The organism is Nitrosomonas sp. Nm51, from assembly GCF_900111165.1.
Classification (GTDB): domain Bacteria; phylum Pseudomonadota; class Gammaproteobacteria; order Burkholderiales; family Nitrosomonadaceae; genus Nitrosomonas.
In genome coordinates, this window is sequence record NZ_FOGH01000006.1 from 57,672 (window position 1) to 102,881 (window position 45,210).

A 45,210-nucleotide genomic window follows, 5' to 3' on the forward strand; every position below is an offset into this window, starting at 1 on the left:
GGATGGCACTCTACTTCGAAAATCAACCTGTCCAGGCAGCGCATCGACCGGTTATTGTTTTTTAACAGCGTCAATGTGGAAACGCCACCCGTCCCGGATGCGCCCGACCAGGTTGATGTCAATGTCCATGTTGAAGAAAGACCGACCGGCGCCATCATGTTTGGCGCAGGCTTTTCAGACCGTGAGGGATTGATCCTTAATGGTTCGGTTTCGCAAAACAATATTTTCGGCACGGGTAACCATTTCAGTTTTCAGGTGAATACCGGCCGTATTAACCGCGTGTTTGCCATATCGTTTAACAATCCATACTTCACCGTCGATGGCATCAGCCTGGGTTTCGATGTATTCAGAAGAAGCCTCAATACATCGCGCTTATCCAGAGTGAATGCTTTTAAAACAATAACTTCTGGTGCAATCCTGCGTTTCGGTCTGCCTATCGCTGAAAACGACATCGTATCGTTTGGTGCGGGCGCCGAACAAACCAAAATTGGTATATTTGAAAATAGTCTTCCGCGAACAGTAAGATTTGTCGAGCAATTCGGATCGACCGCAAACAATCTGCCGCTTACCGTAAGCTGGGCGCGTGACCGGCGTGACAGCGCGATCTACCCGACTTCGGGTACGACGCACCGGCTGTTTGGCGAAGTCAGTGCTCCGGGGGGCGATCTGAATTATTATAAGCTCAGTTACAATCAGAAAACCTATTTCCCGCTGACCAAAACGTTTACGTTATTTTTAAATACGGAATTCGGTATCGGTGACGGCTATGCCGGCAAACCGCTGCCGTTCTTTAAAAACTTTTTTGCCGGCGGTAATAATTCGGTGCGCGGTTACGATCTGAATTCTCTGGGTCCCAGAGAGCCGGTTCCGGGCTCTGACAGAACATTTGCACTGGGTGCCAGCAAGCGTGTGGTTGCGAATCTTGAATTATTGTTTCCAATGCCTTTTATGAAAGACGACCGGTCTGTCCGTCTGGGTGCCTTTATCGATGGTGGCGCGGTGTTTGATAATTTTAAAAGAAAAACCGTATTACTGGAAGGTTTTTCGGTGGAACAAGGGCTGCCCGATCTGTTACGATTCTCTGCAGGGATTTCAGTGACCTGGGTTTCGCCTATGGGTCCTTTGAAAGTCAGCCTCGCCAAGCCGCTTAACGATAAACCGGAGGATAATTTGCAAATGTTCCAGTTTCTGTTCGGACAACAATTTTAAGCCGAGTTAAAACCGTACAGGATAATCTATTGAAAATTAAGCTTCTGTGGTGGAAGCCACACTATCTTCTCGTTCTGGCGGCAGCAGTCATGCTGCCGCTGTTCAGTCCGTTGATTCATGCGGATGGTATAAAAATTGGTGTTGTGAACACTGAAAAAATTTTGCGTAAATCTATTCCAGCGCTGAATGCCCAGCAGAAAATTGACCAGGAATTCATTCCGCGCGATGCTGAAATCAAGGAAATGGCACAGCAGGCGAAAGTATTGCAGGATAAGCTGGAAAAAAAGGGCGCGGCCATGAACGAAGCCGACAGACGCGAACTGGAACGCGAACTGGCGAATCTGAGCCGTAATTACCAGCGCGCGCAGCGTCAGATGCGCGAGGATTTAACCGTGCGCCAGAATGAAGAATACGGCGTGATCCTGGAACTGACTGATAAAGCCATTCACTTTATAGCGAAAAAAGAAAATTACGATTTGATTCTGCAGTTGCAGGATTCTGTCTATCGCAGCCAGCGTATCGATATTACCGATCAGGTGATTGACGTACTGAATGCAAAAAAGGGAAAAGATGCGGATCAGCCATAATTGGGTCTGCAAAGCAGAACCCCGTCCGGTTATACTGTGCGCAGCGAATAAATCTTACGAATCAATAAGGAAAATCCGATGAATACCATGGACATCCATGAAATCCTTAAATATTTACCGCATCGCTATCCACTGTTGCTGGTGGATAAGGTGTTGTCGATTGAACCGGGAAAAAATATTGTCGCGGCTAAAAGCGTGTCGATCAACGAACCGTTTTTCCAGGGTCACTTCCCGCATCACCCGGTAATGCCAGGTGTGCTGATCGTGGAAGCCCTGGCGCAGGCGGCAGCGTTGCTCACGCTTAAAACCAGTGGTGGAACCAACAAAGAGGATACGGTGTATTATTTTGTCGGCATTGATAACGTCCGTTTCAAAAAGCCGGTGATGCCGGGAGACCGGTTGATTCTTAAAGCCGCTATCGATCGTGAGATAAAAGGCCTGTGGAAATATACCGCGCGTGCCGAAGTTGATGAGCAACTGGTGACGGAAGCCAAACTGATGTGTACAGCCAGAAGTGTATAAGCAATAAGCGGTAGCATTAACCGGAGACCGATTATTGCAGACTGTTGCAACCGTATCCCGACAAACAGCCCGGCTGATTGGTGGGGTCGACGAAGCAGGCCGTGGACCGCTGGCCGGACCCGTGGTAGCCGCCTGTGTGGTACTGGGTGCGCAGTACGATTTGCCTGGCTTGGCGGACTCCAAACAATTGAGTGAGAAAAAACGCAACAGCCTGGCGGCTGCAATCAGACAGCATGCCAGGGCCTGGGTGGTGGCATCGGCAACGGTCGCGGAAATTGACCGGCTGAATATCCTGCAGGCAACGTTGCTGGCTATGCAAAGAGCGGTTGCACAGCTGCCGATGACGCCCGGTCTGATAATGATTGACGGGACGCATAGTCCGAAACTTACAATTCCGGTGCGCACCGTGATCAAAGGTGACAGTCGGATTGCCGAAATCTCCGCCGCGTCCATTCTGGCAAAAACCACACGTGATGCCGATATGATGGCGCTGCACCAGCGTTATCCGGAATACGGGTTTGACCGGCACAAAGGTTACCCGACCAGGCGGCATATCGCCGCTTTACAAATGTATGGTATAACAGACATACACCGGAAAAGCTTCGCGCCTGTTCAAGCCATTGTAAAATCTATCGTTAATCGCTGAATTATTCATAAAGGAATCGACATGGAAACCCTGAAAGTTGTGCATATACTCGGCGTCGTTATCTGGGTGGGCGGCATGTTCTTTGCCTATATGGTATTGCGGCCGGTTGTCAATCAACTGTTACCGTCACCGCCGCAGATGCTCAAGTTCTGGCAAATGGTTTTTGCCGGCTTTTTTCACTGGGTATGGCTGTCCATTACGGTGATTCTTGCAAGCGGATTGCACATGATTTCTCAAATGGGCGGGTTTGGCAGGTTACCCTTCAATGTGTATCTGATGTTTGCCATCGGTTCCATGATGATGCTGATATTTCTCTACGTGTACTTTACCGCTTACCGGAAGCTGAAACGTTATGTGGCGGCTGAAGAATGGGAATCGGCGGGTATCGCGCTGGTGCAGATACGCGTCCTGGTTGGTTTGAGCCTGATTCTGGGTTTTGTAACCATTGCTATCGCCATTCTGGATGCCTAGTGCTCTATCAATATGATATTGCCGGGTTCAGTGAGCTTGTCAGCGACCATGGCAAGGCGTGCCTTGCAGGCAATAGTTGTTCTATTGTCGAAAGGCGCAACGCAGACCATGGACGCTGACAAGCTCACCCACAGGGCGTTACCGTGGTGTTCTGCAACTGCGTTACAGCACTTGAAAAGGGAGCAACCCTTTCCTGCGTGCTGCGCCTTGTTGCATAACACCACGGTAACGCTGTACCAGGCAATATCATATTGATAGAGCACTAGGGGGTGTTGTTTTTAATCAATTGATAAAATGGGGAGTTAAACCTATATGCGTATAGACAAAGATACTGTGGTGTCGCTTCAGTACGAACTATCCGATTCATCCGGCAACCTGATTGAAAAAACGGAAGATCCGATCAGCTATCTGCACGGCGGGTATGACGGCATTTTTCCCATGGTCGAGGAAGCCCTGCATGAAAAAGAGATCGGTTACAGTTGTACCGTTTCAATGGAACCGGAACATACTTTTGGTGACTATGACAGCGCTCTGGTCCGCCTGGAACCGCGCAGCGCTTTTCCCGAGAATGTCGAAGTCGGCATGCGTTTTGAAGGCGCTGCCGAAGGTTCGGACGATTACCAGATCTATACCGTGACCGATATCGCGGAAGATAAAGTGGTCGTGGACGGTAACCATCCGCTGGCCGGCATGAAGCTGAATTTTGCTTGTACGGTGATCGACGTGCGTGCGGCAACGACGGAAGAAATTTCGCATCAACACGTGCATGGATCCGATGGCCATATGCATTAGTACTAGCAAGCAGTTATCCATCGGGCGCTTTACTGTCAGCATTGTTCGTCCAGTATTTGCTTGATTTTATAGAGCTGTTCGAGCGCCTGCCGCGGTGTCAGTTCATCGGGTGAAATGGCGCGCAGCATGGGAATCAACGGATTTTCCTGTGGTTCGATATCGGTGTCGGCCTCGGCGTCGTCAAAAACCAGATCAAGTTGCGGCGTTTTGTCGGCGCTGTGTTTCTCGAGTTCCGTCAGATGTTTTCTGGCCATGCGGATCGCCTGACGAGGAACGCCCGCCAGCGCGGCGACCTGCAGGCCGTAACTCTGGCTCGCCGGTCCTGCGGTGACTTTATGCAGGAAAACAATGCGGTGTTTATGCTCCACGGCTTCCAGGTGGACATTGCGGATTTGTCTGAATTCTTCGGCCAGCTGCGTTAGTTCAAAATAATGCGTGGCAAACAGCGTGCAGCTTTTATTCCTGGTCAGCAGATAGCGCGCGATTGCCAGGGCGAGCGCAAGTCCGTCGAATGTCGACGTGCCGCGGCCGACTTCATCCATCAGCACCAGACTTTGCGCCGTGGCGTTGTGCAGAATATTGGCAGTCTCCGTCATTTCCACCATAAAGGTCGAATGCCCGCCTGCAAGATCGTCCGACGCGCCGATACGGGTAAAAATCTGGTCGAGCAGGCCGATTTGCACTTTTTCCGCCGGAACGAAGCTGCCGCAATGCGCCAGTAGCGCAATCAGCGCAACCTGGCGCATATAAGTTGACTTGCCGCCCATATTGGGCCCGGTGATAATCAGCATCTGATGGCCGCCGCGGTATTGCCGGCCCAGCTGCGCGTCATTGGGGATATAATTGTCCACCTGGCGCTCCACCACCGGATGGCGTCCCGCTTCGATATCGATCATCGTGTCTTCCGTGAATACCGGCGCGGTGTAGCCGAGCGCTTGCGCACGTTCCGCAAAGGCGCACAGCACATCAATACCGGCCACGCTGGCGGCGGTTTGCTGCAACACCGGAACCGATGCGGACAGCTTGTCCAGCAGTGTATCGTACAAAAATTTTTCGCGTGCTAGCGCGCGGTCCTGCGCAGCCAGCGCCTTGTCCTCAAATGTTTTGAGCTCGGGCGTGATGTAGCGTTCGGCGCTTTTGAGTGTCTGTCTGCGGCGGTAATTGTCCGGTACCTTGCCGGTATGCGCATGCGTGACTTCGATGTAGAAACCGTGCACACGGTTATATTCTACCTTGAGATTCGGAATGCCGGTACGTTCCTTTTCACGCGTTTCCAGTTGCAGCAGAAATTCGCCGCAGTTGTGTTGTAGGGCACGCAATTCGTCGAGTTCGGCATCATAACCGTCGGCAATCACGTTGCCTTCACGCAGCACAGCGCCAGGCTCCGGCCGGATTGCCTGCTCCAGCAAACTGGCCAGCGTGGGATCGGGCTGCAGATCCTGTGCTAACAGTGGAAGATTGCCTGCAGTGCATGCGGCAAGTGCTCTGGCCGCTTCGGGCAGCAGTTTCAGGCTGTCACGCAAACCCGATAAATCCCTTGGGCGCGCCGTGTGCAACGCAATGCGCGCCGTGATGCGCTCAATATCGGCGACATGCCGCAGACAATCGCGCACCGCCGAATACGCATTGTGCGCGATCAAGCCGGCCACGCTGTCCTGCCGTTGCTGAATTGCCGACAGGTCGCGCAGCGGATGATGCAGCCAGGACTGCAACAGACGGCTGCCCATGCTGGTGGCGCAGGTATCGAGCAGCGACAACAGTGTCGGCGCGCGCTCATTGCGAATGGTCTCGGAGATTTCCAGATTGCGGCGGGTGGCCGCATCCATGCGCACATATATATTATTACGCACTACCTGCAGCGATGTTACATGCAGTGCGGTGCTGCCCTGCGTCAGACGGGCGTATTCGAGCAGCGCATTGGCCGCTCCCAGCGCCGTTGTCAAATCCGCGCAGCCGAAGCCGGACAGATCGTACGCTTCGAAATGACGGGTCAGACTGCGCACGGCACTGTCGAAATCGAACTGCCACGGTGGCAGTGTTTTCAGAGTCCAGCGGCCGCGCAAATCCGGCGCCGAACGCAGCGATTCAGGCAGCAGAATTTCAGCCGGTTGCAGCCGTTCCAGCTCGCTGACCAGTTGCGCGGGCGCTGTTTCCATCACGCGCAACTGACCTGCTGCCAGATTCAGCCATGCCAGTCCAAGCGTAGTTTCATGAATCGTCAGCGCCAGTAGGATGCAGTCGCGCTTGTCCTCCATCAAAGCCGCGTCGGTTAACGTGCCCGGTGTGACAATGCGCGTCACCTCACGCGCAACCGGCCCCTTGCTCGTTGCCGGATCGCCTGTTTGTTCGCAAATCGCGACCGACTCGCCGAGTTTGACGAGCCGGGCCAGATACTGCTCGGCGGCATGATACGGCACCCCGGCCATTTTGATCGGCCCGCCCGCGGACGTGCCGCGCTGCGTCAATGTGATATCCAGCAGACCGGCGGCTTTCTCGGCATCGCCGTAAAACAACTCGTAAAAATCGCCCATGCGGTAAAACAGCAGCATATCGGGATACTGCGCCTTGATGCGCAGATACTGCTGCATCATGGGCGTGTGCTGCGGCTCTTTTTTCATACGGATATCGGGGTTATTGGGCGATGAATGGTTCGGATGGGTCGTGTCATGTGACAGGATTTTAGCATTGAATACTGTCGGACAAATCAGCTTTGCCTCAATCTCGATCGGATAACAATGATAAGATACCATTGAAATGTTATGTACAGTTTCGCGCTGACGTAGTGTCCTCCAAATAATTTTACATTATTTTGGTTTTGTTATACTTGAAGGACGGAATCATTAAGAGGAAAAAGCGATTCTTGGGCAGGACAGGCATTTCGTCACTGCTGAGCTGCTGAATGGCATATTTGCGCCCATAGCCTGTAGCAGCAACAAAACCGTCCAATATCTTCCTTTTGTCTGGCCAACTCGCGTCTCGATACTTCCCTCTGATACTTGCTTGCAATTCTCTGCGTACGATCAGACGCATTGATTTCGCTGTCATCTAAATCTCCTTTTAAGTAGTGTGATTTTAGAATCATAAATAGGGGATATGTAACCCCCTCGCCTTAGACGGAAACTAAAGAAAGCCTTCTTTCCTTTGGGGAGAAGGTTGGAAGATGGGAGCTGCGAAGTCGCTAGAGTTGATGTGGCAGGTAAAAATACCCTTGCCCACATCTCTTCTTATACCGTGATAGTCGGTCCGTATGGCCGAATAGTCCGGCTTTTAGCCGGTGGAGTACTCGTATGGGGCAACGGCTTCTAAGTAGTATGATTTTTAATCAATCAATGCGCGGTGAAAAAGATGTCAACAATTCATTTTTTCGATCTATAGGATGTTGTGGCATCGTCAAGCGTGCCGCGAGTCAATTAAAAAACCGGGTAGATTATGTTTTTGAGCCAAAAAACTTTTGCTGTCTACGTATTCGCACGTATATTTTTTTTTTATATTTTTCGATAATGTTTTATTAACGTAGCGAGTACGATAAGTGCGGACACGAAACTAATGAGGTGACAGTCATGACACAAACGATTACGATCAAACTTTTCTCTATTTTGCTCGGATTATTGTTCTGTTTGAGCATCGCCGGTATCCCGCGTATCACTCAGGCTGATAAAAAGCACTACGCTCAACATTCCAAGCAAATCAAAACAGAATATCAATACGCCGCGAAAGTCGCTTGTTCGCTGTTGTTGCCGCACCAGGATGGCACGTTGGCAAGAGGCGTCTATCGTTCGATAATCAACATACATAATCCTACTGACGAAAAAATCACGATCGCCGCCAAGGTGGCGCTGGCGACACAATTTGGGTCGGATCCAGGCCCGTTCGATGTGACGCCATTTAAAAGTGCCGTTCTCCAGCCTGACGGAGCGGTTGCAATCAACTGCTTTGATATCGCAAGTTACTTTTGTCCTATTAACGGCGTATGCGTGGATTTCGCATTTTTAGAAGGTTTTCTGGTGATCAAGAGTCCTGAGTTGCTGGACGTGGTTGGGGTGTATACCGCCCGGCACACGGACGGAGAGGTTGAATCCATCGATGTCGAAACGGTAAAACCGCGCAGAATTCGGGATATCGTTAAGCTGGAACCGACGGAACCGGCCAAGCCAGGGAAAGGCAAGCGTATGGATTATCCACCGAAAGGAAGTTCCGCTTACGGCGGCCAGGAACCCAAGCAGATGTGTGGCGGAATTGCTGGCTTTCCATGTCCTGATGGCATGAAGTGCGTGGATGATCCTTCAGATGATTGTGATCCCACGCAAGGCGGTGCAGATTGCCCCGGTATCTGTGTGAAATAACGATCGTAAGGAGCCGCGAATAAATAAGTGTGACAATTGGGCGCGTCTGGCGGGATGCAAGGCGAGAGGATGAGTCATAGCCAAGCTATGGCGACGACGAACACTGCCGCAGTGTGCCCGCCAGATGCGATCCAGGTGTTACAGTTATTTATGAACGACTCCTAAGTTAAAAAGAACAAAAGAATTGTCTTGGAAGTTGGAAATTATATCCGCCTTTCTATATCCACCTTTCAAAACAATAGAATAGTTTGTGATACGCAAATTGTTCTTATTTGTAAAAAGATTCACTGGGCGTAAAGTTTTTATCAGCAAGATTTTTAGGCCATGCTTTTATCAAGCAGCTCGCCCATTGATTCTGAATGAAAAGCAGTTTTTTTGTCAAAATTATTTCTCATAAGGAGGATTCTAAAATATGCCTCTAAACTATTTTCAGTTTAATTGGATTGTGCCACAAGCAAGCACTCAGGAGACGGGAAGGTAATTCAGCTTCCCATGCTCGTCGATTAAAACGGTAGCAAAACGCATTGAGATATTCTTGCAAGTAGCCTGATGACACACCATGATACGTTCCCAGCAAGAATGTTTTAAGGTTGCCAATGGCGATATATACTCATGGCAACCACTCACCGGCTTTGTCTGGCGGGGTCACGCGTGCGGTATGATTCTGTGTTTTGCCGATTTCGGCTAAAGAAGGCAGCGCATCGCTTCGCACACATTGGTCAGGTGACAGGTGCCGCTTTACAAACTGCGAGACCGTTTCCCCGTTAACGCCAGAAACCTGCTGCATGGCAATAAAACCGGCACGCTTTTCCCGATTCTCAATAGCTACCAGCACCGATGTTTTTCCTTCGGCACCCCGGCCGCGCTTTCCCCCGGCATGGCGCCCTCCAATCAACGCATCGTCTATTTCAATCAATTCATGTAATCGATATATGCTGTCCCGGTGTCCCATGGCAATGCGAATCTTTCGCAGCATTCTGCTAGCGGTTATCCAGGACACGTTTATTTGTTTGGATAAACGCAAGGCAGAAATACCGCCTTTATCTGATGCAACCAGGTAAATTGCCCAAAACCACTTGGTTAGTGGCAGATTGGTTGAATGAAACAAGGTGCCTGCCGTTAATGAGGTTTGTTTGTGGCATTGACTACATTCCCAATACCCACGCGTCTTAATACTGTAACCACCATCGTGACCACAACATGGGCAGCGAAAACCTTCCGGCCAGCGTCGCTCAATCAATGCTTGTGCGCAGCCTTCTTCTGTACCGTACTGTTTTTGCCAATCTATCAAAGTCATTTCTTTGCCTTTCATCACCATTCCTTTATCTTGTTGATCTTATTGAATAAGACAGAAAAAACTGAGAATTGTTCATAGGCATAAAAAATTATATATCCGATGAACCATGCTACAAGACTTCCGATTGCGCCATGGAATATTCTTACGAATATATTATTGAATGCAGTTCCTTTTCCAATGCGGTGGTCTCCACGTCGCTTGCACCGAATACTAGACGCATTTCCTGAAGAAGCATATGCGCCGCGACTGGAGGTGGAAGGTGGGCTTGTGGTATCTTGCGAGCAGTGGAGATTACCTTCGGACTTGGGTTGGCATCACTCAGAACCAGTTCCCTCTAAAGTTAAAGCATTAATGAAAATACGATGCAAGTTAGGGTTGCCCAGAGTAGTTTTTCTGTCACCTGGCCCAGCAAAACGTCCGATTCCGTGTGACCTTGAAAATCCAATATCGGTTTTGAAGATTGAAGAAGCCTATAAAAAAGGTGGGGATATTCTTTTAATAGCAATGACCCCGGATCCAAATTCGGTATTTTTGTCAGGCCAGCACAAAAGCCACCTATCCTGCGCTCTAATGCGATTACCGCTTGATGAGACACCGGAAGAGATGGCTGACCGTATTGGACCAATATTAATTTGAATGAATGACAGATCGTAGGGTTGGGCGCATGCCTAAAATCATGACCATACCCATTCGTTTAGCCAGTTATTGTTTTCAGGATGATATACTCAACAAAAAACAACTGGTCATTAATTGATTGAAAAATTTTTATTTTAGATTCATTGCCGTATTCCTTTCGGGCATTCTGACCGTATCTGGTTTTGCGCCGTTTTACTGGTTTCCGTTACCGGTCGTAACGCTTGCTCTGTTATTTTTTTTCTGGCGCTGCAGTTCGAAAACTGCCCAGGCCGTATGGTTGGGTTTCTCATTTGGTATGGGGTTGTTCTGCGCAGGCGTTACCTGGCTATACGTCAGTCTGCATGACTTTGGTGCCATGCCTCCGATACTCGCAATTTTCGCACTGCTAATACTTTGCGTCTATTTATCTTTGTTTCCGGCTGTTTGTGGCTGGCTGGCTGCACGCATGCATTTGGCTTCGCCACTTATCTGGGCGTTTGCTGTGGCGGCAGCCTGGATGTTGACTGAATGGCTGCGGGGTACATTATTTACCGGCTTTCCCTGGCTGGCGATTGGCTATTCGCAGGTGCCTGCCAGTCCGTTGGCCGGATTCGCTCCCGTTGTGGGTGTTTATGGTGTGTCGCTGATCGTGGTGTTGAGTGCTGCGTTGCTCTGTTACTTGTTTGAAAAAAGAATAGCTGCGTGGCGGGCTGGCGCATTCTTGGCTTTGATCTGGGTTGGTGGATTTGGTCTTCAGTTCATCCACTGGACACAACCAATCGGCGAACCGGTCACTGTTAGTTTGTTGCAGGGTAATATTGAACAGGATTTAAAATGGCGTGAAGACCATGTGGAAAAAACCATGAGAACCTATGCGGAATTGATTTTGGAAAGCAAGAGCCGCTTAATTGTAACCCCTGAAATTTCGATACCCCTTTTCAACGATACTGTGCCGCCGGCTTATCTGGCTTATCTGGCAGAGCATGCAAGGAACAATAATGGGGATGTGCTTATTGGTCTGGCTGAACACGCGACAAATGGTGATAATACCTATTACAACAGTATGTTCAGTTTCGGCATATCGCCTGAACAGGTTTACCGCAAGCATCACTTGGTGCCTTTCGGTGAGTTTATTCCTTTAAAGCCGGTTTTTGGGTGGATTATTAATGTATTGCAGATTCCGCTGTCAGACTTCTCGCGCGGTGATGTCAATCAGCAGCCGTTGCTGCTGGCTGGGCAACAGGTTGCTGTTAATATCTGTTATGAGGATGTGTTTGGTGAAGAAATTATCAATCAATTGCCGCAGGCAACATTGTTGGTGAATGTCAGTAATGATGCCTGGTTTGGCCGCTCTATTGGTCCGCATCAACATTTGCAGATATCGCAAATGCGTGCGCTGGAGACCGGGCGTTATATGCTGCGTGCCACCAATACAGGCTTAACGGCCATTATTAATGAACGCGGTAACGTACTGGAGCAAATACCAATATTCACTACCGCCGGGTTGCATGGAGATGCGCAGGGCTTTACCGGCGCAACACCTTATGTAAGATTCGGCAATTATCTTGCATTGCTGATGGCCGGTGTTTTGTTAGGCATTGGAGTGATTGTGGCGTATCGAAATTCACGCAACGCGTAATGTTCGGTTTATGCAGCCAGGCTAATTGCTGTCTTGCAGCTGGAGAACAGGTATGCCGTCTTTGATCGGGAAACTTAGTTGTTCTTGATCGCATATCAGTGTATCTTCCTGTTCTTGGTGACGCAGCTGGCATTTGCAGTTTGGACAGCTCATTTCATTTAATACATCCGAATCGGCAAATTTTTCCCTCAGCATATTCAGCACCCGTGCTTGAATTTCACCGTTAACCCAGGCTTCTACCGGTAATGCCCAGACTTGGTCTGTTACAAAACCCTGACATTGTATTGCTTCCTCTTCCAACATGATAATCGCTTCGGCCTGAATAGAAGAAAAATCCTGTTCAACAAAACGGTGGTCGTCTGCAACAGTCTGCAGCTTTCCTTTGAGTCCATACTGCTGTAGCTGGTTAGCAAGCCACTGAACATTTTCGTATGTAGTAACAGCCTGCAGTGTTTTATCCTTCAGACTTGAGACGGGTTGACGAACATCAGAATTTGATAAATTGTATACAGTTTCACCAACCAGTTTCATATGATATGTTGGCGCCCAGTCGCTGGTATCAAAATGCAGTTTTCGTGGACTGTTGATCACAACTGCATCAACGCTGTGCAAACGTTTTATGCTGGCACGTAGCGGACCTGCGGGTAATAATAGTCCGTTTCCAAAGCTGGATTCATTAAAATCAGCAACGGCAATTTCGAAATCGCGCTCCAACCGCGGAAATTGCAGTCCAAAGGTGCAAATGATGACATTGCAGTCAGGGTGCGCTTGCAGCAATGCCTGGGCTACATCAGCAGGATTATTGCCCGCCCAGACAGGACAGGTATGTTCAAAACGTTTTGCCAGCAGCAATGCTTTGCCCCGCGCTCTGGTCTGATAGTCCTGTTTTGCTACCGCCTCAGGACGACCCGGATGATCTGGATCGCCTTGTGTGACGATACCTGGGCACAAACCGCGTGCCTGCAGTGTTTCAACAAGCCATAACACCAATGGCGTCTTACCGCCATCATCGATTGTGATGCTGTCGACTACAATCACGGGAACCGGGAGCCTGACTGAGGAAAAAAAGTCCAGCCAGTAACTTAATTTGCGTATATTTAAGAATAAATTAAATAGCAGACTGAGTGGCCAAAGCAATAAATGCAATGGCGTAATACGATGCCAGTATAAGTCAGACAATTTCATGGTGATCCTCCGTAAGTTATCAACACTTACTTTGCATACAATCTTAAACAGTATATCCAATTTCAACAGTGAAAATTCTCACATGGTACCTGCGAATAATGCAAACTGACTTTTACACAGATTCTAATCCGTCAGTAGCAAGTTAGCAGCAAGATATTAATCACTGATAAATTATCTGACACTATAAACCGTTCAAATGTTTTTATAACTTAAATAAAATAAATAAAATGATGTTATTTAACAGCATGAGGTGGCATGACTTTTTTCTGAATGGGATAAGGCTGCATGCTGTAATGGTCTAATCTCTATACTTCAAGACTAGAAAAAGTGGGTATTGAATTATGAAATTTGGCTAATTATGCGTGTCAGCATTGATTTTTTTTAAAAAAATTAATTAATCCATTGGTGGAAGCGTCGTGCGATGAGGCTGGTTTATCCTGCTCCAGTTCGGGCAGAATATTGTTGCTGAGTTGTTTCCCCAGCTCAACGCCCCATTGGTCAAATGGATTGATGTTCCAGATGACACTTTGCACAAAAACTTTATGTTCATACAGCGCAATCAATGTGCCCAGGGTTCTGGGGTCCAGCTTCTTGTATAAAATGGATGTGGTCGGACGGTTTCCGGGAAAAATTTTGTGCGGCAGCAGTTTCTCAATGCTTTCAGCGGATAGTCCCTGAGATTTCAATTCATTCCGTACTTCAGATTCATTCTTTCCCTGCATTAACGCCTCAGTCTGGGCGAAAAAATTAGCCAGCAGTAACCGATGATGGTTATCAGTCGGATGCTGGCTTTGACAGGGAGCCAGAAAATCAGCTGAAACAGTTTGTGTTCCCTGGTGTAATAACTGGTAAAAGGCGTGCTGGCCGTTTGTCCCTGGCTCTCCCCAGATCACAGTCCCGGTTTGATAATCGACCTCCTGGCCGTTCCGGGAAATGCGCTTGCCGTTACTTTCCATTTCCAATTGTTGCAGATAAGCCGGGAAACGGTGCAGGTATTGATCATAGGGCAATACGGCATGTGACCTGATGCCATTAAAATTAATATGCCAGACAGCAAGCAATCCGAGCATGACCGGCAAGTTTCCTTTCAATGGAGTCGTTGAAAAGTGTTGATCCATGGCTTCAGCACCCGCAAGCAATGCTCGAAAATGTTCCATGCCGATCATCAATACAATGGACATTCCAATGGATGACCACAGCGAATAACGCCCGCCGACCCAATCCCAGAACTCAAACATATTGCTGGCGTCGATACCGAATTTTTCAACGGCGGTGCGATTGGTGGAGACGGCAATAAAATGCGTTGCGACGGCTTTCTCGCTATTGCTCTGCGCGACAAACCATTGACGTGCCGAGCGTGCATTGGTCATGGTTTCCTGCGTAGTGAATGTTTTTGATGCAATGATAAACAGCGTTGTGGCTGGATTGAGTTGCCGTAGTGTCTCATAAAGCTGTACCCCATCAACGTTTGAAACAAAATGGGCTCTGAGTCTGTTTAAGCAATAGGGTTTAAGTGCCTCGGTAACCATCACCGGGCCGAGATCAGATCCGCCGATACCGATGTTGACGATGTCGGTAATAGGTTTGCCGGAGTAACCAAGGTATTCTCCATTACGTACCGCGGTTGAGAATTGCGCCATTTTTTGTAGTACGCTGCTAACTTTAAGTGTGACGTCCTCGCCATCGAGCATAACGGGCTTTTTACTGCGCAAGGCAATATGTAATGCTGCCCGGTCTTCTGTGGTATTTATTTTTTCACCCAGAAACATGCGTTCAATCCATGTTTTCAAATTCTGCTGACGGGCAAGTGCAAGCAAAAGATCGACGGTCTGATATGTGACAGGCTGTTTCGAGATATCGACCAGGATATCTTCAAACTGAAGGGAGAATTTGTCGAAGCGGTGTACATCCTGCTTGAACAGATCGCGCGCAGGCTGCTGCATGCACGTGGATTGATGTGCTTTTAGTGCAAGCCAGGCTGGTGATTCGGTTAGAAGAGACATGATCGCGCGTCGTTTATGTTAAAGAGCAGTAGCGCGTTAATGACTGCGTCCGTGTTTTTGCACTTCTAGCGTGAGAGTAAATGCCTGTCGTTGAACCGGCCATTCCAAATGCAGTGTTACTGCCTGCATGATTTTTTCAAACCCGTGTTCAGATTGGGAAACTGTAAAATGCGGTTGCGCATTAAACCGGACGGGTACAGAAGTACTTAATATGAGACAGCCGCCCAGCGTATCATCGTCTAGCGTAATCCGGTTCAGTTGGGCCAGTTGCTGCAACTGGCCAAAATTGCCCAAGATGTTATCTTGGTAAATAAAGCGCCCGCCTACGCCATCGCAACTGGGCATGGCTAAATTGATTTCGGTGCGGAAAACACCATCGGATTTTTCGATGAAGCTGTAGCGGACACATAAACGATTATCTGTTAACGACAACGTTTTTTCAATAGATTGTTGTCTGTTGCCGTCAGACTGAAAGTAAATAGTGCTGGAATCAGACGCGGTATACTGATAACTGACCAATACGTCATTGAGGCTGTCTACAAACAAGTGACGTGGATGTGAATCAGGTTCCAGGTCGGCGGTATGAATAATATGTTTGTTTAATACACGGTCGTGTGCAGAGATAATACCGCTTTCCGAATTGTCGCCATCTTTGTGCGAAACTTCCCCGTCCAGCTGGACATTGCGATAGTAGTGCTCCGTCTGACGCTGCAGCGTGTCGCCAAAATTATGACTAAGCGGATAGGCGTCGAATTCTACAATACTGGCATAACGGCCGCGTTTCATAATAATCTGGAGCATGTTATTTTGTAAATGGATTTCTTCCAGACCATCAAGATCGAAGTCCCTGATAGTAACTGTTTCGCGGGGTGCACAGCGGTCGAGCATGGCTTCGAGCTCAATTAAATGGTTGTAAATTGCGCGCCGCAGATGCGGCAGATAAAGGCCGCCGAATAAACCATGCCAATAGGCGTCATTAGCCTGGGCGGCGTACAGTTTTTGCTGCATGGCAGCCGTTCGCTGGTTTTCCGGCAATCCGGCGAGCCGCGCTGAAAGCACGAGCATGCGTTTATGCATCCAGTTCGACTCAGGATAGCGTGACAGAAAATTCTTCCATATGCCGCCGCGCAAATACGCTTTTTTTTGCTCATACCAGCCGGCTGTCTTTGATTCTTTGATCAAATCGTCAAATGCCTGGGCAGACTCGGCGGGTAGCGTCCAGGTGTTCATTTCGATGTATGAAGTTGTCGGCAAGTAAACTACGCCTTGTGTCTTTTCAGCCGCATGGTAATCGCGGTAGTGGCGTGTCTTAATTCTGGGTGAGGCCAGAACGCGCTGAATAAACTGTTCAAGCCAGCCTTTTTCGTAAACCCATTGATAGGTCTCCGGCCATATGCCGAATTTTTCAATATCGTCGAAATAAATTGCGACATCGTGTTGAGCTTCATCGTTATTTAAGTGTTGGTCTGACAGTGATTCAAGGTAAGCGATCGCATCGTTGGCGGGCGAGAAAGGCAGCTTGTAACGCAATGTTTCGGAGATGGGGAAAATATCCAGCTGATAGGCATCTTCTTCAGTGGTATAAAAACCATTTAGCTGCGCAGTTGACTTGCCGGTGCAAAGAAAATGGTAATCATCGACGATGACATAGCGAATGCCGCAGTTGGCCAGCGCCGGTACCACAGTCGACTCCCACACGCGTTCGGTCAGCCACGCGCCTTGTGGCCTTTGACCCAAAGTTGCGGCAAGTTTGCTGGAAAAAGCTTCAATTTGCCCGATACGGTCGCGATACGGAATCACAGCCAAAACAGGTTCGGTATCGCCTGCGCCGAACAGTTCAACCTGCCCGCGATCGACCATTGTCTTGAGTAATGCCATGTCTTGCGGATAATGTTCAAACAGATAGTCGAGCAACCAGCCCGAAAAATGCACTGCGAAATGAAAATCAGGATAACGGTAGAGCGTTTCTAAAAAAGGCCTGTAGCAACGAAAATGCGCGTCTTCCAACACTTCAGGAAAATTGCCAATCGGTTGATGCGCGTGCACACCAAAAAGTAACGATACCGGTCGCTGCATAATGAATATTCCCGTTTTTAATTGATATAACTATACGCTTAAACAGTGTAATCGACTACCGGGTGCATAAAAATTTAATGGTTGAGTATGAGTCAAAATTGTCCTCGCCGTCAGCTAAATCGGTTACGTAGACCGTCGCATCGCGCCGCCTCCTGAAGCATGCTCATCGCCTTTGCTGATCGGTTCGTATACTGCAGACGGGACAGGCAGTTTCAGCAGGCGATAAAGATTGGCCAGATTGTCCCGGAATAACTGATCAAACCGGGCAACAGTGTCGGCCTGATTATAATCGCCGAACCACCAGAACCAGTCGGAGCTTTCGCATGATGCAAGTTGTAGATTGGCTTCGGTCTTTTCCTGCATGGATAACTTGTCGCCATGTATGACGGCGTCATAGCTTTCTTTGGCGGCACAGAGCAAGTCCCATGCATGGTTCTTCTCAGGATCGCCAATCCAGGTGGAAAATGTGCCATATACCCAGCTTCCGGCAGATAGTGCGGGTAATGTCACGACATTTCTGGCGTGGTTGGCTGAAGAAATATAATCCTGGTATGTGGTAGTATGAATACTGGCGTGGCTTTCCAGCAGACTGTACAGGTCATCGAGAAAATAAAAACCGTTATAGGGATAGAATTCCCAGGCGTTTTCGCCATCGAGTATGATGCTGGCAACAGGGTTTTCATCCGGCTTTGCGTGATGTGCGATTTGTTCAAGCGATTGAATAAAATGTTCGGCGGCGTCCCGTCCGTACCACCTGGCGTATTCAAAGCCGATTAAATCGGACAGCTGGTCATCCCGAAAAAAGCAGGTCAGGCTATTATCGCCCTGAATGCGGTAAGGGCGGTACAAATAGCGGTTACGGTCGGATAAATCCAAATCCGGGTAAGACTTGCGCAAACTGTTTGCAAGTACGCCCTCGCCGCTTGCACACCATTGGTACCCTGATTTTTCCAGCAGCTGAGTCAGCGGATGTGAAACCGCGCCTTCAGCGGGCCAGATTCCGGCCGGTTTGATGTCAAAACGTTGTTGATGACTTTTTATGGCGGAGGCAAGATGAAATGCTGCACGGTCGCGGCCGCCGGGATACAGTTTGCTAACCGGCAACGAAGTTCCTGGCAGACTGTCCTGTGCGGAAGTAAAATCGATCAGCAAGGGCGCAAGCGGGTGGTAATGCGGTGTTGTCGATAACTCAATCTGTCCGCTTTCGGCAAGCCTGCGGTAACGCGGTACCAATCCGTGGATTAATTCCCCAATTAAGCTGAATAGCTGGACTCTGTCGGAAAAATTAAAGTTTTCGCATTTTTCCATAAGTTGCAGCACTGTCTTATTATTTTGCCGGACGCTTTCGCCTGTCCATGCCAAGTGGTACCATACCAGCAGGTCGGCAATATAATGCTCAGAGAAATGAACCAGTCCGCCTGCGTTTTTTTGCTGCACGATATCATACAAATCATGTAACCGTTCGTAGGCGGGATAAGGCTTGAGCATGGTCTCGTGATTGCCTTTAAAGCAATTGGTTAAAATGAGTTCACGCTCGCTGTCGGAAATATTTCCCAGATCAGATGTAATTAACAGGCGAAGCAGGGGGTCGCGTATCTGGCCAGTGGAAAATTGCGCTGCGTAATCTTCAATCTGATCCAGTAATATCGGCACAAAATTGACAACAGCCTTGATTTCGGGATGATTCTCCAGGTGATATGCCATGTCGGTATAATCTTTAATGGCATGCAAATAGACCCAGGGCATTTCGAATTCACGCGTGTCATAGTGCCGGTAATCCGGCTGGTGCATGTGCCACAGCAGGATAAGCTCAACCTGTTGCATGGATTGAACGCTATTCCAAATAATGTATGCTTTGTCCAAGCATCTCGGGCGTGATTAATGTAATGCCTTTATCGGTTACGTGAAATTGCCTGCTGTCTGCAACTGGATCGAAGCCGACTTCGAGACCCTCCGGAATTTTGCAGCTTTTCTCGACTACAACTCGTTTTAGCCTGGCGTTGCGACCAATATCGACATTGGGGAGAATAACGGCATCCTCGACATTGCTAAAACTGCGCACCTGCACATTGGAAAACAGCAATGAGCGGCGTACCGTGCCGCCGCTAATGATACAACCGCCGGATACCATGGAATCGAATGCCTGTCCGCGGCGCCTGTCATCGTCGAAAACAAATTTCGCGGGCGGCAATTGTTCCTGATAAGTCCAGATCGGCCAGTTTTCATCGTACAAATCCAGATCCGGCGTGACTGTCGTCAAATCAATATTGGCTTCCCAATAGGCGTCGACTGTACCCACATCACGCCAGTAAGGTATGCCTGCAGCCATATTTACACAACTATCCAGAAAGCGATGCGCATAGACACGATGACGCGGGACCAGATAAGGAATCAAATCCTTGCCGAAATCGTGAGCGGAATCTTCGTCATGATGGTCGCGGATTAACTGATCAAATAAAAAATCCGTATTGAACACATAAATACCCATACTGACGAGCGCTTTGTCGGGATGACCCGGCATGGCTGGCGGATTGTCCGGTTTTTCAATAAAATCAACAACGCGCCAGTTATCGTCTACCGCTATAATACCGAATGCGCTCGCTTCTTCCCGCGGTACTTCCACACATGCAACCGTCAGATCTGCATTTTTCTCGACATGCTCCGCCAGCAGTTTCCGGTAGTTCATTTTATACACATGATCACCGCCGAGAATGAGAACATGGTCAGCATGGAGGCGGCGTATATAGTCGAGATTCTGAAATACGGCATCTGCGGTTCCCTGATACCAGACTTCCTTGATTTGCTGCTGTGCTGGTAATAATTCGACATACTCATTAAATCGCCCATCAAGAAAACTCCAGCCACGCTGTATATGCTGAATCAGGCTCTGGGCCTTGTACTGGGTCAGAACGCAGATTTGCCGGACGCCCGAATTTACGCAATTCGATAATGGAAAATCGATGATACGGAACTTACCGCCAAAGGGCACCGCAGGCTTCGCCCGCCAATCGGTCAATTGCTTCAGCCGCGTGCCGCGGCCGCCGGCCAAAATCAGCGCGATAATATTATTGCGTGTAATTGAGTGTCGTACATTACCTGAACTAAAATGTTGTTTCATCGGAGATCTGTTGATTCAATTGATTGAAGTTCGTTAACTTGTATGACAACCTGCTGACCGTCCGGATGTTTCAGAAATACAGCTTGCACCATCCAAAATTAAATCGGATGAGCAGGCCGGACTGAACAGTTATACAGTATTTTCTGTTACTTAACTTTTTAGCATATTGTATGGATATTACCGTACTACGAAATCCGCGAATTGGCAAATTAAAGACGCGTTATAATTTCAGCAAGCAATGTAATTCGGATGGCTGGGGGGTGTTAACAATTAGTGAACTGCTGCAATGCACATTATTCCGGTCATTATGGTCGCTCAGGCCATTAGAGAGAATTTCAGCCGAATAGATTATAGGAACTGACAAATGAGCAAATTACGTTCCCCATGGATTGGTCCGATCGTCGGGCATGTAACCGATACCACCGCCCGTATCTGGATACGTGCAAAAGCGCCAGAAGACGAAGGCGTGATTCCGTCCTCAAACAATCGTACTGTGGGTGTTGTCTCGATTCTCAATGAAGCGGGTGCGGCCGAGCCGCTGCAGACCTATTATTTCCGATTGCGCCGAGAATTCGACCGGACGGGAACGTTTATACTGGGCAAGGATATCAGTTTCGGATTGTCGCAGTTGACTGAAAAACAAAAACACATGGGACATGTGGAAAAGGTTGCTCCGCTCAAGCCGGATACCCGTTACAGCATACGCACAGGTGTGCTGGTGTTGGATGACGCCTTTGATGACGAGAAAAACGTTGACAGCGATGATCTGCTGGGGCGCCTGCCGCCGGCTGGTGTCTGGGTTGATGCGTTAATGAATTTGCCGGTGGACGAATCTGCTGCGCAGTTTCGTACTTTTCCTGGCAAAATGCCCGGCCAGTTGAGTTTTTTGATCGGTTCATGCCGTTATCCCGGTTTGATGTTTAAAATCAAGAAATCGGATGCAATATTCAAACCCATGTTGCAGCGCGTTGAAAGCCAGTCACAAACCGGACAGCCGATCCGTTTTGTGATGATGATGGGTGACCAGGTGTACGCCGACCTGCTCAGCCGGTATATTCCGATTAAGCGGGCCGATACTTATGAAGAATTCCAGGAGCGTTATATAGAGGCGTTCGGTAGCCCGAATCTCAGAAAACTGTTTCAAAACGTACCCCATTACATGATTCTCGACGATCACGAGATTGAGGATAATTGGACGCAGGATCGGATCGCGCAATCCGGCAGCCGCATTCTGTTTCATCTGGCGGTTGGTGCCTATATGAGCTATCAGTGGAGCCATAGCCCCCGTTCTTTTGACCGTCACCTGTACTATGAATTTGGTTGCGGCGGCTACCCATTTTTCGTGCTGGATACCAGAACCCAGCGTTTTCGTGATGATATCAAGGACGAATTGAAAGACAATCACTTGCTGGGGCGTCCGTCTTTCGATCCTGCTAACTACCCGTCGCAGCTGGATCATTTGTGTCACTGGCTGACTGCGCAGCAAAGTGTTATCGGTAACCGGCCGAAATTCATCGTCACGCCGAGCGTTTTCGTGCCGAACGCTGTAACCACAGTGCGCAGTGACCGGCATAAGAACGCCAGTGATTCATGGGAGGCCTTCCCGGCAACCCGCGAGCGGCTGCTTGAAGTAATTGTGACGCACCAGATTCAAAACGTGGTTTTTTTGTCTGGCGATATTCACTGCTCCTGCGTGGCGGAACTCAGTTTCAAAGGCTCGTCTGCGGCGGAAAAACTGAAAGCTTTTTCCATTACCTCTTCAGCATTTTACTGGCCGTTTCCGTTCGCTGACGGCGAGCCGAACAGCTATGTCCACGATTCTGCAAAACAGAACGATACCTTCCATTTTTCCGGCGGACGGTTCGCCATGGATTACAAAGCATATAATTTTTGCCAGGACGATAATTTTTGTCAGGTTGATCTGAGCTGGGACAAGCGCAAACTTGCCGTTCAGGTGTTCAGCAAGAACGGAGACATACTCGTAAACCGGGATGCGCCGGCCAGACCGGAAATGAGAACAGTGTTGTCACTGGCGATGTGATGGTGCGCGGTATCAGAATATTTTCCTCAACGATACTCTCCGTGAGTTTTTCCTTGAATTATTATACTAATCGTGAATGAAAATTTGGTTTAGCTTAGTGCAATAAAGTCATGAATAGAATAAAATTGCTGTATGTCTTTATGCTACAACCTGACCAATCAAGAACTCGATAGTTTGGAGTTTGAACATCGTCATGCCGCTGACAAGCGTTATGCTGACCGTGTAAAAACTGTTTACCTGTTAGGCAAAGGGTAGCCGGTCACGAAGATTGCAGAAGCGTTGTTGCTTGACCGTGAAACGGTTCGCAATCACTTTAAGCGTTATCGCAAAGGTGGTTTAGCTGCATTGCAGCAAAAATTTGAAGTGCGGTGAGTATATGTCCAACGATTTCGTTTGCATAGTGGATCCTAATGAACGTTTTATGAACAGGCTGCGGTAATCGGGATCTGGAAAATTCATCAAAAGCACGGGAAAAGGTGGACTCGTGTGGAACATCATTGATCCGTTCCCACCCGCATATCCGCCTCAATGTGATGTCACCGGCTAATCGATCCAATAGCATTCGGGTTGTGGGTATGTTACAGACCATTTTGGCTCAGCCAATAATTCCCTCTATTTCTTTGAGTTTTGCAAGAGTCTCGTGATGTTAAGAGAAAACCTTATAAGCGGAACCCGCGAAGGGGGAAAGTATCAATGCATGTATGAGGGGCGGATCATCCCGTATTAGCGATGAAATTTCTGTAATGGAAATGGAGTGAAGGGGATGTGCTGGCTCGGGTAAAGCACTTGCCAACCCGGTTCGGGGACGAGCGTATGCTTTGCCTGTAGTTTGGCATTGAGAGGTGCTAATGGAATGGCCGGCAGGAGCCGTATGAATCGAGAGGTTCACGTACGGAGTCTGTGAGGAGCTGGAGGTGAAATTCCTCCGGCTTACTCGGCCGTACTTTGAAAATGGTTTTTAAATACAATTATGGATGCTGAATTTAGGTGGATTTAGAGCTTTCCGAAAATCTTGTGGCGCAGTATCGTCAAGCTGATTACAGAGTGGGCTGCGGCCCTGATGCTTTTGTTGTACATATTGATCAATATTCTGAGCCGATGGAAAAGCTGTTGACTGCGAAATCCGTAACAAATGCAGCAATTATTACAGCCTATAATCCATTAGGCCAAATACAAGTTGCTCAGAAAAATTTGTATGCGCATTTATCCCTTCAGAGGGCGCTTAAACGTCGTCAGTGCTTATTGATCGAAAGTACCAATATTGATCCGGTCGGAACCTGGCCTGATGAAGAAGGTTTTTGCGTTTTGGGTACAAGTCTTGAGACGATTCGTATGCTGGGCCTGCAATTCCGGCAAAATGCAATCGTTTGGATCGAAAATGATGCTGTTCCCCGATTGTATCTGCTACGATAAGCGAGCCGGGTGAATTTGATGATTGCAGAGATGATGTGGCTAGATAATTTAAGCCGGTGCTATACTCGATACTTTAGCAACGAATTGAGAGATTAGTTATGAAAAAAATGCTTACCTTTCTGACATTGGCGCTTTTCACTGTAAGTTTGATTGCAGTCGATGCGGAAGCACGGCGAATGGGCGGTGGTAAAAGTTTTGGCAAACAACGCCAGTCTTTAAACCAGCAGTCTGCGCCAAATCAGCAGCAGTCACCGACTCCGGCACAGTCACCGGCGGCGCCGGCAGGCGGCGGTAGTAAATGGGGAGGTGCTATAGCCGGCCTCGCGGCAGGCGGCTTACTGGCAGCGCTGTTTATGGGCGGTGCCTTCGAAGGCGTCAATATGGTCGATATTATTATGCTGCTCCTGATCGCCGGTGCGGTATTTTTTATCATACGCATGTTGCGAAAGCCGCGGGCGGCTGAATCGTTACAGCGAATGCAGTATTCGGGTATGGATACAGTTGCGCAAAATAGTGCAGTAACACCGCCAGGCAGGGTTGCAGGTTTTCCTTTTGTTGACAATAATCAAGCGCAAACACGCCGGCCGAATATTCCGCCCGGTTTCCAGGTGGAACCGTTTTTACGTAATGCTAAAACGTCTTTTATTCGTCTGCAGGCCGCGAATGATGCGGGTGATATCAACGATATACGTGAATACACGACACCCGAAATGTTTGCTGAGATCAGCATGCAAATTCAGGAACGTGGCAATGTAGAACAAAGGTCCGAAGTCATGTTTATAGATGCGAAACTACTCGATGTTGAGACAAATGACGATTCGGCGATTGCTAGCGTGCGTTTTACCGGACAAGTGCGGGAGTTGCCTGACGGTGAGCCGGAGGATTTTGATGAAGTCTGGCATGTCGAAAAAAATCTCACTGACGCTAATGCCGTGTGGCTATTGGCGGGGATTCAGCAAGTTGTTGATACCGATCTGACCGACTGATCATTGTTTACAACAAATTCCGGCTTTGTGTTGTATGTAACTCAACCGGGCCGGTGCTGTTTTCGAATGCGAAAGCAAATCTAGAAGTCAAGAAGCAGCGGCATAGAATTTTTGATAAAAGCAGCGATATATGTATACACGGCTGTCAAAAGTTGCGCTGGTATGGGCTGTTGCTTTATTTGCATTGCTGGCTGCTTTCAGTAATGTAACAGATTATGAATCGAATTTCACAATCGTCGCACATGTACTCAAAATGGACACGGCATTTCCCGGCAATGTCAGGATGTGGCGCGCCATTGAAGCGCCATGGGCGCACCATCTGGTTTACGGTTTAATTATTCTCGTTGAGGCGGCTGTGGCCGTATTATGTTGGCTTGGCGGTTTTTGTTTATTTAAATCCAGACACGATCCGGTGTTGTTTAATCGAACAAAGAAGTTTGCGATTTCCGGTCTGACTTTAGGGATTTTACTTTGGTTTACTGGCTTTATAACTATAGGTGGTGAATGGTTTTTGATGTGGCAATCGCAGGTTGCCAGCGGTCAGCAAGCCGCATTTCGCCTGGTGATGATTTTATCTGTCATTCTGATTTATCTGGTTCTGCCCGATGAAGAAAGAAGCGCATAAATGTACGTAACACATGACGGCACCCCCTAGAGCGTTAAAGGGGACTTGTTGTATCTCTGGCGCACCGAATTGATCGTTCTCAAGATCACCGGCTGTTGAATAATTCTAGCTTCCAGCAAGCGTTTTTTGGGAAAGTCTATAAATGACAGTCCGATCAACATCGTCAGTATCCCCTGACCAGGCAAAAAAAGCATAATGAATCCGGCTAGAAAAAATCCCCCGCCCAGCATATTCTTTGCGATTAATCCAAAAATACGCAAAATGGGGTGGTGATCCTTCATCCAATGGCGGCACACGTTGATGTCAAAATAGTCATGCGGAAGGCGGATCAGGATGATCGGGATGACTACCAGTGAGGCGATAAAGCTGATTAGGGAAATAATTGACAGCTGGATTAAAACATCAACCGGGATCCATTGCTCAATTTCAGCCAGTAAACCATCCATTGCTTTAGCGCTCCTGCTATAATATTCTTAGAACCTGTCTGGTTAAAAACTAGACGCAGCTAGCGATTGTAATTTGAATCATGGCGGTACGGACCATATTTTCAGTGGAATTGGCGAGGATTTCATAATCCCTGGACAAGCGCCTGAAATTCCCAAGCCAGGCAAAGGTTCGTTCGACAATCCATCGCACTGGCAAAACAGCAAAGGCATCTTTGATTTTTTTGGAAATATGCAATTTGCGTTGTAACGTGTTTTCTACAAATTCAACAGCTGTGCCGCGATACCCGGCGTCACCTGAAAATGCTTCGAGCGCCGGATATTTCCCGGCGGCGCTCTTTAATACATCACAACCGCCCTTGGTATCATGTACGTTGGCGGCATGCACAATTACCTGAACAAGATTTCCCATCGTATCCACCACAATATGCCGTTTTTTTCGATACTTCCGATCCAATTGATCCATCACCTTTTCCCAATCCCAAACGCCACGGCGGTTCCATTGGCTATAGCGGTCGTAAACCGTTTTCCACGGCGGAAACTCCCTGGATAACAGTCGCCACTGTACTCCGGTCTTATTCAGATAGAAAATGGCGTTGACAATAGTGCGCCTGGCATGCTTTGCACCTGCGCCACCGCGATTATCCGCCGGATCAAAAAATGCTTGATTAACTCCCATTCCTCATCAGAAACATCACTGTCATACATCATCTTGACAAATAGCTTTATATTAAAATCCGTATTCTATGATAAATAACATGTTTTTGACCAGACGGTTTCTCAGAGTTTTATGTTTAGCTGAAGTTACAGGATTGTTTTGCAAAATTATCGGTTTTTAACCAAGAGATGATTGACGTTCGCCATTAAATGCCGATTATTTCTGCGTGCGCATGTTTCCGGTTACCATTTTATACTCGAACAGGCGGCATTCGAGTGCGCCGTTAAACAAAGGCATGCGGCGCGTTGCCTTGAGACGGATGGTTTTGGGCAACGTTGAGTCTGCGGATAGGATATAGGCATACCAGCCGTTAAACTTGTTTTTTAAAACATTGCCCAGCTGCGGGTAAAATGCAGTTAATGAATCGGATTCACCGATACGCACACCGTAAGGCGGGTTGGTTACCAGTACGCCCTGTGGCGCCGGTGCGGAGATTTCCAGAATATTGGCTTGTTTCAAGTGTACAGCGTCGCGCAAACCGGCTGCTTCAAGATTGATGCGGGCATCTGACAGCGCATAGCCGTATAAATCGCTGCCATAAATGGATTGCCGGATTACCGGGCGTTGTCCGGTTAACGCCTTTTCTTTAAGTTTATTCCATAAAGTCCGATCGAATTGCTTGAATTTTTCGAATGCGAAATGCCGCAGTGATCCTGGTGCAATGTTCAATGCAATTTGAGCCGCTTCAATCAGGAGAGTGCCGCTGCCACACATGGGGTCAAGCAGAGGCGTGTCCGGCTGCCAACCGGTCAAATACAGGATGCCTGCCGCCAGATTTTCGCGTAAAGGCGCGTTGCCGGCTGCTTTTCGGTATCCGCGTTTGAATAATGCATCGCCGGAAGTATCCAGATAAAGTGTGAATTCGCCCGCATCCAGAAAGCCATGAATGCGGATATCAGGATGCACGGTGTCAATGCTGGGACGCTTGCCGGTTATTTTGCGGAATTTGTCACAGACGGCATCTTTGATTTTCAGCGTGACAAAATCCAAACTGCGTAACGGGCATTTAATGGCGGCCAGATTGACGCGTATGGTCAATTTGTGTGAAAACCAGTCATGCCACGGTAATCCCAGGGTAGTGTTGTAGATATCCTGTTCGCTGCGATAAGGTATTTTAGTTGCCTGCCAAAGGATGCGACTGGCGATACGGCTGCCTAGATTGGTCTGATAACATGTTTTCCAGTTTCCCTGAAAGTGCACGCCACTATTGGCCGGTTGAACCGCATCGGCACCCAGCGCCGATAACTCGACGGCCAGAGCCGATTCCAGCCCCCGTGGACAAGGGGCAAAAAATTGCAGTATTTGTTCATTCAAGGACTTGTTAACCGGCAGACGGTTTGTCTTTCCAGAGTGCCGTCGCAAGCACCGCCCAGGAGGCAATAAAAGAAAAACCGCCGAGTGGTGTGATGATACTGAATGCGCGTATTTCGGTCAGACTGAGCAGATATAAATTAAGGCTGAATAGAATGATGCCCAGCAACATCAGCCAGCCGGACAACTCAATCAGGCGGGATTTGGCGTAATGGAGCAGGAGCACGCCGATAATCAGCAGTCCAAAAGAATGGTATAAGTGATATTGCAGGCCGGCATGGAAAATAGTCAGCATGTCATCGGTGAGCAGGCTTTTTAAACCATGTGCACCAAAAGCACCCAATGCAATGCAAAGAAGGGTATTGATGGCGCCCAGCAAGAGAAAAGTTTTAGGCATTAATATTTTCCTTTTCAGGATTTGTTAATAGTCAGTTATCGTCGGACTGTGATATGGCTTATTTTGTTTCGCTGTTTTTCTTGTTGGTATTGGTTACCGCAGCATTGACATGTCCTTGTGCAAATTTTACCTGAATTTTTTCGCCTGTATAAATTTGATTCGCGCTGCTTACTACGGTACCTTGAGATGAATAGGTAATGCTGTATCCACGGTTCAGGATGGTTTGCGGATTTAATTGCGTTAATTGCGCTTGCTGATGTTGTAATTTTGTTTCCAGAGTTTTACCGTGGCGGGCGCATGCCTGTCTCAGCCTTTCTGACATTCTGTTGAGGTGTTCTGTTAGCCGGACAAGCTTAGGGTGTATGAACAGAATACGTTGCTGGTAACTCTGGATAGTCCATGATTTTCTTTCGATCTGGCGGCTGATACAGCCATTCAGCCGTTCCTGTAAATGCTGGTGGTGCAAAAGCTTATTTTGTATGCGCTCGCCGGGATGTGTATGGCGGTGTGCAAGCAAATCGATTTTCTGCATACGGTTTTCAACCTGGCGCGCGACCGCATGGTGCAGTTGTTGATGCAGTCTGTTTAATTGCTGCTTCAGTTCTGTTACTGCAGGGCTGGCCATTTCCGCGGCTGCAGTCGGTGTCGGTGCGCGTTTGTCAGCTACAAAGTCGGCAATGGTGAAATCGGTTTCATGACCGATACCACTGATGACCGGGATTGTGCAGGCGGCGATGGCATGTGCGACAATTTCTTCATTGAATGCCCATAAATCTTCAATGCCGCCGCCGCCTCTGCATAAAATCAGAACATCGCATTCATGCCTGGTAGAAGCTGCTGAAATCGCTGAAGCAATGTTTTTTGCGGCATCCCTACCCTGAACCGGTGTCGGATAAATCACAATTGGAAGCGACGGCATGCGGCGTTTCAGCGTAGTGACTACATCATGCAGTGCAGCCGTTGCAGAGGAGGTAATGATACCGATCTGGCGCGGAAAAACAGGTGGTCTTTTTTTCCGGCTGGCGTCGAAAAGTCCGTCTTTTTCCAGTCGTTTTTTGAGACGTTCAAATGCTTCAAATAATGTGCCCAGACCCGCTCGGCGGATGGTTTCAACATTCAGTTGATAATCGCCGCGTGCTTCATACAGCGTGACCAACGCGAGCACTTCAACCTGTATGCCTTCTCTGGGCTGCCAATCAAGATACTGGTTTTTGTGCCTGAACATGACGCAGCGAACTTGCGCATCCGCATCTTTGAGTGAAAAATACCAATGTCCGGATGGATAGCGCTTAAGATTCGAAATTTCACCGTTGACCCAGATCAAGGGGATGTTGTTTTCCAAAACGGTTTTAACGTTACGGTTCAACTCGCTAACCGTTATACTTGTTTGTACAGTTTCAAATGTTGGTGACAAATTCATTGGGTTTGCAATTTTTTCTGATAGAGCGTATTGGGCGGTTCGGGCTATAGCGCGCCGTGGCGCATCTGTTATCAATAGTCAATTATCGGGTTCAAAAATGATCCACACGTGCCGGTGAAATTGGTACCATTAGCAGTTTTGCGGCGCGTTAACGTTGTTTTTATAACCCATTGTTTGTAAACAATAATTAAATTGGTGTAAAATTCATTCATATAAACACGTTTTTTCAATGGCTTATTTCTAATATTTGCGAGATATCCGCAAAGTTATGCACAGAAACAGCGGACAAGAAACAAGTAATATTGCTGAGAATATTTCAACAAGATGCGTTAGTAGCGGATTCCGGGATCAGGATAAGGATAAGGATACCTGTTTTTTTAAAGTTGATGAATATCGTCTGATAAACGAGGAGAATGCTGGGTGTTATCGTTAATCGAAGCAGCGGGTTGGCCGGTCTGGCCTATTATTTTTGCTTCCATTATTGCTGTGGGCATTATTGGCGAACGGATATGGTCATTGCGCCAGAGTATTGTGGCACCGAAAGATTTATTGCCGCGAGTGCTAAATGAATATAAAAGAAGCGGTGTTACTTTGGACATGGTTTCAAAACTTCAGCGGCATTCACCGTTGGGGCGGATTTTTGCGGCTGGATTGCAAAATGAACACAGCCCGCGCGAAATCATGAAGGAATCCATCGAAGAAGCCGGGCGTGTCGTAACGCACGATCTGGACCGGTATTTGACGACCTTGGGTACTATTGCCGCACTCAGCCCATTGATGGGTTTGTTCGGAACATTGGTCGGCATGATTGAGATTTTCGGTTCCAATTCTCCAGCAGGAAGCAATCCTGCACAACTGGCCTACGGTATTTCTGTTGCGCTTTATAATGCAGCCTTTGGTATACTGGTCGCTATCCCCAGTATGATTTTCTACCGGCATTTTCGTGCAAAAGTCGATGCGCTGGCTATTGAAATGGAATTACAAGCGCTAAAACTGGTCGAGATTGTTCAAGGAGAACGTAAGTCAGCAGGCTCGGGACCGGACCCGGACCAGAATACCGCACTTTCACATCGGTAGCGTGAGTTCTTGTTGTAAAACAGACTTGGCAAGTACTGCCTGGAAACAAGTGGATTATTTGATTTAATTAAAAAAGAATTTTTATGCTGCGAAAACAGGAGAGCGTGTGAGTATTCGGCGCTCATTGGTAACCGGCGGGGGTGGTTTTATTGGTTTACATTTGGTTCAGCAATTGCTTGAACATGGAGAGACTGTCAGAGTACTGGAGTTGCCCGATGTACCACTGCCATCCAATGTAGAGACGATTCGTGGCTCTGTGTGCGATGCAAAGATTGTCAGAAAAGCGTTGAAAGACGTACAAAGGGTCTATCATCTGGCGGCCAATCCAAATCTGTGGGCGCATGATAAAAATGATTTCAAGCGTATCAATTATGAAGGCACCTGTACGGTGCTGCAGGAGGCCGCAAAGTGTGATCTTGAGGTTATTGTACATACGTCTACTGAATCAATTTTTGCGGGTAAATCGCGACTGGAAGCTGAAGCCGGTATAGGGGCCAGGAAAGCCGTCCATAATCTGCCAGGACCTTACAGCCGTTCAAAATTTTTTGCAGAGCAGGCCGCTATTAAAGCGGCTGAGGACGGCATGCCGGTTGTCATTGTTGCACCCGCGCTGCCGATCGGACCGGGTGACCGGAAAATTACTCCGCCGACGCGTATGATCCTCGATTTTATTAATGCGCGGCCGCCGGCATATCTTGAGTGTGGTTTTAACCTGATTGACGTGCGTGATGTTGCCGCCGGCCATATACTTGCGGCCGAACATGGCCGGTGTGGCGACCGATATATACTGGGCAATGAAAATATAATGCTGAGTGGATTTCTGCGTATGATTGAAGATATTACCGGTCTTGCAATGCCGAAAATACGCATCCCGTACTGGACGGCTCTGGTGGCGGGTGCGATTTCTGAGTTTCTTGCTGATTATGTAACGCGGCGTCAGCCGAGAGCGCCGCTGACAGGTGTGCGATTGGCGCGTTATCCGTTGTATTTTGACAGTGAAAAAGCGATTCAGGAACTGGGATTGCCACAAAATTCGGTGTATCAGGCGCTGGCCGATGAAATAGAATGGCTGAGCGGCGAAGGGCTGATCACGCGGCGTTTGCCAATGCAACAACGTGTTTAGCGGGCTGCTGCAAAACATTATCGAAGCAGCCGCTACATGGAAAAACAGCTGAAAAGCCAAACTTGTGCAAAATACAAAAGTAGTTTGAGTCTAATACTCTTTCAACTTGATATTGCCATGTACAGCGTTACCGTGCTGCTTTGCAGCAAGGCGCAGTGGGCAGGAAAGGGTTATTCCCTTTTCAAGCAGTGTAACGCGACTGCAGGACATCACGGTAACGTGTGGGTGGCTTGTCAGTATCCATAGGCTGCGTTGTATCTTTTGACAATAGAACGACCATTGCCTCAGGTACGCCTTGTCATATACGCGGACAAGCGCACTGAACCCGGCAATAGCATATGGATAGAGTACTAGTTCTGTCGCCGAAGCTGTAACACGGAGAAGTTTTTCAGCCGTCTGCTAGCCGGGCTGCATGTTAAATGTGCGAGACACGGTATAAGCGTCTCATATAAAATTGCATGTTTTTGCATCGTGATTGGGTTTTATGAGGCATTGGGTGGAATTTCTGGCCTTGGGAGCCGCGAATAAATAAGTGTGACAATTGGGCGCGTCTGGCGGGATGCAATGCAAGGCGGGAGGATGAGTCATAACACAAGCTATGGCGGCGGCGAACAACGCCGCAGTGTGCCCGCCAGACGCGCCCAATTGTTACAGTTATTTATGAACGACTCCTTACTTTGATTTTGATGAATGAGAAGAAAGCAAACAAATTGCAGAAAGTGTTAGTTTGGGTATTCCTGATTGTGATTCTGCAAGGCTGCGCTTCATTGTCCAAAAAAGATGACGCAGAGATTGATCCGGTCGATCCGCATGAAGATATCAACCGTGTTTCCTATGACTTTACCGACAAAGTGGACCGTGTTTTATTTGAACCGGTGGTGGACGCCTATGTAGGATACGTACCAAATGCGGCACAGCGGTCGATTGGAAATTTCTACGACAATGTGTCGTATCCGAACGTTGTTTTAAATGCTTTTTTGCAGGGCAAGATCAAACAGGGGCTTGCGGATGGCTTGCGTTTTGCAATCAATTCGACAGTTGGTTTATTCGGCCTGTTTGATATGGCTACACATATGGGCTTGGAAAAGCATAACGAGGATTTCGGTCAGACATTGGGGGTATGGGGTTTTGAACCGGGGTCTTATTTGTTTATCCCGATTTTGGGACCGAGCAGCGAGCGGGATGTGGCGAGCGTGCCGGTATCGATGTTTACCAATGTACTTTTTTATGTCGGCGCTGTAGCTGGAGCAGGTGTTTTCGCGCCATTGACTGTTCTTGGGGCGATCGATAAACGAGCGCGCCTGGCAGGGCCGATGCGAATACGCGATCAAGCGGCGCTTGATCCCTATTTATTTGTCAGAGAAGCATCGCTGCAGCAGCGTGAATTTTTGGTTTATGATGGTAATCCACCCTTGAATCTTTATGACGACGAACCATTTCAGGATAATCCGTTTCACATTAAACCTGAAAAACAGATTATCGACAATGATTCTTCCAAGACCAATCATCTCCAGGATGCCGTTCAACAGAAAGCGGACGGTAATGGTCTGAGTGAATAAGTTATTTGATACGATAAAGCTGGTTTGATTATTTAACATTGGACATTTTATGAACGGGACGCAAGAACGCATAGCAATGAACCAGACACAAATGGATTCGGCCAGGGTCGATGAAGTGGACAGAACGGCGCTTGAGAATCAGTACAATAAAGCGCGTGCGGCCTTGCTGGCCATGCAGAATCAGGACGGTCATTGGTGTTTTCCGCTTGAGGCGGATTGCACAATACCTGCGGAATATATCCTGATGATGCATTTCATGGATGAAGTGGACGTACAGCTTGAACAGAAAATGGCTCGCTTTATCAGGTCGAAGCAGGATAAGGTGCATGGCGGCTGGCCATTGTTTTACGGCGGCGGTTTCGATATCAGCTGCACCGTAAAATCTTATTATGCGTTAAAACTGGCGGGAGATTCGCCTGATGAACCGCACATGGTGCTTGCGCGCGAAGCTGTTCTCAAATGTGGTGGTGCTGCCCGTTCCAATGTGTTTACGCGCTTACTGCTAGCCATGTACCAGCAAATTCCCTGGCGAGGTGTACCTGTGGTTCCAACAGAACTGATTCTGTTGCCAAGATGGTTTCCGTTTCATCTGAGCAAAATCTCGTACTGGTCTCGAACCGTTATGGTGCCATTATCCATTCTGTGCACCTTAAAAGCAAAAGCCGCAAATCCGCGCCAAGTGGATATCCGTGAGTTGTTTACGGTGCCACCCGAACAGGAAAAAAACTACTTTCCTAAAGCCGATACACGTTTGAAGCGCTTTTTTATGTGGGTTGAACGCATATTATCCAGGTTCGAACAGCGTTTGCCCGAGTTTATGCGCCGTTACTCGATACGCCGTGCCGAACAATGGACGGTGGAGCGATTAAACGGTGATTGCGGAATAGGCGCTATTTTTCCAGCGATGGTCAATGCTTATGAGGCGTTGGCGCTGCTGGGCTATTCGGAAGATCATCCCGATCGCGTGCAATGCCTCAAGGCGCTGCAGGGTTTACTGATTGTTGAGGATAAACAGGCATGGTGCCAGCCTTGTACGTCGCCGGTATGGGATACAGTCTTAAGCGGACTGGCGTTACAGGAAGACCTCAACGCAGATCAGAAACCTGTGCGGGCGGCGATGGACTGGCTGTTAACAAAACAGGTATTGGATGAGCCAGGAGATTGGCGTGATAAGTGTCCAACTTTGCTAGGTGGCGGCTGGGCATTTCAGTACGCCAACCCGCACTATCCTGATCTGGATGATACCGCGGCCGTTGTCTGGGCTTTGGTGCAGGCGCAAATGCAAGCCCGGGAGGATCTGCAAGATGCCTATGAACAGCCAGTCGCCCGCGCTGCTGACTGGCTGGCGGGGATGCAATCCAGCAATGGCGGTTTTGCTGCTTTCGATGTGGATAATACCTGTCATTATCTTAACGAGATACCGTTTGCGGATCATGGTGCTCTGATTGATCCGCCAACCAGCGATGTGACAGCCCGTTGTGTTGGTTCGCTCAGTCTGTATAACGATGCGCGCCATCAGAAAGCCGTTCAGCGCGGAATTGAATTTCTATTAAACGAGCAGGAAGCTAACGGCGCTTGGTTTGGCCGTTGGGGAACGAATTATATCTATGGTACATGGTCGGTGCTGGAAGCATTGAGACTGATCGGGCTGGATGTAAATCATATGTCTATCCGGCGTGCGGCACACTGGCTAAAATCGATTCAGCGTGAGGATGGCGGCTGGGGTGAAACGAATTATTCTTACTTTGATACGCAACAGGCAGGCCAGTTTGAGACCAGCACCGCATTCCAGACTGCCTGGGCTATACTCGGCCTGATGGTTGCAGGTGAAGTTAACAGCCAGTCTGTGCGCTCGGGTGTGGATTATTTGCTGCGCAAACAGGCTTCTGACGGGTTGTGGGAAGACCCTTGGTTCACGGCGCCGGGTTTCCCCCGGGTTTTTTATTTAAAATATCATGGATATTCCAAATACTTTCCGTTGTGGGCACTGGGCCGTTATCGCACTTTGACTAAACGTGATAAAGCATGAGCGAAAACATCGTGGGCATCGTGTCCGCATTGAAATCTGAAGCCCGCTGCTTAATGAAGCGGCGTTTTGCGCTTTTTGACATTGTCAGAATAGCTCCTGGAACACGACTTTGCCTGGGAGGTATGGGCGGTGCCGGCGCGCTGAAAGCATCGCAAATACTGCATGAATATGGGGTAGATGCATTAATCAGTTTTGGCGTGGCAGCAGCACTGGATGACAAATTGATTCCAGGTGATCTGATATTGCCCGAAGCCATTTACTGCAAGGACAAAAAACTGTCAGTAACCCATAGATGGCGCGAGCGTGTGGCGGAGATGCTGCCTTCATATCTGACTGTCACTGGGGGTACCCTGGCGGATACGCAAAGCCCGTTGTCATCACGACAGGAAAAATTAAAACTTGCGGAAGTGACAGGTGCTTGCGCCGCTGATATGGAATCGGCGACCGTTGCTGAATTCGCCGCGCACATGAATCTGCCTTTTATTGCCGTACGTGCGGTTGTCGATCCGCTTGATTTTTCGCCGCCGCGGGCTTTGCTGGATACTGTCTATGCTGATGGAACGGTGGATGTGATCAAGATGACAACAGCAATATGCAATAAGTCCGTGTCTTTCAGAACGCTCTTTGATTTAGGTGCAGGTATGAACGCAGCGCGTTCGACACTGAGTAAAGTAGTGCATACAGTCACAGTCGGTTTTAGTTTCAAAAGTGAGCTGACGGACCGGGGTTCTGCGGATGAACCTGCCGTCGGACAGATAGAAGAATGTGTAGATGCGAACACCGAGCCGGATAAGTCCAGTGTAAGCGCGTCTAATTCGGGGTAAGGGTAGCAGCGGGCCGTATCCCGGCTTGACTGATTCTTCTGCGCGGACGAAATAAGTTGCGCACTGCCGCAAAGTTTTTTTTGCTGAATTCGACGCGCGCCCGGGGATCCGGATCGACCTGTATCAGCGCTTCAACGGCCTCAACTCGTGGCGCCAGTCCGGCAAAATTGGCAACCTGTATTGACAGTCCCGGACGTGCGTTCAGTTCGATAATCATAGGCCCTTGGTCTCTGTCGAGCACAATATCAACGCCCAGGTAACCGAGGCCGGTTATTTCATAACAGGCGGCGGCCAGCACCAGCAGTTTGTCCCAGTGCGGTACTGTTAAATCATGAAAAGGCTTGCGGGTATCCGGATGGTAGTAAACGGGATCGCCATATTGCACGGCATGAAGCGCTTCTCCCGTACCGATATCGATACCGACGCCTACAGCACCTTGATGTAAATTGGCCCTGCCGTCTGAAGCGTGGGTGGCCAGTCTCAGCATCGCCATGATGGGATATCCCTTCAGAACGATGACACGCAGATCCGGAATGCCTTCATAGCTGTAATTGGCAAAAACCGGGTCGATCTGAATCAATGATTCGATCATAACTGAGTCTGGTTTGCCGCCAAGACTATGCAATCCACTCAAAATATTTGATACATGGCGCTTGATATGAGTGAGTCTGACCGTATCACCGCTCGGTTTGTAGTAAAGGTTATGATCCTGTTCGGTAATAACCAGTATGCCTTTGCCGCCGCTGCCCTTGACAGGCTTGATGACGAATTGCTGATAAGAACTCAATATGTCTTTAAGCTGCCTGACATCATGTTGATAGTGCAAGGTGCCAAGCAGCTTGGGTACTGTAATACCGGCTTTCTGCGCAAGTTGTTTCGTCTTTAATTTGTCGTCAACCAATGGATAGAGGTGCCGCGGATTGTAGCGTGAAACCAGGCCGAAGTTTCGCTGATTCATGCCGATAATGCCCATGTTTTTGAGCCGTTTAGCGCTTGTCAACAGCATCATGACGCTTGCCCATAGAGTGAAAACGATATAGTTCGGTTAAGCGATAACCGGTATATTGACCTAAAATCAAAATCAGTGCCAGATTGACCAGCATCAGCTCAGGAAAATTGAATGTCAGGTATTCTACGGTTCGATTCGTCATGAACAGGTAGGCGATGATCGCGGTCAGCAGACTGCCTGCGCCCTGAATCAATACCTCTCTGGGCCCGTCTTCTTCCCAAAGCACGGACATGCGTTCAATCGTCCAGGCAAGAATAACCATCGGAAAAAAGGTTACCGTAAGTGCCTGACTCAGTCCCAATTTGTGGCTGATGATACTGATGCTTGCAATGATGGTAATCACAACGATGATGACCGCCGATATTCGCGCGACAAGTAATAAATTCAGACGCGATAAATATGATCGAATCATCAGTCCTGTGCCAACGACGGTAAGAAAGATAACAATACCCGTGATCAGTGTGGTTTGGATCAAAGCCAGCGCAATCAAAATGGGCATAAAGGTTCCGGAAGTACGAATGCCAATAAGGATACGCATGATGACGACGACCAGTGCGCCGATTGGTAGCAGGAGAATCATTTTAAAGGCGGTTTGCTGTTCAATGGGCAGGCTGTAGATTGAGAAGTCTATGATTGCCGCCTGTTTATTCTGACTGCTGTTGACAACGAGATTTCTGGTGGAGTGTGTATTCTTAATAATTGAAAAAGAAACCTGGGAGTTTTTGCCGCCAACAACATCAAGTAATGACTGTCCGCCGCGCTGCCAGATCAGAAAATTTTTCGGTTTGCCGCTTTTTCCGGTATCCTGGTTAAATAGGATCCACTGTTTGCCGTCGTGGATTTCAACAAAATTAGTTAGCGACTGCCGTCTTCGCCCATCTTCGAGAAATAAACCGCGGACCACGCGCGCACTGATGCCTTCGAGTGCGAGCAAATCAAGAATCAGGTTGGTTTTATAATCTTCGCCGGCCTTATCATTGCGCAACAAGCGTTGATTCTGATTGGGCGATTTCGAGTTCAGCGTCTGTATCAATTCGCGCGTAAAAATTGTCGCGTTTGCAGACCGGGCGCGTACTTGTTCGAGCAATGTCATCGAAGCGGTCATGAACACTTCGTCCAACTCCGGTTTTTTGGGTGGAGCGGGCGTATCGACCGGCGGATTTTCGACGATTTTGTCATTTTCGTAAACACTCAAGCGGTAATAAGCCGTTTGCGCGCCTTGGGCTGATCGTTTGCTCCACTGACCGCGGCGCTCGTTGTCCGTCGTTAATTCGCTGAAACCGTAATCGGATGACGCAAAATCTTCTTCCATAAAAGTCAGGCGCGGTTCTTTAGGCGGCAGTGCGAGAGATATGATTACAGGGTCACCATGAGCCTCGAAATCAATTTTTGCCTCAATTGTCCAGACAAATTTTTTGTCATCGGGCATTAACGGGAATCCGAGCGCCAAATGTTTATATAAAATCAGTCCGATACCAATAAAAAAAATCAGTAAAACGGCGGAATACAGTCTTGCCTGGGCTTGCATTATTGCTGGTTATCGCGGGTTGTTTTGGGTTTGGTGAATTCCTTGCTGACGTCAACTACGGCGAGATCACGCAAAAAGTTTCTGCCGATTAACGCCTGTTGTTCGAATTTACTGCGATCAATCAATGTGAAACTGATTTGTTCATCAAGTTTTCCAAGCTTTACACGCAGCTGAACAATAGGGCGGCGTTGTGATTCCGTTTTGTGCTTCTTGATTTTGGTATGTCCGCGAACCCGGCGGGTGATTTCAATTTTTTCATTTGTTTCCGGGTCAATAATATTAAATTTTATATAAGGTTTCCCATCGCGTTCAAATTCGACCATATCGAGCGCATTCAAAGACGAAGTCTGTGCACCGGTATCAATCCGGGCGCTCAGGCTAATTCCGGGAGGTTCAAGATAAATATACTCCAGGCCACCTAAAATCGTGATGTCATCCTGGGCTCGCTTATTTTGCGAAGCTGATGACTTATTAGATGGATTTTGCGGTTTTTTTGCTGCAGTTCTGGAGAGGGGGGCGGAAGCAGGCAAACTGTTTGTGCGGGAAGCAGTATTGATTTGATTCTCAAGTTGTATCTGTTGGCTCTCTAACTGTTTTTTTTCTTCTAGTAATTCAGAAAACAAGGTGACCAGTTCGCTTTCTCTTGCACTAATGGCTGCTTCGCGCGCAATCAGGGCATCTTCACGTCTGTTTAACTCAAACAAACGTTCCTTTAAATTGTTTTGTCTTGAAAAAAGTATCTGGTCAGGTGAATTGTTGTTTGAAGATTGAGGATCAGTTGTCTGACAACCCGTAAAAACGGTTAAACAGACAATTGGGTAAAGAAGTGGTATTGATTTGGATAAAATTGGCTTTTTTCTGGTGTGAAACAGCATAAATTTAGGAGCCTGTGATTGAATAAATGACGAAATATTCGTGCAGACCACGCTAGCAGAAAACCGGATTAGCGATGTGATTTTACCGGTGATCACGCGGATCTTCAATTGCCTTTTTGAAAAAACGGGCAAACTACTGACCGCCAGTGCTAATAAGGATTATCTAGATCGAAAGTCAATGTTTCATCATTGTAGGAGCATATATCGCGGTGTATTTCCAGGCAATGGGAAGTAATTGTGATTGTGTATGTGCCCGGTTGCAGATTTCTGGTGTCCAGCTCAAATTGAAAATGACCCTGCTTGTCGCTGGAATAGGAGTTCTCGGCAATTAACGTACCTTTTCCAGCCGTTACACGAAAATTCAGCAGGACATCAGCTGTGGGCTGTGCATTGTAGTCCACCCATCCGTTAATCACGACCTTTTCTCCGACCAAATACTGAGTTTTCGGTTCAATAAGAACGGGTTTTGAAATATGCGTGGCACCTACATTAAAGCCCATGCCATACAATAATGAAACCAGCAGACAGGCGATGACGTATTTTTTATTTGGCGTCATATGCAATTTACCATAAATAATCTTATGATTGTTGTATGTTTTGTAGATAGCGCAGAATGAATGTTTGCAATACATCTATGGTCGATAAATATACATTCTTCAAACTGCGCCCATTGATATATTTGAATATAACAGGTGTCTCAACACAAAGCCAGTGTAATCTCAATCAGTCAATCAAATTTGATTAACTGATTGATTGCCGTAAGATTCATTTGTTTTTAGGTGCGAATAAATCGGTAATCGTGCCTTCAGCCATTTCAGCTGCAAAAAGAACGGTTTCAGACAGCGTTGGGTGTGGATGAATGGTCAGTCCGATGTCTTTCATGTCAGCGCCCATTTCAAGCGCAAGCACGGTTTCCGCGATCAATTCTCCTGCATTGATTCCGACAATCCCGGCACCGAGAATTTGACGTGATTTTTTATCCAGAATCAACTGTGTCAGGCCTTCATCGCGCATCATGGAGATAGCCCGGCCACTGGCTGCCCATGGGAAGCTGGCTTTTTCATAGTCTATACCTTGCTGTCTGGCTTCCCGTTCCGTCAGACCCATCCAGGCGATCTCAGGATCAGTGTAGGCAACTGATGGAATTGCGCGTGCATCAAATGCGATGTTATGTCCGGCAATGATTTCAGCTGCAAGCTTGCCTTCATAAGCGGCTTTATGGGCAAGCATGGGATTGCCGGTAATGTCGCCAATGGCAAAAATGTGTGAGAAATTGGTGCGTAATTGTTTGTCGACCTGAATGAAACCTTTTTGGTCTATCTGTACATCGATGCGATCTGCGCCAATGCTAAAACCGTTTGGGTGACGACCTGCGGCGATCAAAATACAGTCATAAGTTTGCGGGCCGGGTGCATTTTCACCTTCAAAACTGACCGTCAGGGCTGATTTTTTGGGATCAATTTTGATAATGCGGGTTTTCAGATAAATTGCTTCATATTGTTTCTTGAGCCGTCTGTACAACGGTTTGATCAAGTCAGCATCGGCAGCCGGAATTAGTTGGTCCATAGATTCCACAATACTGATCTTGCTGCCCAGCGCTGAGTAAACTGTAGCCATTTCAAGGCCGATAATACCGCCGCCAATAACCAGCAGATGTTTGGGTATTTTTTCGAGCTTGAGCGCGCCGGTGGAATCAATAATACGTGGATCATCGTATGGCAGCCCTGGTAAGCGTGTCACACTTGAACCGGCGGCGATAATGCAGCTGTCGAACGAAACGGTTTTTGTGCCTTTTCCGGTTTCCACCTGAAGCATGTGCGGGGACGTAAACTGACCGGTGCCATGCAGTATTTCCACCTTGCGTTGCTTTGCCAGTGCATGTAATCCCGTGGTTAATTTTTCGATGGCCGATTCCTTCCATGCCCTCAGTTTCTCAAGTGAAATTTTAGGTTTGCTAAATGCGATGCCGTGATTTTTGGCTTCTTCTGTATCGGTGATGATTTTTGCAGCATGTAATAATGCTTTAGATGGAATGCAGCCGACGTTCAGGCAAACGCCACCCAATGTGGAATAACGCTCGATCAGAATGACTTTCTTACCCAGGTCGGCAGCCCGAAAAGCAGCAGTATATCCGCCCGGCCCGGCTCCAAGCACAACAACCTCTGCGTTCAGATCGCCTCTGGGAAAGTCTGTCTGAGACTGGGTTTGCTTTGATCTATTTGCTGCGTTGGATGGCAATGGCGGTTCAGGTGCATGTTCCTGCTTATCTGTGTTCGTTGTTTTTTTTTCGCTTTCTGTTGATTTTTTGGACTCGGGCGCTATTGCCTGCTCAGCAATATTCAGTGTCGCAATGAGCGAACCTTTGGACACCCTGTCGCCGACCTTGACTGAGACTGAATTAATCACACCGGCCTGAGGCGACGGCACTTCTATGGTTGCCTTGTCAGTTTCCAGCGTAATGAGTGAAGTTTCTTTTTCCACTCTGTCGCCTGAAGATACCAGCACTTCAATTACTGCTACATCGCTGAAATCACCGATATCAGGAATCTTTATTTCAATTTCCTGGCTCATAACATCAATTCTGTATGGATTAACAAGAAGCCTTTACGATATCGCAATCGTTATTGCCTGATCTGCCCATCGCCAAGCACGATATATTTTTGGCTGGTCAAACCCTCTAGCCCGACAGGGCCGCGTGCATGGATTTTATCGGTGGAAATACCAATTTCGGCACCGAGGCCGTACTCAAAACCATCCGCAAAGCGCGTCGTGGTATTGACCATGACCGAACTGGAATCTACTTCGCGCAGAAAGCGACGCGCGCGCGAATAATTTTCAGTAACAATTGCATCGGTATGTTGTGAACCGTAATGATTGATATGATCAATAGCCTGATCCAGATCTTCTACGATGCGTATATTTAAGATCGGTGCGAGATATTCTGTCGGCCAGTCTTCTTCAGTAGCAGGATTCATTTGCGCAATGATGGCGCGGGCATCTTCATCGCCACGCAACTCAACACCTTTTTCCATATAGATTTTGCCGAGCACGGGCATAATTCTTTGCGCTATACCTGAATTTATCAGTAGGGTTTCCATGGTATTGCACGTGCCGTAACGTTGCGTCTTGGCATTATCAGCAATCCTGACCGCCTTGTCGAAATCCGCTTGATCATCAATATAGACGTGACAGACACCGTCCAGATGTTTGATCACCGGCACGCGTGCTTCATTGGAAATGCGTTCGATCAAGCTCTTGCCGCCGCGCGGCACAATTACATCAATATAATTTTGCATTGTAATCAGTTCGCCGACTGCTGTCCGGTCAGTCGTTTCAATGACTTGCACTGCAGTTTCAGGTAAGCCAGCCGCCGTAAGCCCTTCCCGCACGCATGCTGCAATCGCCTGATTGCTGTGACTGGCTTCCGAACCGCCGCGCAGGATCGCAGCATTACCGGCCTTGAGACAAAGCGCTGCGGCATCTGCGGTGACATTGGGACGCGCCTCATAAATAATCCCGATTACCCCGAGAGGTACACGCATTTTGCCAACCTGAATGCCGGATGGACGATAACTCATGCCCGAGATTTCACCAATCGGGTCGTCCAGCGCAGCAATTTGCAGCAAGCCCTCAATCATATTTGTAATACCTTTCTGTGACAGGGTTAAACGGTCGATCATGGCAATGTCTAGTCCTTTCGATCTTGCGTTTTTCACATCTTTGTCATTGGCTGTCAGCAGTATCTGTTCATTGCGCCTGATTGCATCAGCCATCGCAGTCAGTGCGCGGTTTTTGGCGATGGTTTCGGCTTTCGCAACCAATCGTGAAGCTGCGCGTGCTTGTTGACCGACGGATTGCATGTATTGCTTAATTTCGGCGGTGCTCATGGCTACAAATTGTGATTGATTCATTCATTCATGCTTAACTTTTATACAGGCGATAAACTGATATGACTGTGGTCGTCATTATAGTACAACGCAAATTGAAACGAATTTGTCTTATCAAAGAAGTAAGTCGTTTTGAAATTAATGCTGCTTTTCAAATGCAAACGACCATTTGCTTAAGAATTGTTTGATCTTCAAGCTTCAAATTCTGAGTAATTGACGACTGCACCAGTCTGCTATGATAGTAGAAAGCTTTGTACATTAAAACAGAAAAATTTTTATAGACTTGGGGTGAAAGTCGCTGTATCAGATCTACTAAAACGAATACCTGGTCAAGCGACCAAGGAGTGGCCAAAGGGCGAATCATAATGCCGTATGCGTCGTCGTATTCAAACCAAACAAGTCTCTGATTATATGTGAGCCAGCTGAATAAAATTTTCCGTAGTTGATGTCTGTTTAAGAAAGATTTCTTGAAAAATGACAACAAAACGCTGCGCAGCGTAAGATGTCGGATTGTTTTCAGCACAGATGTTCCGATTAGAAAAAGATGCTCAAATTTTACGGTTATAAAAAATGCGATACCTGCTGTAAAGCGGAGAAATTTTTGCAGCAGGAGAATATTGCTTTCGAATTCATTGATATTACTGAGAGTCCGCCAGCTTTAGAAGAGATAGCCGCAATTGCTAAACTTGCGAAGTTGCCGCTAAAGAAGCTTTTTAATACCAGCGGGGTGCAATATCGCGAGCTAAAAATTAAAGAGAGGTTGCCCGTATTAGCTGATCAAGAAATTTTTGTGCTTCTGTCCGGAAATGGCCGTTTGATCAAACGGCCGCTCATCACCGATGGAGCGCGCGCAACGATTGGTTTCGATGAAGCATTGTTTCGTGAGATCTGGTGCCAGTAACAAATGGATTACGTATTGTTGGCTGTAATTTTTCAGGCATAAGCAGCTTTTTTGGAACAAGTAAAGTATGCATCCTATTTGGATTGGCTTTCAATCTTGCGAAATCTGTATTGGCGACTTTTTCTCTTTATTTTGTAATGTCCGTCACTAAATTGTTGTTCGATGATCTGTTAATCAAGCACTGAACGACCTTGTTAAAAAAGGAATAAATAATTAGTATACCCAGAGTCCCCACGGTTGTAGTGGAGATTTTATGACAAATGACTTGACTTTATGGTGTAAGGTCGACTAGCCTGTGGGACGCAGCGGTTGGGCGTTTTGAGAAGGCGCTGGAGCTGTTGTAAAAATAGCGGTACTAATTAATTAGTATTAAGGACAAGAGAAGGTAGTATTAATTAACAAGTAAGTAAGGAGGAATAAAGATGGCGACAACGATGGGAACGAGCGGTGCGGCGAGTGCTGACTACGACATGTCATTGTGGTATGACTCTAAGTACTACAAGATAGGTTTGGGTTTGATGCTTGCGGTAGCGATATTTTG

The 45,210-nt window shown here is 47.8% G+C and carries 39 protein-coding genes and 2 pseudogenes (1 of these 41 cut by a window edge); 21 read left to right on the top strand and 20 right to left on the bottom strand.

Annotated features, from left to right (window positions below):
- From bamA to BMY60_RS04040, 6 genes are all read left to right on the top strand, one after another.
- Positions 1–1,209, top strand: the 3' portion of a protein-coding gene (bamA, locus tag BMY60_RS04015) for an outer membrane protein assembly factor BamA (protein WP_090331413.1). Its footprint begins 1,125 nt before the window's first position; 1,209 of the gene's 2,334 nt are visible here — the last part of the coding sequence; the start codon falls outside the window, past its left edge; it ends in the stop codon at positions 1,207–1,209.
- Between the two features lie 29 nt (positions 1,210–1,238).
- Positions 1,239–1,796, top strand: coding sequence for an OmpH/Skp family outer membrane protein (locus tag BMY60_RS04020; protein WP_371264186.1), 558 nt, complete (start codon positions 1,239–1,241; stop codon positions 1,794–1,796).
- 78 nt (positions 1,797–1,874) lie between these two features.
- Positions 1,875–2,318: a 3-hydroxyacyl-ACP dehydratase FabZ gene (fabZ, locus tag BMY60_RS04025; RefSeq protein ID WP_090331417.1), complete on the top strand. Its 444-nt coding sequence runs from the start codon at positions 1,875–1,877 to the stop codon at positions 2,316–2,318.
- Positions 2,319–2,352: 34 nt separating this feature from the next.
- Positions 2,353–2,964, top strand: a complete 612-nt coding sequence (gene rnhB, locus BMY60_RS04030; RefSeq protein ID WP_090331419.1) for a ribonuclease HII — start codon at positions 2,353–2,355, stop codon at positions 2,962–2,964.
- A gap of 21 nt (positions 2,965–2,985) precedes the next feature.
- Positions 2,986–3,435, top strand: coding sequence for a CopD family protein (locus tag BMY60_RS04035; RefSeq protein WP_090331421.1), 450 nt, complete (start codon positions 2,986–2,988; stop codon positions 3,433–3,435).
- A gap of 312 nt (positions 3,436–3,747) precedes the next feature.
- A complete protein-coding gene (locus BMY60_RS04040; RefSeq protein ID WP_090331422.1) occupies positions 3,748–4,227 on the top strand; it encodes an FKBP-type peptidyl-prolyl cis-trans isomerase in 480 nt (159 codons plus the stop codon).
- 35 nt (positions 4,228–4,262) lie between these two features.
- Here the strand turns inward: BMY60_RS04040 and mutS are convergent, their stop codons facing one another.
- Positions 4,263–6,845, bottom strand: coding sequence for a DNA mismatch repair protein MutS (gene mutS, locus BMY60_RS04045; protein WP_090331485.1), 2,583 nt, complete (start codon positions 6,843–6,845; stop codon positions 4,263–4,265).
- 181 nt (positions 6,846–7,026) lie between these two features.
- Complete coding sequence (locus BMY60_RS04050; RefSeq protein WP_090331424.1) at positions 7,027–7,272, bottom strand: hypothetical protein; 246 nt, start codon at positions 7,270–7,272, stop codon at positions 7,027–7,029.
- A 515-nt stretch (positions 7,273–7,787) separates the two neighbouring features.
- On the opposite strand from BMY60_RS04050, the gene BMY60_RS04060 reads away from it, so the two are divergent.
- Positions 7,788–8,570 carry a Kazal-type serine protease inhibitor domain protein gene (locus tag BMY60_RS04060; RefSeq protein ID WP_090331428.1) on the top strand — a complete coding sequence of 261 codons (783 nt, stop codon included), beginning with the start codon at positions 7,788–7,790 and terminating at the stop codon, positions 8,568–8,570.
- Between the two features lie 418 nt (positions 8,571–8,988).
- On the opposite strand, the pseudogene BMY60_RS04065 reads toward BMY60_RS04060, so the two are convergent.
- A pseudogene (locus BMY60_RS04065) lies at positions 8,989–9,882 on the bottom strand (IS1595 family transposase).
- Between the two features lie 84 nt (positions 9,883–9,966).
- Between BMY60_RS04065 and BMY60_RS04070 the strand changes: the two are divergent.
- Positions 9,967–10,503, top strand: a complete 537-nt coding sequence (locus tag BMY60_RS04070) for a hypothetical protein (RefSeq protein WP_090331430.1) — start codon at positions 9,967–9,969, stop codon at positions 10,501–10,503.
- A 118-nt stretch (positions 10,504–10,621) separates the two neighbouring features.
- On the top strand, positions 10,622–12,121 hold the full coding sequence (lnt, locus tag BMY60_RS04075; RefSeq protein WP_090331432.1) for an apolipoprotein N-acyltransferase: 1,500 nt from the start codon (positions 10,622–10,624) through the stop codon (positions 12,119–12,121).
- Positions 12,122–12,142: 21 nt separating this feature from the next.
- Here the strand turns inward: lnt and lpxK are convergent, their stop codons facing one another.
- The 5 genes from lpxK to glgC form a co-directional block, all read right to left on the bottom strand.
- Entirely contained in the window at positions 12,143–13,306 is a 1,164-nt protein-coding gene (gene lpxK, locus BMY60_RS04080; RefSeq protein ID WP_090331434.1) for a tetraacyldisaccharide 4'-kinase, read from the bottom strand.
- A gap of 365 nt (positions 13,307–13,671) precedes the next feature.
- Complete coding sequence (gene pgi, locus BMY60_RS04085; RefSeq protein WP_090331436.1) at positions 13,672–15,309, bottom strand: glucose-6-phosphate isomerase; 1,638 nt, start codon at positions 15,307–15,309, stop codon at positions 13,672–13,674.
- A 36-nt stretch (positions 15,310–15,345) separates the two neighbouring features.
- Positions 15,346–17,385 (bottom strand): alpha-amylase/4-alpha-glucanotransferase domain-containing protein, encoded by a 2,040-nt coding sequence (locus BMY60_RS04090; RefSeq protein ID WP_090331438.1) that lies wholly within the window; start codon positions 17,383–17,385, stop codon positions 15,346–15,348.
- 123 nt (positions 17,386–17,508) lie between these two features.
- The gene (locus BMY60_RS04095) at positions 17,509–19,209 is read right to left on the bottom strand and encodes a glycoside hydrolase family 57 protein (protein WP_090331440.1); all 1,701 of its coding nucleotides are present in this window, start codon (positions 19,207–19,209) and stop codon (positions 17,509–17,511) included.
- A gap of 10 nt (positions 19,210–19,219) precedes the next feature.
- On the bottom strand, positions 19,220–20,503 hold the full coding sequence (gene glgC / locus BMY60_RS04100) for a glucose-1-phosphate adenylyltransferase (RefSeq protein ID WP_090331441.1): 1,284 nt from the start codon (positions 20,501–20,503) through the stop codon (positions 19,220–19,222).
- Between the two features lie 364 nt (positions 20,504–20,867).
- On the opposite strand from glgC, the gene BMY60_RS04105 reads away from it, so the two are divergent.
- Both BMY60_RS04105 and BMY60_RS16590 read left to right on the top strand, forming a co-directional pair.
- Complete coding sequence (locus BMY60_RS04105; protein ID WP_090331443.1) at positions 20,868–22,544, top strand: alkaline phosphatase D family protein; 1,677 nt, start codon at positions 20,868–20,870, stop codon at positions 22,542–22,544.
- 267 nt (positions 22,545–22,811) lie between these two features.
- The gene (locus BMY60_RS16590; RefSeq protein WP_143057349.1) at positions 22,812–22,916 is read left to right on the top strand and encodes a hypothetical protein; all 105 of its coding nucleotides are present in this window, start codon (positions 22,812–22,814) and stop codon (positions 22,914–22,916) included.
- An 85-nt stretch (positions 22,917–23,001) separates the two neighbouring features.
- Here the strand turns inward: BMY60_RS16590 and BMY60_RS16595 are convergent.
- Positions 23,002–23,133 (bottom strand): annotated as a pseudogene (locus BMY60_RS16595) (transposase); the annotation flags it as partial.
- Between the two features lie 398 nt (positions 23,134–23,531).
- On the opposite strand from BMY60_RS16595, the gene BMY60_RS04110 reads away from it, so the two are divergent.
- The 3 genes from BMY60_RS04110 (at position 23,532) to BMY60_RS04120 (ending at position 25,568) form a co-directional block, all read left to right on the top strand.
- Positions 23,532–23,957 carry a DUF3293 domain-containing protein gene (locus tag BMY60_RS04110; RefSeq protein ID WP_177166574.1) on the top strand — a complete coding sequence of 142 codons (426 nt, stop codon included), beginning with the start codon at positions 23,532–23,534 and terminating at the stop codon, positions 23,955–23,957.
- A 98-nt stretch (positions 23,958–24,055) separates the two neighbouring features.
- Positions 24,056–24,943 (top strand): Tim44 domain-containing protein, encoded by an 888-nt coding sequence (locus BMY60_RS04115; RefSeq protein ID WP_090331445.1) that lies wholly within the window; start codon positions 24,056–24,058, stop codon positions 24,941–24,943.
- A gap of 130 nt (positions 24,944–25,073) precedes the next feature.
- Entirely contained in the window at positions 25,074–25,568 is a 495-nt protein-coding gene (locus BMY60_RS04120) for a DUF2165 family protein (RefSeq protein WP_090331447.1), read from the top strand.
- Positions 25,569–25,594: 26 nt separating this feature from the next.
- Here the strand turns inward: BMY60_RS04120 and BMY60_RS04125 are convergent, their stop codons facing one another.
- The 5 genes from BMY60_RS04125 to xseA all read right to left on the bottom strand — a co-directional run bounded on the left by BMY60_RS04125 (position 25,595) and on the right by xseA (position 29,857).
- Complete coding sequence (locus tag BMY60_RS04125; RefSeq protein ID WP_090331449.1) at positions 25,595–26,014, bottom strand: hypothetical protein; 420 nt, start codon at positions 26,012–26,014, stop codon at positions 25,595–25,597.
- A gap of 49 nt (positions 26,015–26,063) precedes the next feature.
- Complete coding sequence (locus BMY60_RS04130; RefSeq protein WP_218141617.1) at positions 26,064–26,690, bottom strand: transposase; 627 nt, start codon at positions 26,688–26,690, stop codon at positions 26,064–26,066.
- A 195-nt stretch (positions 26,691–26,885) separates the two neighbouring features.
- The gene (locus BMY60_RS04135; protein WP_256250676.1) at positions 26,886–28,043 is read right to left on the bottom strand and encodes a THUMP domain-containing class I SAM-dependent RNA methyltransferase; all 1,158 of its coding nucleotides are present in this window, start codon (positions 28,041–28,043) and stop codon (positions 26,886–26,888) included.
- Positions 28,044–28,050: 7 nt separating this feature from the next.
- Complete coding sequence (locus BMY60_RS04140) at positions 28,051–28,437, bottom strand: DUF423 domain-containing protein (RefSeq protein WP_090331451.1); 387 nt, start codon at positions 28,435–28,437, stop codon at positions 28,051–28,053.
- A 58-nt stretch (positions 28,438–28,495) separates the two neighbouring features.
- Positions 28,496–29,857: an exodeoxyribonuclease VII large subunit gene (gene xseA, locus BMY60_RS04145; protein ID WP_090331453.1), complete on the bottom strand. Its 1,362-nt coding sequence runs from the start codon at positions 29,855–29,857 to the stop codon at positions 28,496–28,498.
- Positions 29,858–30,277: 420 nt separating this feature from the next.
- On the opposite strand from xseA, the gene BMY60_RS04150 reads away from it, so the two are divergent.
- The 6 genes from BMY60_RS04150 to BMY60_RS04175 all read left to right on the top strand — a co-directional run bounded on the left by BMY60_RS04150 (position 30,278) and on the right by BMY60_RS04175 (position 36,469).
- A complete protein-coding gene (locus BMY60_RS04150; protein WP_090331456.1) occupies positions 30,278–30,934 on the top strand; it encodes a MotA/TolQ/ExbB proton channel family protein in 657 nt (218 codons plus the stop codon).
- 106 nt (positions 30,935–31,040) lie between these two features.
- Entirely contained in the window at positions 31,041–32,057 is a 1,017-nt protein-coding gene (locus BMY60_RS04155) for an NAD-dependent epimerase/dehydratase family protein (RefSeq protein ID WP_090331458.1), read from the top strand.
- Positions 32,058–32,093: 36 nt separating this feature from the next.
- A complete protein-coding gene (locus BMY60_RS04160) occupies positions 32,094–32,303 on the top strand; it encodes a hypothetical protein (protein ID WP_090331460.1) in 210 nt (69 codons plus the stop codon).
- A gap of 440 nt (positions 32,304–32,743) precedes the next feature.
- Positions 32,744–33,616, top strand: coding sequence for an MlaA family lipoprotein (locus tag BMY60_RS04165; RefSeq protein WP_090331490.1), 873 nt, complete (start codon positions 32,744–32,746; stop codon positions 33,614–33,616).
- Between the two features lie 49 nt (positions 33,617–33,665).
- Positions 33,666–35,645: a squalene--hopene cyclase gene (gene shc / locus BMY60_RS04170; protein WP_256250677.1), complete on the top strand. Its 1,980-nt coding sequence runs from the start codon at positions 33,666–33,668 to the stop codon at positions 35,643–35,645.
- Positions 35,642–36,469, top strand: a complete 828-nt coding sequence (locus BMY60_RS04175; protein ID WP_090331462.1) for a phosphorylase family protein — start codon at positions 35,642–35,644, stop codon at positions 36,467–36,469. Before shc ends, BMY60_RS04175 begins: the two co-directional genes overlap by 4 nt.
- On the opposite strand, the gene BMY60_RS04180 is transcribed toward BMY60_RS04175, so the two are convergent.
- From BMY60_RS04180 to BMY60_RS04205, 6 genes are all read right to left on the bottom strand, one after another.
- Positions 36,456–37,478, bottom strand: coding sequence for an alpha-L-glutamate ligase-like protein (locus tag BMY60_RS04180; protein ID WP_256250679.1), 1,023 nt, complete (start codon positions 37,476–37,478; stop codon positions 36,456–36,458). The genes BMY60_RS04175 and BMY60_RS04180 overlap by 14 nt on opposite strands.
- A complete protein-coding gene (locus tag BMY60_RS04185) occupies positions 37,456–39,006 on the bottom strand; it encodes an inactive transglutaminase family protein (protein ID WP_090331466.1) in 1,551 nt (516 codons plus the stop codon). The genes BMY60_RS04180 and BMY60_RS04185 overlap by 23 nt, the downstream gene beginning before the upstream one ends.
- On the bottom strand, positions 39,006–39,710 hold the full coding sequence (locus BMY60_RS04190) for an ATP-dependent zinc protease family protein (RefSeq protein ID WP_177166575.1): 705 nt from the start codon (positions 39,708–39,710) through the stop codon (positions 39,006–39,008). The genes BMY60_RS04185 and BMY60_RS04190 overlap by 1 nt, the downstream gene beginning before the upstream one ends.
- 320 nt (positions 39,711–40,030) lie before the next feature.
- Complete coding sequence (locus BMY60_RS04195) at positions 40,031–40,438, bottom strand: hypothetical protein (protein WP_090331494.1); 408 nt, start codon at positions 40,436–40,438, stop codon at positions 40,031–40,033.
- Positions 40,439–40,646: 208 nt separating this feature from the next.
- Entirely contained in the window at positions 40,647–42,452 is a 1,806-nt protein-coding gene (gene lpdA, locus BMY60_RS04200; protein ID WP_090331470.1) for a dihydrolipoyl dehydrogenase, read from the bottom strand.
- A 50-nt stretch (positions 42,453–42,502) separates the two neighbouring features.
- Complete coding sequence (locus BMY60_RS04205) at positions 42,503–43,768, bottom strand: glutamate-5-semialdehyde dehydrogenase (RefSeq protein ID WP_090331496.1); 1,266 nt, start codon at positions 43,766–43,768, stop codon at positions 42,503–42,505.
- 544 nt (positions 43,769–44,312) lie between these two features.
- Between BMY60_RS04205 and BMY60_RS04215 the strand changes: the two genes are divergently transcribed.
- Positions 44,313–44,669, top strand: a complete 357-nt coding sequence (locus BMY60_RS04215; RefSeq protein ID WP_090331474.1) for a Spx/MgsR family RNA polymerase-binding regulatory protein — start codon at positions 44,313–44,315, stop codon at positions 44,667–44,669.
- The last annotated feature ends 541 nt before the right edge of the window (positions 44,670–45,210 follow it).

Excerpts from the sequence above, each read along its gene's own strand:
- xseA (WP_090331453.1), bottom strand. The coding sequence starts at position 29,857 with ATGAATTTGTCACCAACATTTGAAACTGTACAAACAAGTATAACGGTT.
- BMY60_RS04215 (WP_090331474.1), top strand. The coding sequence starts at position 44,313 with ATGCTCAAATTTTACGGTTATAAAAAATGCGATACCTGCTGTAAAGCG.
- BMY60_RS04090 (WP_090331438.1), bottom strand. The coding sequence starts at position 17,385 with ATGCAGCGACCGGTATCGTTACTTTTTGGTGTGCACGCGCATCAACCG.
- BMY60_RS04035 (WP_090331421.1), top strand. The coding sequence starts at position 2,986 with ATGGAAACCCTGAAAGTTGTGCATATACTCGGCGTCGTTATCTGGGTG.
- shc (WP_256250677.1), top strand. The coding sequence starts at position 33,666 with ATGAACGGGACGCAAGAACGCATAGCAATGAACCAGACACAAATGGAT.
- BMY60_RS04105 (WP_090331443.1), top strand. The coding sequence starts at position 20,868 with ATGAGCAAATTACGTTCCCCATGGATTGGTCCGATCGTCGGGCATGTA.
- BMY60_RS04130 (WP_218141617.1), bottom strand. The coding sequence starts at position 26,690 with ATGGGAGTTAATCAAGCATTTTTTGATCCGGCGGATAATCGCGGTGGC.
- BMY60_RS04050 (WP_090331424.1), bottom strand. The coding sequence starts at position 7,272 with ATGACAGCGAAATCAATGCGTCTGATCGTACGCAGAGAATTGCAAGCA.
- BMY60_RS04060 (WP_090331428.1), top strand. The coding sequence starts at position 7,788 with ATGACACAAACGATTACGATCAAACTTTTCTCTATTTTGCTCGGATTA.
- BMY60_RS04205 (WP_090331496.1), bottom strand. The coding sequence starts at position 43,768 with ATGAGCACCGCCGAAATTAAGCAATACATGCAATCCGTCGGTCAACAA.
- pgi (WP_090331436.1), bottom strand. The coding sequence starts at position 15,309 with ATGTCTCTTCTAACCGAATCACCAGCCTGGCTTGCACTAAAAGCACAT.
- BMY60_RS04195 (WP_090331494.1), bottom strand. The coding sequence starts at position 40,438 with ATGACGCCAAATAAAAAATACGTCATCGCCTGTCTGCTGGTTTCATTA.
- BMY60_RS04165 (WP_090331490.1), top strand. The coding sequence starts at position 32,744 with ATGAATGAGAAGAAAGCAAACAAATTGCAGAAAGTGTTAGTTTGGGTA.
- BMY60_RS04160 (WP_090331460.1), top strand. The coding sequence starts at position 32,094 with ATGGAAAAACAGCTGAAAAGCCAAACTTGTGCAAAATACAAAAGTAGT.
- BMY60_RS04175 (WP_090331462.1), top strand. The coding sequence starts at position 35,642 with ATGAGCGAAAACATCGTGGGCATCGTGTCCGCATTGAAATCTGAAGCC.
- BMY60_RS04125 (WP_090331449.1), bottom strand. The coding sequence starts at position 26,014 with ATGGATGGTTTACTGGCTGAAATTGAGCAATGGATCCCGGTTGATGTT.
- BMY60_RS04120 (WP_090331447.1), top strand. The coding sequence starts at position 25,074 with ATGTATACACGGCTGTCAAAAGTTGCGCTGGTATGGGCTGTTGCTTTA.
- BMY60_RS04070 (WP_090331430.1), top strand. The coding sequence starts at position 9,967 with ATGAACCATGCTACAAGACTTCCGATTGCGCCATGGAATATTCTTACG.
- lpdA (WP_090331470.1), bottom strand. The coding sequence starts at position 42,452 with ATGAGCCAGGAAATTGAAATAAAGATTCCTGATATCGGTGATTTCAGC.
- BMY60_RS04040 (WP_090331422.1), top strand. The coding sequence starts at position 3,748 with ATGCGTATAGACAAAGATACTGTGGTGTCGCTTCAGTACGAACTATCC.
- glgC (WP_090331441.1), bottom strand. The coding sequence starts at position 20,503 with ATGAAACAACATTTTAGTTCAGGTAATGTACGACACTCAATTACACGC.
- BMY60_RS04140 (WP_090331451.1), bottom strand. The coding sequence starts at position 28,437 with ATGCCTAAAACTTTTCTCTTGCTGGGCGCCATCAATACCCTTCTTTGC.
- lpxK (WP_090331434.1), bottom strand. The coding sequence starts at position 13,306 with ATGAAATTGTCTGACTTATACTGGCATCGTATTACGCCATTGCATTTA.
- BMY60_RS04185 (WP_090331466.1), bottom strand. The coding sequence starts at position 39,006 with ATGCAAGCCCAGGCAAGACTGTATTCCGCCGTTTTACTGATTTTTTTT.
- BMY60_RS04095 (WP_090331440.1), bottom strand. The coding sequence starts at position 19,209 with ATGCAACAGGTTGAGCTTATCCTGCTGTGGCACATGCACCAGCCGGAT.
- fabZ (WP_090331417.1), top strand. The coding sequence starts at position 1,875 with ATGAATACCATGGACATCCATGAAATCCTTAAATATTTACCGCATCGC.
- BMY60_RS04180 (WP_256250679.1), bottom strand. The coding sequence starts at position 37,478 with ATGATGCTGTTGACAAGCGCTAAACGGCTCAAAAACATGGGCATTATC.
- mutS (WP_090331485.1), bottom strand. The coding sequence starts at position 6,845 with ATGAAAAAAGAGCCGCAGCACACGCCCATGATGCAGCAGTATCTGCGC.
- BMY60_RS04115 (WP_090331445.1), top strand. The coding sequence starts at position 24,056 with ATGAAAAAAATGCTTACCTTTCTGACATTGGCGCTTTTCACTGTAAGT.